Source organism: Sorangium sp. So ce1504 (genome assembly GCF_051521635.1).
GTDB lineage: Bacteria > Myxococcota_A > Polyangia > Polyangiales > Polyangiaceae > Sorangium > Sorangium cellulosum_B.
The window spans coordinates 10,618,030-10,672,500 of the sequence record NZ_CP150365.1 but is presented as its reverse complement, the minus strand read 5'-3'; the positions used below and the strand labels follow the sequence as shown (position 1 = coordinate 10,672,500).

The following is a 54,471-nucleotide window of genomic DNA, read 5'->3' as shown; positions in this document are numbered from 1 at the left end:
GGACAGGGCGGCGATCTGGAGAGCGAACGGGATCTTTTGCACCCATTCCTCCTCGTCGATCCCGATCGTGGCGAGGAAGAGGCCGAGCAGGCCGCCCATGGCTTCGCCGGCGCGGCTCAGAGACGTCGCTGGGCCGCTTGCGACCGCCTCGTGCGAGAGCGCGTGCAAGAGGAGGCCCGCGACCGCGGAGAGCAACCAGGGCTCGATCACCTCGAGGTGCTCCAGGTCGACAAGCCGCGTCGCGAAGGCGCCAACCACCGTGGCGAGCGCAATGCCCGCGAGCGCAGCGCTCATGGCGCGCGTGCCGCCGGCATCGGCTTTCACCTCGAGGACCTGAATGGCCACCACCATGGCCAGCGGCACCGTGTGCGCAGCGATCACGAGCACGACAGGGAGCGAGAGCTGTCCAACCCGTGAGAGCGACGCCACCGCCGCGCCCTCGCCGAACTGATGCGCGAGCACCGCGGCGTACCCCATCGCGAGCGCCGTCGTCGGCGTCCGGTGAGCCCCAGCATCGCCGAGCACGAGGCGCTCCAGCACCGCCGGCGCCAGGAAGCCAGACGCAGCCGCGAACAGCGCTAGCCAGCCGATCTCGCCGATCGCCTCCGGGAGCAGGTGAAGCAGCGCGATCGACGCCGCACCGACGAGGGCGAACGTCCGCAACGCAGACATCGCGCCCTCGCTCCTGTGACGGAACATCGCCGCAATGCCGCCCAGCATGACGGCCAACGCGAGGAGCGAGACGCCGAACGCCAGCGACACAGGCGCCCTCCTAGCACGGATCCGGTACGAACCGGTGATGAGCCGAACGCTATGTGGGGTGCGCTACGAACGCGGGTGGTCGTGCCGTTCCGTGCGGAGGATCAGGTCGCCCACGAGGGCAGTCCAGCCGGTCTGGTGCGAGGCGCCGAGCCCTGCGCCGGTGTCGCCGTGGAAGTACTCGAAGAAGAACAGGCGATCTCGGAATCGAGGATCACGCTGGAAGAGGGGGTGCTCGCCGTAGACAGGGCGGCGCCCCTCGCGGTCGCGCTCGAAGATCGCGATCAGCCGGCGCGCGATCTCGTGCGCTCCGTCGCGGAGCGTGCGAGGGCCGTGGCCGCCGAGCGACGGGATCGTGAGCACGTCGCCGAAGCCGTGGTCGAGCCGGAGGAGCGAGCGGTAGAGCAGGTAGCCGAGCGGGAACCAGATCGGGCCGCGCCAGTTGGAGTTGCCGCCCTTCATGCGCGTGATCGACTCGCCCGGCTCGTAGCCGACCGTGTACTGCGCGTCGCAGGGCTCGAGCCCGAGCGAGACGGGCGCGGCCGCGTGCTCCTTGGAGAGCGAGCGCGGGCCGAACGGCGAGAGGAACTTGTCCTCGTCGAACAGGTGCGCGAGCACCCGCTCGAGGCGCCCCGGCGGCACCGCGGAGAGCACCTGGCGGCCGTCTGGACGTACGGTGATCGCCTCGGCCAGCGCGGGGTTCCTGCGGAGGAACCACTCGGTCCGGCGCCGGAAGTTCGCGAGCTTGCCGTAGGTCTCCGGGGTGATCACGTGCACCGCGCAGAGCGGGATCAGGCCGACGGCCGATCGGATCTTCACGTGCCGCGGCTTGCCTCCGGCGGTGAGGATGTCGAAGTAGAAGCCGTCCTCCTCGGACCAGAGCGGCAGCCGGCCGTCCGCCGTGTGGTGGAGCGCGTGCGCGATCCGCAAGAAGTGCTCGAAGAACTTGCTGGCGAGATCCTCGTACGCGGAGTTGTCGAGCGCGAGCTCCAGCGCGATGCGCATGAGGTCGAGGCAGTACATCGCCATCCACGCCGTGGCGTCCGCCTGCTCCAGGCGCATCCCGGGCGCGAGCCGCTCGCTGCGATCGAAGAGCGAGATGTTGTCGAGGCCGAGGAACCCGCCTTCGAAGACGTTGTGCCCCTCGGCGTCGCGCTTGTTGACCCACCAGGCGAAGTTGATGAGGAGCTTGTGGAACACCCGCTCCAGGAACACCCGATCGCCCTCGCCCCGCTGCTTCCGCTCGATCTTGTAGATCTGGTAGGTCGCCCAGGCATGCACCGGGGGGTTCAGATCCGAGAACTCCCACTCGTAGGCAGGCAGCTGCCCGTTCGGGTGCTGGTACCACTCCTTGACCATCATCTTCAGCTGGGCCTTCGCGAGATCGATGTCGAGCGAGGCCAGCGCGACCGCGTGGAAGGCGAGATCCCACGCCGCGAACCAGGGGTACTCCCACGCGTCGGGCATGGAGAGGACATCGGCGACGGAGACGTGCCGCCAGTGAGCGTTTCGGCCGCTCAGCCGCTCGGGCGGCGGCGCGTGCGCGTCGCCGCGGAGCCAGGTGTCGACGTCGTAGTGGTAGAACTGCATCGTCCAGAACAGCCCCGCCGCCGCCTGACGCTGGATGGCGCGGCGATCGTCGGACAGGGCTGGGCCCTGGACGGCGAGATAGTACTCGTCCGCTTCCCCGCGCCGCGCCTCCAGGAGCTCGTCCGCGCCGTCGAAGGGGCAGTCCACCGGCTCGGGCGCGAGCCGGAGCAGGATCCGCCGGCTCCCGCCGGCCGGCACCTCGAAGCGATGCCAGCTCGCGGCCTTCGTGCCGCGGCGCTCGGCGTTCACCCGCGCCTCGTCGCCGTGGACGACCCGGTGATGGAACGCGTCCTTGACGTACGGTGTCCGCGAAGGGGCGCCATAGAGCCGCTCGCGGTTCGTCTCGTTGTTGGTGAAGAGCAGCTCCGGGCTGCCCTCGATGTACAGGTGATGCGCGCCCTGCTCGGGGTGCGCCGCGCGCAGCATCACATGACCGGCGTCGGTCTCCATGGCCCGGATCTCCGGGATCGGACCCGGAGGCTCGGTCCAGGACCATGTGTTGCGGAACCAGAGATGCGGGAGCACGTGGATCGGCGCGGCCTCCGGGCCGCGGTTCACCACGGTGATGACCATCAGGATGTCGCTCGGGCTCCGCTTCGCGTACTCGACGAAGATGTCGAAGTAACGATCCCCGTCGAAGGCGCCGAGATCGGGGAGATCTGCCTCGCCCTCCGAGAGTCCGCGGCCGCGCGCGGCGGCGACGAGCGCCTCGTAGGGGAACGGCCGCTGCGGGTACCGGTAGAGATAGCGCAGGTAGCTGGAGGTCGGCGTCGCGTCTTCGTAGTAGTAGATCTCCTTGACGTCCTCGCCGTGGTTGCCTTCCGGCCCGGTCAGGCCGAAGGCCCGCTCCTTCAGGATCGGATCCCGCTCGTTCCAGACGGCGACGGCGAGACACAAGATCTGGTGTCGGTCACAGATGCCGCCGAGCCCGTCCTCGTTCCAGCGATAGGCGCGGCTCCGGGCATGGTCGTGAGGGAAGTGCGCCCACGCGTCCCCGTTCGCGCTGTAGTCCTCGCGCACCGTCCCCCAGGCCCGCTCCGACAGGTAGGGGCCCCAGTGCTTCCAGCGCTGGAGGCGCTCGCGCTCTTCCTCGATGCGGCGGTGCTCGGCGGTCGGCGCAGCGCGGACGGTCCTCGTCATGCGCGCCACGCTAGGCGACGAAGGCCGAGGCGTCGAGCCCGCGGCCGGCGCGCGACGACCTGGAGCGGGCGCTACTCGGTGCGCTTGATGATGTGGAAGCCGAACGGCGTCTCGATGATCTCGCTCACCTCGCCGATCTTCAAGGCGAAGGCGGCGTCGGAGAAGCCCTTCACCATCATGCCGCGCTCGAACACCCCGAGATCCCCGCCGCGCTCGGCGGCGCCCGGCTCGTCGCTGTACTCCGCGACCGCCTCCTCGAAGCTCGCCCCGCCGCGGATCTCGAGGAGCGCTTCCTGCGCTCGCGCGCGGGCCTCGGCGCGCGTACGGCGGAGGCCCTCGGGCTTGCTCTTCGAGCCCTCGTGCATGACGAGGAGATGCCGCGCGCCGATCTGCTTGGGCTGACTCGCGAGCACCGCGCGCTCCCGCTCGATCGCGGCGTCCTCCTCGGCCGCCCGGATCGGCGCGGAGACCGCGAGGCCGCCGCCGACCCACGACGGCGAGGTGGCGAGCGCCCCGCAGGCGGTCGCGCAGAGGAGCGCGAGGGGCGAGCACGCCGAGAGCGCGTGAACCAGCACGGCGCGGAGATGAGGGCTACGCATCGGCGCGGAGACTGCCGCGGGAGGAGTGCGCCCGCAACCCTCCCGTCCGCGCGCGCCGCTCAGCGGAGGACCATCACCGGGACGAAGGCCCACCCGCCAGCGGCCACGCTCACCCGGGCGCGCCTCGACTCGCCGCGGACGCCGACGACCACGTCGTGCGTGCCCGCGCGGACGCGGGTCCGCGCGATCGCGATGCGCGCGGGGAGCGTCGACCATCCGCGCGTGTCCGGCGTGTCGAGCGCGGTCAGCGTCGCGCTCGTCAGCAGGCCGACGAGCAGGCCCAGCGGTCCGGAGTCCTCCGCGGCCGCCTCGGTGGCGCCCTGCGCGGCTTCGCCGGCCGCGATGCGGGCGACGGTCCTCGTGATGGCCGACAGGACGACGGTCCCCTCGCTCTTCTTCCAGGCCGCGCGCACCTGCGCCTCGACGTCGAGCGCCTGCTCCATCGGCTGGGAGCGCCCGTCGAGCTTCAGCGTGGGAATCGAATAGCCGCCCTTGCCCCGGGCGAGCGTCGGGTAGTTGACCCAGGTCACGAGCCCCTTCGCCGCGAGCTCGCTCGCCCGCGCGCGATCCGCCGGGCTGATGTCGTCGGCTACGAGCGTGAGCGCGAGGCCGATCGGGAGGCGCTGCGGCACCTTCTGCGGGACGCGCCCGAACCCGACGACGACGATGAGCTCGGCCTCGCCGGTCTCGTCGAGGGGCGGCGGCGGGGCCTCACCTTCGATCAACGCGGCGATGCGGGGCGACCTGGGCTCGCCGCGCGTGAGCGCGCGGAGCGGGCCGCGGAGCGACGGATACGACCCGTGGCGGAGGGCGTCGTCGTAGTGGAGGAGCGCCTCGTCAGCCTGGCCGCTCTTCTCGAAGGCGAGGCCCGCAAGGTAGCTGCCGAGGCCGAGGAGCGCCGTCTCGCCCTCGTGATCGCGCAGGTATCTCTGCATGATCGCGAGGCGGCGAGCCTCGACCCTGGCCCCGCTGAGATCGCGCTGGGCCAGGTAGTTCATCATGTTGATGGTGTTGATGAGCAGCTTCTCGTAGGCAGGCGCCTTGTACGGGCCCACGTCGTCCGAGAAGAGGTATTTGCCGAGATCGTGGGCGGCCCCGCGGGACATGTCGAGCAGGTCGATCGACTTGTCCGCGGCCCCGAGATCGCGCGCGGACAGCCGGTAGCTGTCCATGCTGAGGAGGATGTTGCCGCGGTCGAGCAGGAGGAGCGCGTTGTCGCCCCGGAGCGCCGGGAGCTGAGCCGCGGTCTCGACCTCGAGCTGCTCGTTCAGCGCGGCCACCGCCTCGGCGGGAGCGCCGCGATCGAGCGCCTGGAGCGCGGTGCGCACGCGATCTTCATGTCCGCCGCAGGCGGCCTGACAGAGGCCGAGGAGCAGCGCGAGAGGAGCCAGGGCCGCACGCTTGCGCCCCGCGAGGGTCGCGTGCCGCCGGCGCATCACTCCTGGATGAGCGCCTTGGTGAAGGCCGCCCTGTTCTGCCAGGCCACCGCGCTCGTGGCGACCTCGATGAGCTGCATGAACATGAAGTACTGGACGCGGCGCTCGTCCTCGGTGCGCTCATCGGCGGTGAAGACCTTGCCGGTGAGGTAGTACTTCGCGCCGAGCTGGCGGTTGTACTCGGCGATGTGGTTCGGATCGAACCCGCCGCCGTGCTGCTTCTCGACCTCCGCGACCATCTGCTGCTGGCGCTCGACGCTCACCAAGGTGACGAGGCTCGCCCGGGACAGGTACGTCTCGATATCGGACAGGAGCGCCTGAAGCTGGCTGTCGATGTGCTCGCTCGTCTGGTTCGACAGCGGATAGATGGCGAGCGTGGGCCGCGAGCCGTCGTGCGCCCACGCCTTGGCCACCGGAGAGGCCATCAGCGACGTCAGGTTCTCGTGGAGGAGCTGCTCGATGTCGCGCCTGTCGATTCCCGTGCTCATCGCCGCGTCGTCGAGCCCCTCGACCTGATTGCCGCGCACGTAGGTGGGGCCGCAGCCGATGGGAAGCGAGGCGAGCGCGAGCGCCGCGAGCAGCGCGGCCGGACGGATGCTGGGCGACATGGGCATGGACACTCCGCAGGGCAGGACGCCCGCATCCTAGCAGGCGAGGTGTGCGCTGGAGCTTTGATCAGGCGGAAATCGTGCTCTGCGACGCAGCGCGCGCGTGGCGTGCACGGCATGCGCGGCAGGTCAGCAGGGCGGACGTCCTGGCTCGCTTCAGCGCGAGCAGCGCGAGCATCGCGAGCAGCGCGCGCGCCGCCGCCCCGCCGCTGTCGTCGCCGACGAGCGGGCCGTGCGCGCACGAGAGCCAGCGCTCGTCGAGCGGCTGGCGCGAAGGCAAGCGCTCCGCGGGGTCCGACGCCGTCGCCCACCAGGGCGGGTCGTAGTCGCCGACGTCGGCGGCGCGCCTCGCCTCGGTGACGAGCCAGTCGCGATGGGCGATGAGCCCACCATAGATGGGGTCGGCGCAGCCGGCCGGCCCGCGCGACGTCACGCCGATGATCCGCCCCGCGACGTCGAGCGCCGGTCCGCCCGAGTCGCCGCTGCAGATGCCGTTCTCTCCGCGCCACTCGCCTCCTGTGACGCGCTCCTGCGTTCCGCACCCGTACCCGACGCACTCGACGTGGAGCCCATCGCGGCGCCTGCGGACGCCGCCGCCGCGCGATCTGCCCTCCGTGTCGCCGAAGCCCACCGCCGAGTAGACCTCGCTCTCCTCGGGCGGCCGATCGAGGCGCGGCGCGAGCGGCGTGACCTCGCTGCCGCCGAGCGGGGAGGACAGCACGACGAGCGCGATGTCGCGCCCGCAGACGGCGTTGCCGTCGGGCGGGCTGAGCAGCGCGCGCGCGCCGATCCACGGCGTGTCCGCAGCCCACAGGGCCCCGCCGAGCGTGGCGTAGACCTGCGAGGCATCGACCGGCTCACCGAACGTCGCCGTCTTGCAGGCGATGAGCTTGGGAGCTTCCGCGACGCAGTGCTGCGCGGTGAGCACCAGGTTGGGCGCGATCACGGTGCTCGAGCAGGTCCGCGCGACGCGCCCTCTGCGATCGGTGATGAGGAGCCCGGCGACCGCGCGGTCTCCAGCGTCTAGATACCCTCCCTTGATCTCCAGCGCGGCCTCGGCCGCGTCCTGCTCGTGCAGGTCCGCTTCGTCCGCGTCTCCAGCGCAGCCGGCCAGCGCGGCGGCGAGGAGGCAGCCACCTCGGGTACACCATGCGGTGCTGTTCCGGCACACGGCCAGCCGCCTTTGCACGGCACCTGCCAGCCTGGGCTGTGCACCACCGCGCGCCCCGAGGGAGGAGAGGATTGCTTCCGGGGAAGCTCACGCGTCGGCGGAGCCACCCCGCTGCGCTGTGGTGCGGGATGCGGTCAGCGCGCCGATCGGGCTCATGTACACCCGAGCTCCGACCCTGTCGTCAACCGAGCGCAAGGCGCTGGTGCCCGAGGCTCCAGCGAGCAGGCGGCGCGGGCGCGGGGCCTCGCGCGCCGGGAGCGCCTCCCTCGCGCTGCTATCCCGCGCGTCCGTTCGCGACGTCGCCGCGCTGCGAGCGCTCGTTTTCTCCCGGCGGCGCCGGAGCTCTCCGGGCGGCGCCGGAGCGTCAGCCGACCACGATGTTCACGATCTTCCCCGCCACGTAGATGAACTTCTTCAGCTGCTTGCCCGCGGCGAGGGCGGCCACGGTCTCCAGGCCGAGCGCGGCGGCTCGTGCCTCCTCTTCCGATGCCGCCTTCGCCAGCATCACGCGACCGCGGACCTTGCCGTTCACCTGCACCGGGATCTCCAGGACGTCGTCGACGCAGAAGGCCTCGTCGTAGGAGGGCCATGGCTCGTAGCTGAGCGAACGCTCGTGGCCGGCGAGCCGCCACAGCTCCTCCGCGAGGTGCGGCGCGAAGGGGGAGACGAGGAGGATCAGCCGCAGGACCGCCTCGCGCGGCGGCGAAGGCAGCGAGCTCAGGTGATTCACGAAGACCATCATCGCGGAGATGGCGGTGTTGAACGCCATCCCCTCGATGTCGCCGGTCACCTTCTTGATCGTCCTGTGGAGCTGCCGGCTCGTCGCGTCGTCCATCGCGTCCGAGAGCGGTCGCGTGCACGTCGCGAACACGCGGTCCCGGAACCGGACCACCCCCTGGATCTGCCCTGATTGCCAGGGCTTCACCGCCTCGAGCGGGCCCATGAACATCTCGTACATCCGCAGCACGTCGGCGCCGTGGGCCCGCACGATGTCGTCGGGGTTGATCACGTTGCCCCGCGACTTCGACATCTTCTCGTTGTCCTCGCCCAGGATCATCCCCTGATGGACGAGCTTCGCGAAGGGCTCGGGGTGCTTCACTTGGCCGAGGTCGTAGAGCACCTTGTGCCAGAAGCGCGCGTAGAGGAGGTGCAGCACGCCGTGCTCCGCGCCGCCGACGTAGAGGTCGACGGGCATCCACGCGTCGTACGCGGCCTCCGAGAACGGCTCCGCGTCGTTCTGCGGATCGAGGAAGCGGAGGTAGTACCAGCACGAGCCCGCCCACTGCGGCATCGTGTTCGTCTCGCGCGCGTACCACTTGCCGTCCCGCTGGAAGAAGCGCCAGTCGACGGCGCGCGCCAGCGGGCCCGCAGGGTCGTCGCCAGGGCGGAAGTCGGCGAGCGGCGGCAGCTCGATCGGGAGGCTGGCTTCGTCGACCGCGATCGGCTGATCGTAGCGGATCGTGTGCGCGGCGCCCTTCCTGGGATCGCCCTGCGGATCGGCGAGCTCGACGGGGAAGTAGATCGGGATCGGCTCGCCCCAGTAGCGCTGGCGGGAGAAGACCCAGTCGCGCAGCTTGTAGTTCACCTCGCGCTTGCCTCGCCCGAGCGCCTCGAGGCGCGCGATGACCGCGCGCTTGCACTCCTCCGTCGCGAGCCCGTCGAACTCGCCGCTCCGGACCGCGACGCCCGGGTCGACGTAGGCGGCCTCGAGCTGGTCGTGCAGGGTGCCGTCGGGGCTCACGACCTCGACGATGGGCAGCCCGTAGGTGCGGGCAAAGGAGAAGTCGCGCTCGTCGTGCCCTGGCACCGCCATCACGGCGCCGGTGCCGTAGCCGCCGAGCACGTAGTCGGCGACCCAGATCGGCACCTCCACGCCCGTGATGGGGTGGACGGCGACGAGGCCGGTGTCGACGCCGGTCTTCTCCCTCGCCGCCGCGGCGAGCCGCTCGCGATCGCTCTTGCCCGCAGCGGCCGCGACGTACGCGCGCACCGCCTCGCGGCGCGGCTCGGACGCGCCGCTCTCCGCGCTCGTGAGCCATGCCGTGAGCGGGTGCTCGGGCGCGAGCACGACGTAGGTGACGCCCATCAGCGTGTCGGGGCGGGTCGTGAACACGCTCAGCGCGCCCTTGCCCCATCCCTTGACCTCGAACGTGATGAGCGCCCCCTCCGAGCGGCCGATCCAGGAGCGCTGCATCGCCACCGTCCCTTCAGGCCAGTCGAGGAGGCGCAGATCCTCCGCCAGGCGGTCGGCGTAGGCGGTGATGCGGAGCATCCATTGCCTGAGCGGCGTCCGGTAGACCGGGTGCGAGCCGCGCTCGCTCTTGCCGTCGATCACCTCCTCGTTCGCAAGGACGGTCCCGAGCGCCGGGCACCAGTTGACGCTCACCTCGTCCTGGTACGCGAGCCCCTTCTTGAAGAGCTGGAGGAAGATCCACTGCGTCCAGCGCACGTAGCGCGGATCGGTCGTGGAGAGCTCTCGCGACCAGTCGTAGCTGAAGCCCAGCATCTTGAGCTGGCGCTTGAAGGTCGCGATGTTCCGCGCCGTCGTGTCGGCCGGGTGCGTGCCGGTCTCGAGGGCGTGCTGCTCCGCCGGCAGCCCGAAGGCGTCCCAGCCCATGACGTGCAGCACGTCGATCCCGCGCATGCGGAAGTAGCGGGACATGATGTCGGTCGCCGTGTACCCCTCGGGGTGGCCGACGTGCAGCCCCGACCCCGACGGGTAGGGGAACATGTCGAGCACGTAGCGCTTCGCGCGGGCGGGGTCCGCGCTTCGGACGGCGCGGAAGGTCTCGCCTTCCTCCCACGCGCGCTGCCAGCGCGGCTCGACGGCGGCATGATCGTAGCGCGCGGGCTCACGCGGCTCGTTGGGAGAAGGTTCGGTGGAGGCGCGGGGGTCCATCGTCTCGGCGGCCATATCGCGACGTGCCATAGCACTGTGCTGCCGCGGTCGACAGCCGCCCCGCGGCGGCAGACGCCCGCGCCCCGGCGGGAGCGCCACGCCCGTCCACGGCGCGCCGCGGCCATGTCGAGAGTTCCCGACAAGCGTGGACAGCGCCTCGGTCCGAGCTCTGCCGTCGGAGACGCCCGCGCCCAAGAGGGCTGACCTCGCGCGCCGCCTCGCGCTCTCGAACCACCCGCGCGCCGGAGCGTCGTGCGCGCCCCCTGCTCGCCGGTGGCGCTGGCGAAAGCGCGCGCCTCGTGAGCGCCTCGGCGGCGGGACGAGCTCGCTCTTCATCGCGCCGACCCGAGGAGCGCACCCCTGGCGTCGCTATCCTGCGTCCGCGACGGGCGGTGTCGTCACGGCGCGGCGCTGCGTGGCGCCAGCGCCGACGAGCGGCAGCGCCTCGCGGGGCGGGGCGACGCGTCAGAAGGATGGCCGCACGCCGAGACTTGGGGGTAGATTGAGAGCGCTGTTCCGCTTCAGTGTGAGGCGGAGGGGTCGCGTGGGCGGTCCCTCCGAGGCGCGCGGATGACCGACAAACACGTTCCATGGGGAGCCCCCGAGAGTGAGAGGGCGGCGCAACCAGGCCGGCCGCTCCCGTCGGCGCACGGCTCGGGGATCCCTTTCCGGCCGCTGCCCGTGCCGCCGCTGATGGCGCCGGGCGCCCTGCGACCGCTCTCCGCGCAGTACGCGCTGAGCCCTCATCTCCAGCAGCAGAGCCCGCCCGCGTTCTCGGGGCCGATGCCGTCGGCGCCCGCGTTCTCGGGGCCGGCGGCATCGGCGCCCGCGTTCTCGGGCGCCATGCCGGCGCCGGCGTTCTCAGGGCCAGCTCCCGCCGGGTACACCCAGCCGCCGACGGCGAGCGTCTCGGCGCGCGGAGGGACCCTTCCGCCCGGGCTCGTCTCGCAGCAGGACGTGCTCTCGGCCAGCGGCGTCTTTTCTCCGAGCGCGCTCCCGTTCATCTCGGCGCCGCCGCAGTCGGATCCGGTGCCTCCGAGCCAGCCGGCCTTCCAGCCGGCGCCGATCACGGACCGGATGGGCGCGAGCGCGGCGCAGCCGCCTGCGCCGGCAGCGCCGCCCGGGTTCGCGAGCCCTGGCTTCGGTGCGGCCGCGCCCGCTGCGCCAGAGGCCGCGCGCGCGCCGATGCCCTCGCTGCACGCCGGCCAGCCGCCTGCTCCGGCGGCGCCGCCTGGGTTCGCGAGCCCTGGCTTCGGTGCCGCCGCGCCCGCTGCGCCAGAGGCCGCGCGCGCGCCGATGCCATCGCCTCACGCCGGCCAGCCGCCCGCACCGGCGGCGCCGCCCGGGTTCGCGAGCCCTGGCTTCGGTGCCGCCTCGCCCGCCGTATCAGCAGAGGCCGCGCGCACGCCGATGCCCTCGCTGCATGCGGGGATGTCGGCACAGGCCGGGCCGCCACCGGCCGCGGCGCCCGCGCCGGCGATGAGCGCAGCTCCCGGCGCGTCGGCGCACGGCGCGCCCCAGGCGGCCGGCGGGTGGGACGGAGCGGCCATGCCCCCGGCCGAGAGCCCGTGGGCCACCACGTCGGCGCGCCTCGAGATGCCGGCGCTCCCGTCGACCTTCGTCCAGGAGCGCCCGGAACCGCAGAAGCCACCCGCCGCCGTCGCGCCGCGCCGGCGGGAGGGCGGCAGGACGCTCATCATCGTGCTCAGCGTGATCCTGGCGGTGGCCTTGCTGGCGCTCATCGGGATCACGCTGTGGCAGAGCATGGGCGGCGGAGGACCGATCGCGATCGACTACAAGGAGCCGCCGCCCACGGCCGCCGAGGCGTCGCCAGAGCCCACCGTGAGCGTGACGGCGGCCCCCAGCGCGCCCGCCGCGCCCCGCCCAGCCGCGCGCCCACGGCCGAAGAGCGACGACATCTACGACGAGGTCGAGAAGGAAAAGACCCGGCGCTGAGGCGGCGCGACGCCGCACAGACGGGGCGCGCCGCAGGCGATTCGTTGGCCCCGCGCCCCGTTCCGTGCTGGTGATCGCCCGCGATGGCGACGCCGATCCCGCACAACCTTGCCCCCTTCTCCCTCGACGAGCTGGCGCGCGCGACCGGCGGGCGCGTGCTGAGGAGCGGGCCGGACGCGCGGGGCGTCTCGACCGACAGCCGGACGATCGCGCCAGGAGCGGCGTTCGTCGCGCTCGCCGGCGAGAGCTTCGATGGCCACAGGTTCCTCGACGCCGCCGCGCAGCGCGGGGCGGCCGCGTTCATCGTCTCGCGGGAGGTTGCCCTGCCGCCCGGAGGGGGCGCGGTGCTCGTGAACGACGGCCTCGCGGCGCTCGGGGCGCTGGCCAGAGCGCACCGCGAGCGATGGCGGACGGGCGCCCACCCCGACGGGCCGCGGGCGATCGTCGCGATCGGCGGCTCGGCCGGCAAGACGACGACGACGCGGACCATCGCGGCGCTGCTCGCGGGGGTGGGCCGCGGCGAGGTGCACGCGACGGCGGGCAACCTGAACAACGCCATCGGGCTGCCGATGACGCTGCTCGGGCTCGAGGACCGCCATCGCTTCGCGGTCGTCGAGATCGGCACGAACCAGCGCGGCGAGGTCGCGGCCCTCGCGCGGATCGCGGGGCCGGATCTCGCCGTGCTGACGTCCATCGGCGTCGAGCACACCGAGGGGCTCGGCACGCTGGAAGACGTCGCCGCCGAGGAAGGTGATCTGCTCGCCGCCTTGCCGGCCGAGGGGGTAGCCCTCGGTAACGGCGACGACGCGAAGGTGGTCGAGCAGATCGAGCGCGCCGGCGCCGCGCGGCGGATCACCTACGGCTTCGGGGAGCGCGCGCAGATCCGGATCACGGGGAGGCGGCCGGTCGGGGTGCGCGGCACCTCGGTGCGGATCGAGCGCGGAGGCGAGGCGCTGGAGCTCGTCGTCCCGCTGCTCGGCGAGGCGGGTGCGCTGGCGGCGGCGGCGGCCGTCGCGGTCGTGGATGAGGCGGTCGGCGAGCCGCTCTCGACCGAGCGAGCGGCTCGCGCCGCCGCAGGGCTCGCGCCGCCGGGGGACGGACGCCTGTCCGTCCGCGAGCTGCCGGACGGCACCGTGGTCATCGACGACAGCTACAACGCCAACCCGCTGTCGATGCGATCGTCCCTCAGGACGGCCGTCGAGGTCGCCGAGGCGCTCGGGAAGCGGCTGGTCCTGCTGCTCGGCGAGATGCGCGAGCTCGGCGCGCTCGCGGCGGCGGAGCACGACGCGCTCGGCGAGCAGGTCGGCGCCGCGCGCCCCGCCGCGCTCATCGCCGTCGGCGGCGAGGCGGCGCGGATCGCGCGCGCCGCCGAGGCTGCCGGCGTGCGGGCGTGGTTCGCCGTAGACGCGGACGCCGCGGCGGCCCGAGCGCAGGAGATCGTCGAGCGCGGCGATCTGGTGCTCGTGAAGGGCTCCCGCGGGATCAGGATGGAGCGGATCGTGAATGCCCTCGTCATCAGCGCCGGGCGCGGCGCCAGCCCGTTGCCCTCGCCGTGAGCGCGCGTCCGCCGGTCGAGCGCGCTCGCTTCCCGGCGCGACGGGCCGCGGTCACGCGCCGAGCGCAGCTCGCGCCTCGGCGACGGACAGGCTGAGCAAGAGCTTCGCCTCCTCGTTGCTGCAGAAGGAGCGCGTGACCATGCGATCGACGTACAGCGTGCCGCGGAGGTGATCGATCTCGTGCTGGAGGATCCGCGCGGGCCAGCCCGTCGCTTCCCACCGGACCTCCTTGCCCTCCTCGTCCACGCCGCTCACCTCGACCGACAGATCTCGCTCGACCAGCGCCATGTAACCCGGGACGCTCAGGCAGCCCTCGAAGAACGTCGTTCGCCCCGCGCCTGCCGCGTCCGGGAGCGACGGGGCGAGGACCCTCAGCGTCGGGTTGATGATCACCCTGAGCGGGAAGGGCACGCGGCCGCGCTCGGCGCGCTGGCCCGCCGTGAGGCGGGACATGAGCTCCTCGCTGTCTTCGAGCACGATCACCTGCTGGTCGACGCCGATCTGCGGCGCCGCGAGCCCCACGCCGGGCGCCTTGCGCATGACGGAGACCATCGTCGAGACGAGGTGCTTGAGCCGCTTCGTCCCGATCTCCTCGGGCGGGACGGGCGCGGCGGGCTTCCGCAGGACGGCTCTGCCTGCGAGGACGATCGGGGGGAGCTCCATGCTGCCGGGATGAATCGGCGCCCTCGTGAGCGCAAGCGTCGTGAGCTCGGGAGCATCGTCCGTGTGGGGGGCCTCGCGGCGAGGCGGGCGTGAGGGTGGATGTCCTCGCGGCGAGGCGGGCGTGAGGGTAGAGGAGCGGCGCCGGGCACGGCCCGGCGTTTCCATGGCAGCACCTCCTCCGCCTCCGTCGGCTCGCGCGGACGCCCCCCGCCGGCCGCTCCGCCTCGTCGTCGTCGTCGCCCTCGCGGCGCTGACGCTCGCCGCCTTCGCCGCCGTGACGCTGCGGCTACAGCTCGAGCCGAACGTCGCCTCGCTCCTGCCGGAGCGCGGAGACGCCGCGGCGCTGCGCCGGTACGTGCGCGGGTTCGGGGGCGGCGACCTCGGCGTCGTGATGGTCAAGGGCGACGACCCCGACGAGAACGCGGCCGTGGCCGCGGAGATCGCGCGGGCCCTCGCGGCGCGCCCGACCGTGCAGCGCGCCGCCGATCGGATCGACGTCTCGCGCTCGCTCGATCCGTGGGTCGCGTTCCGGCACGCGGACGCGCGCGTGCGAGAGCGCCTCGCCGCCGCGCTCTCGCCCGAGGGGATGCGGGAGCGCCTCGCCGAGACGCGCGCCATGCTGCTCGCGCCGGGCGGCGGCGCCGCGGCGGAGACGATCGCGGCCGACCCGCTGCGCCTCTCGCAGCTCGTCTTCGAGTCCGCGGACATCGGATCCGGGGTGCGCACGCAGGCGGACGGCGCCTTCGCCACGGACGACGGCAAGGTGCACCTCGTCCTGGTGCAGCCAGCGGGGCAGGCGCTCCGCGGCGCCGACGCGCGGGCGTTCGTCGCGGACGCGAACGCCGTCCTCGGCCCGATCCGCGCGGCGCACCCCGGGCTCACGCTCGGGCTCACCGGCGGGCACGCCATCGCCGCGGCGACCGAGGCGATGCTCACGCGCGATCTCGCGATCTCGGGGTCGCTCTCGATGCTGCTCGCCTCCGTCGTCTTCGCGCTGCTCTTCCGCCGCCTGCGCGCCCTCGCCGCGGTGATGCCGCCGCTCGTGCTCGGGACCCTCTGGACCGCGGGGCTCGCCACGGCGCTCCCGGGCGGGCTCAGCGCGATCGCCGTCGCCTTCATGTCGGTGGTCGTCGGCGTCGGCGTCGACACCGGCGTCCACGTCTACGCCGCGCTGCTCGAGGCGCGGCGCGAGGGCCTCGATCCGGAGGCGGCCGCGCGCGCGGCGAGGGCGCGGACCTCCCGCGCGGTGCTCATCGCTGCCGTCACGGCGGCGGCGGCGTTCGGGGCGCTCGCGCTGTCGGACATCAACGCGCTCCGGCAGCTCGGGCTCCTGTGCGCCGCGGGCGAGGTCCTGACGGCGATCGCCATCGTCCTCGTGACGCCGGCCGTGGGCGCGTGGCTCGAGCGGGGGACCCCGCCGACCGAGGCGCCGGCGCGCTGGCCCGACGGCATCTACCGGCTGACCCGCACCCGGGGCCGCGCGCTCGCGCTCACGGGGCTCGCGGCGCTCCCCATCGCGGCGGTGTCGCTTGGCGCCTCCCCGCCGCTCGCGGAGGCCATCGTCGCGATCAGGCCGGCCGAGCTCGAGCCGCTCAAGGTACAGCAGGAGATCTTCGACGCGTTCGGCGGGCGGCGAGGGCAATGGGTGGTGCTCCTCGCGGACGGCGACCAGGAGCGCGCCCGCGCGCGCGGCGACCGGATCGCGGAGCGCCTCGCCTCGATGAAGGCCGACGTGGAGGCGGTCGACGCGCTCACCGCGCTCGCCCCCGCCGCCCCGACGCAGGCCGAGCGCTTCGCCGCGCGCGACGCGCTCGACCTGCCCGCCAAGGCCGACGAGCTCGCGCGCGCGCTCCGCGACACGGGCTTCGCGCCCGAGCGCTTCTCGGCGGTGCTCGACGGGATGCGCGCGCCGCCCCGGCAGGAGGTGGCGCTCTCCGATCTCGAGCGCGGCCCCGCGTCCATCCTGCTCTCGCGCTACCTCGGGGCGGACGGGGGCGAGGCGCTCGTCGCGCTGTACGTGCGGCCCCGCGAGACCGGCTCGGTCGCGCAGATCGAGCGCGCGATCCGCGAGGAGGATCCGGGCGCCATGCTCACCGGCTACAGCCGGCTCGAGGCGTCGCTGCGCGAGACGCTCGCGCACGACATGCCGAGGATCGCGCTCGTCGCGGGCGCGCTCGTGCTGCTGGCGCTCTCCGCTTCCCTCCGCAGCGCGCGCGACGTCGCGCTGGCCGCGCTCGTCGTCGCCTCGGAGATCTCCCTCGTCCTCCTGCTGATCCGGGTGCTCGGCATCCCCCTGCACGCGTACGACGCGCTCGTCATCCCGGTGCTGCTCGGGATTACGGTGGACGAGGGCATGTTCCTGCTCCACCGCGCCCGCGACATCGAGGCGGCGGGCGGCGGCGACGCCGTGATCCGCGAGACGCTGCGCCGCGAGGGGCCGGCGATCGCCGCCACGGCGCTGACCACGGCCGCGGGCTTCTCCGCGCTCGCGTTCTGCGGCTTCGACGGCCTCCGCGACCTGGGCCGGGTCGGAGCGCTGGGCAGCGCGGTCGGCCTCGTCGTCGCGCTCCTCGTGGTGCCTGCGGGGCTGCGGCTCTGGCCCCGGGCCCACGGACGCGCATAACATGTCGCCGTTGTCGCCCCGGGGCCTCCTCCTTGTCGCTCTCCTCGCGCTCGCGCGTCCCGCCGAGGCGCAGCCGTCTCCTCCGCCCGCTGCGGCGCAGCCTCCTGCATCGCCGGCGCCGAGGCCGCCGCGCTCGGCCGTGGCTCGCGCCGTCGACGCGCTCGTGCGCTCGCTCGACGCCGTGGACGGCCGCGCGCTCGTGGCCGCCGCGCCGCTGGTCTCCGACGCGCCCGCGCCGCGCGGCGCCCAGCTCGTGGCCACGCTCGCCGCCCAGGTCGCCGGCAAGCTCGGCGCCGGCGTGCGCGCGCAGAAGGACCCGATCCCGCTGCCGCTCGCGCGCGAGGCGGCGCGCGACGACGCGGCGCTCGTCCACCTCGTCGTCGAGATCGCGGCGGGGAAGCTGCGCGTCACCGCGGACGTGTACCCGGTGCCGCGCACCGTCTGGGCGCGCATCCGCGACCCGGAGCCGGGGCCCATCGCCCACGCCTACGCCGAGGCGCCCCTCGACGCGGAGATCCGCAGCTTCCTCGCGCCGATCCCGCTCGTCGCCGCCAGGGTCGACCGCGCCAAGAACTTCGAGGGCGACGTGGTCGCGCTCGCGTGCGGCGATCTCGACGCCGACGGGGCGCTCGAGCTCCTGAGCGTGAGCCGCCGGCGCGTGACGACGCTCCGCCTCCGCGGCGGCCGGGTCGTGCCGCTCGCGTCGCGCCCGTGGCCGGACGTGGTCGCGGTGCACCCGGCGCCGCTCCGCGAGCCGCTCGCGTTCGCCACGCTCGTCGAGCGCGCGAGGGACGGCGAGCGCCTGCCGCCGTTCGCCGACGTCGGGCTCACCGACCGCGCGCGCAGCGTCCGCTTCGACGGCGAGCTGAAGGCGCTCGCCGAGCTGCCGGGGCTGGCGATCCCGGACGCGGGCGGCTCGGCCTGCACGACGGCGTGGGGGCCGCTCCTCACGGGCCCGCTCGGGCCGTGCGCCCCGGCCGATCCCCCGCCGGCGACCGCGTCGCTCTCCGGCCGGTACGACGCGCTCGCGTCGGCGCAGCTCCTGTCCGCGCAGGGCGAGCCCTTCGCGGTCTGGGCGACGCGCGAGCGCGGCGCGGTCGAGCTCCGGGACAGCGCGGGCCGCCGCAAGGTCGTGGGCAGCGCCGGGGCGCAGCTCGCGATCGGCGATCTCGATCAGGATGGAGAGCCCGAGCTGCTCGCCAGCCTCGACGTCCTCGATCCGCTCGAGGATGCCGTCGTGGTCTGGTCGTGGCGGCGCCGGGAAGGCGGCCCGGCCCGCGCGGCGCCAGAGGAGATCCTGCGCTTGCCGGCGCCGGCGGGGGTGCGCGCCCTCGCGGTCTGTCCGCCCGACGGGGCCGGGCGCGCCCCGTTCGCCGTCGCGACGGCGGACGAGATCTGGGTGGTGCGGTGAGCCTCCCGCGCCGCGCCTTCCTCGGCGGCGCCGGCGCGCTGCTCGGCGCGGCCGCCCTCCCGGAGGGCGCGCGTGCGATGGGGCGCACCCCGCTCGGCGGCCGCCTCTCGATGCACCTCCCGTGGCCGACGAGCTCGCTCGATCCGCACGAGCTGAGCGATCCCGCCGCGGCGCTGTTCGCGCCGGCGATCGCCGACAGCCTCTACGGGCTCGACGCGTCCGGGAACCCGTACCCGACGCTCTCGTCCGCGCTGCCGTCGCGCGAGGCGGATGGCGCGGTCGTGCGCCTCCGCGAGGGGTTGCGCACCGCGCGCCTGCTCAAGCTCGACGGCCGCGACATCGTGAGCTCCGTCGAGCGCGCCCGCGCTCGCGGCGCCGCCGCGGCGCTCGCCGACATCCCGAGGCCCGAGCGGCACCCGAGGGATCCGCTCGCCGCGGTGTTCCCGCGCGCGGATCCCGCCCGCGTCGCCCGCGCGCTCGCGTCGCCGATGGTCGCGCTCCTGCCGCGTAGCTTCGACGCTGCGGCGCCGGATGGCACCGGCGCGTTCCGGGCCGACGTCGGCCCGGGGCAGATCACGCTGACGCGCAACGACGTCGCCGCGCGCGGCGCTGCCTTCCTCGACGCGATCGAGGTGATCCGCTCCGAGGACCTGACGACGTCGCTGCGCGCGTTCGAGACCGAGCGTGACGACCTCGGCTGGCTCGGCGCCGGCCTCCACACGAACCGCCGCGGCGCCGTCCGCTTCGATCTGGGCGTCGCCGGGTGGATCGTGCTCACGACGGGCCCCGACGCCGGGCTCTTCGGTCAGCCTGGCGTCGCGCAGCGGCTGGTCGACGCGCTGCCGCCCGAGCGCCTCGCGCACCTCGGCCTCGTCGGCCTCCCGAGGGCGCACGGCGATCCCGCGTGGGGAGGGCCCCCGGCGTCGCTGCTCGTGGACGAGTCAGCTGCCCACCTCGTCGAGGTCGCCGAGGCGGTCGCGCCGATCCTCTCGCGGCCTGGGCACGAGGTCACCGCGGAGCCGGTGGCGCGGGCGGAGCTCGGGCGCCGCCGCGCCCGCGGGAAGGCGACGCTCGCGATCGAGCTGGTGCGCCCGCTCGGCCCCGGGCCCCTCGGCGCGCTGCTCGCCCTCGCGACCGCCGACGATCGCAGCCGCGCCCTCGACCTCGCCCGTCACCCGCCCCGCCTCGTGCCCGGCGCCGCCCCCCGCTCGCTCACCGCGACGCTCCGCCTCGGCGTGGTCGCCGAGGTCCGCATCGCGGGCGGCGTGCTGCCGGACGTCGCGCTCGCGCGCGCCGCCAGCGGCGAGGGCTGGGATCTCGGCGCCACCTTCCGCCGCCCAGCAAGGCGCTGATGTGTGCCTACCCCCGCGCGGAAGCGAGCGCGACCGCGCGGGGGCTGTTCGGGACGTCCGGGTGAGCGTCACGGCGATGGGGACCGCTTCGAGTGCTTGCGCGGTGGGGACATTTGGTTACTATCGGCTGGTCACGAACGTCACTGGCACTCGACACGACGCTTCTCTTCTCGGGGATCGCGGATTGATCGCGGACTGGACGACGCAACGTGTGGCGCACCGGGGGCTCCTCCCCAGCGCCGCCCCCCCTCGATCCCCCACGGCTCCATCGGGGCGGCAGGGCACTGTTCGGCACCGAAGCTGACGCATCTCGCAGAGCCGTGAAGTGAATCAGTGTCATGGGTACTCGCCTCTACGTTGGTAATCTCCCCTTCTCCGCCACCAAGGCCTCCGTGCAGGCCGCGTTCGCTCAGAGCGGCGAGGTGACGGATGTACACATCGTGACCGACCGCGAGAGTGGTCAGTCGCGTGGCTTCGGGTTCGTCACGATGGGCACGCCTGAGCAGGCCCAGCAGGCGATCGAGAACATGAATGGCGCCATGATGGACGGCCGTCCGCTTCGCGTGAACGAGGCGGAGGAGCGGGTCCAGCGCGGCGGCGGCGGCGGCGGTGGCGGTTACGGCGGCGGCGGCGGCGGCGGCGGTTACGGCGGCGGCAGCGGCGGTGGTGGCCGCGGCGGCCGTGGCGGTGGCGGCGGCGGTTACGGCGGCGGCGGTGGTGGCGGCCGCGGCGGCCGTGGCGGTCGCGGCGGCGATCGGTACTGAGCCGGGCTAGGCCGATGTTTTAGCGGCGGTGCCTCTCCCCAGAGGCGCCGCCGTTCTCGTTCGTGCGTTGCCTTGTGCGGCGACCGCCGTCACGCGCTCCGAGGCCCCGGTCGATCAGTACTCCGTCGATGCCTCCGCCTCATCGGCCGTCGCGGCGATCTGGCCTGCCTCCGCGGGGCGGAGCACGAGCTTGCCGACGGCCATCCCGACAAGGGCCGAGAACAGCGACCCGAGCAGGACGGCGAGCTTCGCGACCCCGAGCCGTTGCCCCGTTCCGAACGCGAGCCCCGCGACGAAGATCGCCATCGTGAAGCCGATGCCCGCGACGCATCCCACGACGAGCACGCCTCGCCAGAGGACGCCGCGCGGGAGGGCGGCGAGGCCGAGCTTCACCGACAGGAAGCACGCGACCATGATCCCGAGCGGCTTGCCCATCGTCAGGCCGAGGACGACCCCGAGCAGCAGCCGCGTCGAGCCCGCCGCGCCGAGGTGCACGTCGCCGAGGCTCACGCCCGCGTTGGCGAGCGCGAAGAGCGGCATGATCCCGTAGGCGACCCACGGATGCAGCGTGGCCTCCAGGCTCACGACGGGCGGCAGCGCCTCGCGCCGCGCCTGCGCGAGCTGCGCGAGCGGCCCGGTGAGCTCGCGCGCGTCATGCCCGCCGGTCGCGCGCTCCTGGAAGTCCTGCAGCGCCCTCCGGGCCTCGGCGAGGAAGCCCTCCTCGCCGAACCAGGGATGCACCGGCGTGAGCAGGCCGAGCAGGACACCCGCGATCGTGGGGTGCACGCCGGCGCTCAGCAGGCCGGCCCAGATGACGACGCCGGGCGCGGCGTAGACCGCAGGCGAGCGGACGCCGAAGCGCTGAAGCGCGAGCACGCCCGCGATGCCCAGGGCCACGAGCCCGAACCCCGCGACCGAGATGCTCGACGAATAGAAGATGGCGATGACGAGGATCGCGCCGATGTCATCGATGATCGCGAGCGCGAGGAGCAGCACGCGCAGCGCCGCCGGGACGCGGTTGCCGAGCAGCGCCAGCGCGCCGACCGCGAACGCGATGTCCGTCGCCATCGGCACGCCCCATCCGCTGCGCTCCGGCGGGCTCGGGTTCAGCGCGAGGTAGATGAGCGCCGGGAAGAGCATGCCCCCGAGCGCGGCCGCGACGGGCAGCACCGCCCGCTTCAGGACGGAGAGCTCGCCCTGATGGATCTCGCGCCGGATCTCGAGCCCGACGACGAAGAAGAAGATCGTCATCAGCCCGTCGTTGATCCAGAAATGGAGATCGCGCTCGACGACGTAGGAGCCGACGCCGAGCCTCACCGGCGTGTGCCAGAGGCGCTCGTACGAAGCTGCCCAGGGAGAGTTCGCCCACGCGAGGGCCACCGCGGTGGCGATGAGCAGGACGATGCCGCTCGCCGCCTGGACGTGGAGGAACCGCTCGAGGGGCTGGAAGATCCAGAGCGCCAGGCGGCGCGCGGGCAACCAGGTTCCGGGCGGAGCGTTGCGGAGGTCCGAGGTGCCCATCCCGCGCGTACGGTAGGGCGCCCCACGGCGATCGAGAAGCGGCAATGACCCGAGCTCCGCGCTTCCGGGGCGCGGAGCTTGCTCCTTTGCCTGGCGGGCGTCAGAGACCGGCACGCTGAACGCCCCTCGCGCTCGGGGCGGGCCGCTCACAGCCGATGCCTCCTCCCAACCCTTCAGAGCACAGGCCGTCGCCGCGGGCGATATCGCTTTACTACTTCGGTATCTTCGCCGTCCTCGGCGTGTACCTGCCGCTGTTCCCGAGCTGGCTGGAGGCGCGGGGGATCCAGGGTCTCGCGATGGGGGCGATCGCGGCGACGCTCCCGGCGATGGGCCTCATCGCGCCGCCGGTGTTCGGCTTGATCGCCGACTCGCTCGGCGTGCGGGTGTGGCTGATCCGGGCGGCCTGCGCCGGCGCCTTCGTCGTGTTCGCGCTGCTCGCGCTGTCGTCAGCGCTCGGCGTGTCGCTCGGCTTCGCCGGCCTCTTCGTCGCGGCGCTCGCGTTCGCTTTCTTTCGATCGCCGATGTTCATGATGGCCGACGTCGTCGCGGTGGAGGCGTCGGCGAGCTCCGGCATCGCGTACGGCAGGCTCAGGCTCTGGGGCTCGATCAGCTTCGCGCTGATGGCGATCGCCAGCGGAGCCCTCGTCGATCCCGCGCGGCCGGCCGCGTTTCCCGCCACGATCGCTGCCTGCCTGCTGATCGCGTTCGCCATCTCGTGGGCCCTTCCGGCGCGCGGCGAGGCGCCCTTCCGTCGGTCCGGCCTGCGCGACGGAGCGGCCGACGCCGCCGGCGCTGCGCGCTCTCCGGCCGCCGGAGGCTCCGTGCGGCAGCGCGCCCGTGCCCTCCTCCAGAGCCACGATTTCCGCCTGTTCCTCGCGGCATCGTTCCTGGCCCAGAGCGCCACCTCTTCGTACGATCTCTGTTACACGCTGCACCTGCGCGACATCGGTTTCCCCGAGTCGCTGGTGGGGGTCGCGTGGGCCGTCGGCGTCGCCGGCGAGATCGCGCTCATGGCGTTCTCCGGTCCCCTGCTCAAGCGGTTCGCTCCGCCCACGGTGCTCGCGTTCGCCTTCGCGGGCGCCTCGCTCCGCTGGGCGTTGCTCTCGTATGTGCGCTTCTGGCCCGCCCTGCTGGCCATCCAGCCGCTCCACGCGGTCTCGTTCGGCATGATGTGGGTCGCCTCGCTCGCTTACACGCGGGATCGCTCCCCGCCTGAGATCCTCGCCACGGCGCAAGGGCTCTTTTCGGCGAGCGCTGGCGCCGGATCCGTCGTCGGGATGCTCGTGTGGGGTGAGCTCTACAAGCGCGGGGGCGGCACCCTCACTTTTGGGGTCGCCTCGATCACGGCGTTGATAGCATTCGTCCTGGCTGTGACCTTCGCGCGATCAACGCGGCCAACGGGACCGACGCGGCGTTCACCGTCAGGGGGCTCAATTTTCTCTGTCAGCTCCCGGTGCCAGGAGTAACGTTCCATTTTCCGCCGCACGCGTAGGCGCGCGCGGGCACTACCTGAACGAGGCGAGCATGTGCGGGATCGTCGGATACGTTGGGTCAAAAAAGGCGGCGCCGATCATCGTCGAAGGGCTACGGAAGCTCGAGTATCGAGGCTACGACTCGGCCGGCATCGCCATTCATGACGGCAAGGGCATCGAGATCGTCCGGACGCTCGGCAAGCTGATCAAGCTCAGCGAGGCGCTCGAGAAGCGGACCCTCGACGGCACGACCGGCATCGGCCACACGCGGTGGGCGACGCACGGCCGCCCGAGCGAGGTGAACGCCCACCCGCACTCCGCGGGCCCGGTGGCCGTCGTGCACAACGGCATCATCGAGAACCACGTGGCCGTCCGGCAGCAGCTGGAGAGCCAGGGGGTCAAGTTCCTCTCCGACACGGACACCGAGATCGTCGCTCACCTCGTCCACCGCGAGCTCCAGAAGGGCGCGAAGTCGCTCTTCGAGGCCGTGCGCGGCGCGCTCCGGCAGGTCCACGGCGCCTACGCGATCGCGGTCCTCTCGCGCGATGAGCCCGACGTCATCGTCGCCGCCCGGTACGGCTCGCCGCTCGTCGTCGGCGCCGGCGAGAACGAGATGCTGTGCGGCAGCGACATCCCCGCGCTGCTCGCGCACACCCGCGACATGATCTTCCTCGAGGACGGCGACATCGTCGAGCTGCGCGCGAGCGGCGTCCGCATCGAGACCGTGGCCGGTGGCGAGAAGGTCGAGCGGCGCGTGAAGCGCATCGACTGGAGCCCCGTCCAGGCGGAGCGCGGCGGCTACAAGCACTTCATGCTGAAGGAGATCCACGAGCAGCCTGACGTCGTCGAGGCCACGCTGCGCGGCAGGATCGATCTCGCCGCCGGCGACGTGCACGCGACCGAGATGGGGGTCACGCCCGAGTTCGCGAAGGAGCTGCGCCGGGTCTACATCGTCGCGTGCGGCACGAGCCACCACGCCGGCATCGCCGGGCGTTACTGGATCGAGCAGCTCGCCAGGGTCCCCACGGTTGTCGAGCTCGCGAGCGAGGTCCGCTACCGCGAGCCGATCTTCTTCCCCGACGATCTCGTGATCGCCATCAGCCAGTCGGGCGAGACCGCCGACACGATCGCGGCGCTCAAGGCGGCGAAGGCGCAGGGCGCCAAGGTGCTGGCGCTCTGCAACGTGCTCGACAGCGCGATCCCGCGCCTCTCCGACGGCGCGCTCTACACGCACGCGGGCCCCGAGATCGGCGTCGCCTCGACCAAGGCCTTCACCACGCAGCTCGCCGCGCTGCTCCTGCTCGCCGTCTACCTCGGCCGCCGCCGCGACTCGCTGCCGGCGGAGCGCGGGCGCGAGATCCTCCAGGCCCTCTGGGAGATCCCGAGCCACATGCGCGAGGTGCTCGGCGACGCCGACTACGTGCACGCGATCGCGAAGCGCCTCGTCCACGCGAAGGACGTCCTGTTCCTCGGGCGCGGCCTCGGCTTCCCCATCGCGCTCGAGGGCGCGCTCAAGCTGAAGGAGATCTCGTACGCGCACGCCGAGGGCTACGCGGCCGGCGAGATGAAGCACGGGCCGATCGCCCTCATCGACGAGGCGCTCCCCGTCATCGTCGTCTGCCCGCGCGACGCGCACTACGACAAGACGTTCTCCAACCTGCAGGAGGTCCGGGCGCGCGAGGGGCAGGTCGTCGCGATCGCCACGAAGGGCGACGAGTCGATCCTCGAGATCGCTCAGCACCACGTCTGGATCCCCAAGGTGCCGGACGAGGTCGGGCCGCTCCTTACCGTGCTCCCGCTCCAGCTCATCGCCTATTACGTCGCCAACCTGAAGGGCAACGACGTCGATCAGCCGCGCAACCTCGCGAAGACGGTCACCGTCGAGTAACGAGCAACGTCGCTCTCGCGGCGCGGCATCCCCGCCGCGGCGAGCGGCCTCCTCTGCCGCGCGCAGCGCTCCTCTGCGGTGCGCGCCCCTCCTTCTTCAGCGCGGGCGCCCCCGCGCCGCGCCTGCGCGCCCGCGCTGGGCCGCGGCTATGCTGCGCGCATGCGCATCCCCGGCAGGACGGAGCGGCGGGTCGTCGCGGCCATCCTCGTGACCGCCCTGATCCCGCTCGTCGCCAGCATCGTGGTCGCCAGGACGGTGATCGCGCGGGTGTCGGCGACGGCGTTCCAGCCCGAGTTCGGCGTCCACCTGGACAGGGCGCTCGGCGTGTACGCCGAGCTGGCCGCCGCCATCAAGCAGGGCATGCGCTCCGAGGCCGACGCGATCGTCGCGGCGGACCCGCTGCGCGAGACCGCCTTCACCGGCGACGCGCAGCGCCTCGACGCCGAGCTTGCGCGCATCATCGCGGCCCACCCCGCGCTGGTCTCCCTCCGCGTCGAGCGCTGCGGCGGCGATCTCGTCGGAGCGCGCGAGCGCGGCCGCCCGGTGGATCCGGCGCACGAGAAGACGCTCACGGTCCGGAAGGCGATCGCGCGCGCGCCCGGCCACGCCGCCGAGCCCGGCGATCTCGCGCCCGACGACGGCGGCTGCGACGGCGACGCGCGGACCCTCGTCGCGACGTTCGCCGCGCCGAGCGCGCGCTTCGACGAGCTCGACGCGGCGCAGGCGTTCGCGCAGGCGTACCACGCCCTCGAGCGGGAGCACCGGAAGGAGTACCTCGACGAGAGCTACGGCGACGCCTTCGCCGCCCTGCTCGGCGCGACGATCGTCCTCGCGATCCTCGCCGGCGTGCTCGTGGCGCGCCCCGTGGTCGACCGCATCGCGCGGCTCGCCGCCGCGACCCGGCCCGTCGCGGAGGGCGACCTCTCGGTGCGCGTGGGGCTGCAGGGCGACGATGAGGTCGCCGATCTCGGCCGCGCCTTCGACCGCATGCTCGAGGAGCTCGAGGGCAGCCGCGCGCGGATCGAGTTCCTCAAGCGCATGGGCGAGTGGCAGAAGATGGCGCGGCACCTCGCGCACGAGATCAAGAACCCGCTGACCCCGATCCAGCTCGCCGTCGAGGAGTGCCACCGGCGCTATGCGGGCAGCGACCCGGCGTACCAGCGCTTGCTCCAGACGACGCTGGAGGTCGTCGAGGAGGAGGTCGGCACCTTGCGCCGCCTCGTCGGCGAGTTCTCCAATTTCGCGCGGCTCCCGCGGGCAGAGCTCGAGCCCTCGGATCTCGCGGAGTTCCTGCGCGAGCAGGGCGAGCGCTTCGCCGCGGTCGAGGAGGCGGGGCGCGAGCACGCCTCGGACGAGGCGCTGCTCGGGCGCGTCGATCTCGAGTTCGATGTGCCGGATGTCCCGATGCCGGCCGCGCTCGATCGCGAGATGCTCCGGCGCGCGCTCGGCAACATCGTGCGCAACGCGGCGCAGGCGCTGCGCGACGCGCAGCGAGCGGCGCCCGGCGGAGGAGCCCGAGAGCGCCCGGGCGCCGCTGTGTGGGGCAGCGTTCGCGTCTCGGCGCGGAGCGAGGGGCAGAGCCACCTCATCGCGATCGACGACGACGGCCCGGGCATCGATCCCGCCGTGCGGGACTCGGTGTTCGATCCGTACGTCACGACGCGGTACGACGGCACGGGGCTCGGCCTGAGCATCGTGAAGAAGATCGTGGTCGATCACGGCGGCACCATCGACGTGCTCGAGTCCCCGCTCGGAGGCGCGCGCTTCGTCATCCGGCTCCCGCGCGCAGGCACGCCTGCGGCGCGCGCCGCGCTCGGGGCCGAGGCCTTCTCCGACGGCGATCGCGAGCCTGCGTCCGACGGGGCCGCTCCGACGCGGCCAGCCGCTCGCGGAGGGCAGGCGCCGCGCGGGGCGGGGTAGGGCCGCGCCCGCCGGTGCGGCGAGCGCCAGAGAGCCGCATGCTGGACGACGAGCGCTGCCCGGGAGCGCGCTTCGGGCTGCTCGCGGGGGGCCTCGGCGCCGAAAGCGCACCTCCAGACCGGTCGGTGGTCAGGAGATGCTTGACCAGCCGGCCCCGCTTTGCCATGTTCGCCGGCGGAGAGGTGACCGAGAGGCCGAAGGTGCCTGATTCGAAATCAGGTGTACCCGCAAGGGTACCGCGGGTTCGAATCCCGCTCTCTCCGCTACGCTTGGCTGCTTGCCCCCGTTGAAGCAGGTGGGCTCTGACCGCCCGCTCTCTCTCGAGCGGCGCCGGTCCGGCAGAAGCGGGGCGCGTTGAAGTTGTATCGGGAGAGGTGACCGAGTGGTCGAAGGTGCACGACTGGAAATCGTGTGTACGGCAACGTACCGCGGGTTCGAATCCCGCCCTCTCCGCTGAGCTGAACCGTCGATCGACTCCTTGCCGTGATGAGCTCCTTCAAGCGAGCCAGCAGGACGTCGGCGACCGATGTGACGTGAACGATGAGCGATGAGACGGATCGGCCGGTCGCTCGACCGCCGCGTCTGCTCGTCGCAGTGTTGCCTGGCGCGGCGTTCGGGGGGAGCTTTGGGCTCGTTCGCCGTCGATGCGACCGAGGGGCTGCCTGGTTCAACGCCTTGGCGAGCTGGATGATCGGGAAAATAAGAGAAATCTGGGAGCCCGAGACAAGCCAGGGGTGCAAGGCGGGACCGACGGAACGGACGGAACGCCGACGGCTTGTCGACAAACCCCGCTTGACCAACCCTCGCCGGACGATGACGATGCACCCGCAGAAGCCTGAGATGCTTGACAGGCGAAGGGCCGCCTTGTAGAAGTGGCGCCCCTTTTTGGCAGGCGCACTTCCGGAGTTTTTCGCCCAATGAATCCTCAGCCCAAGTCCTTTTCCGCCAAGCCTGCGGAGGCCCGCAACGAGCGTACGTGGTGGGTGATCGACGCGGAAGGCAAGCCCCTCGGCCGCCTTGCCAGCCGCATCGCCACGGTGCTCCGCGGCAAGAACAAGCCCACGTTCACGCCGCACGTCGACACCGGCGACTTCGTGATCGTCGTGAACGCCAAGAAGGTCCTTCTGACGGGCCGCAAGCTCCAGCAGAAGAACTACGTGCGGCACAGCGGCGAGCCGGGTGGCTTCCGTTCCGAGTCGTACGGTCACCTGCTCGAGCGCAAGCCGGAGCTCCCGATCCAGAAGGCCGTGAAGGGCATGCTCCCGAAGAACGTGCTCGGGCGCGAGCTCCTCACCAAGCTCAAGGTCTACGCCGGTCCCGATCACCCCCACGCGGCGCAGCAGCCGCAGCCCCTTAGCTACAGCTGAGCAAAGCCATGACGGAAACGAGAACGTACGCCACTGGTAAGCGTAAGACCGCCGTTGCGCGCGTCTTCCTCTCGCCGGGCACCGGCAACATCAAGGTGAACCAGAGGCCCGCTGACGATTACTTCGTCCGCGAGACCTCGCGCATGGTGATGCGTCAATCGCTGGAGCTGCTCGAGCTGCTCGAGCAGTTCGACGTGAACGCGACCGTGGTCGGTGGCGGCCACAGCGCGCAGGCCGAGGCGATGCGGCACGGCATCGCGCGCGCCCTCTGCGAGCTCGATCCGGAGCGCAGGCCGTCGCTCAAGCGCGCGGGCTTCCTCACGCGCGACGCGCGCAAGAAGGAGCGCAAGAAGTACGGCCAGCCCGGCGCCCGCAAGCGCTTCCAGTACTCGAAGCGGTAGCAGGCCTGGGCCGCCGCCCATCGGGATGGACGGCATGGCAAGGACATCGAGGGCGCGAGGGTTTCCCCCTCCGCGTCCTCGGTGCGTTTTGTCTGCCCGATGCCGCGAAGGCGCCGAGGACGGGACAGCTTGTCCCTCGGCATCTCTTCTCATCGAGCGGACCTCTCGGCCCGCTCGGCCTCCTCTGGTTTCATCGAGCGGACCTCTCGGCCCGCTCGGCGTCACATCGCTTCCGGCGGGCTCTTGAGATCGGCGCCTTCGATGAGCTCGCCCTCGTCGTCCCCGGCGCCTTCCGGCGGCTGCGCTTCTTGCTCGTTCGGTCCGCTCGGTCCGACGTCCGGTGCCGCGGCGGCCGCGGCGGCCGAGGCCTCGCTGCCGGTGGCCGCGGGCGGCGGCGGCGAGGGAGGCTCTGCCGCCTCCGGCTTCGTCGGTTCGGGCGGCGGCTCGGGCAGCGGGATGGCGTCGAGCCGCTTGTCGAGCGCTTCCTTCGCCGCGGCGAACGCCGCGCGATCGATGCCGGGCATCACGCGCTCTCCATCGAGCTGGAGCGTCTCGGCATCGAAGTACTTGCCGTCCCTCTTGGCGCTGAAGTGAAGGTGAGGGCCCGTCGAGCGGCCCGTCGACCCGACGTAGCCGACGAGCTGGTGGGTACCCACCTTCATGCCGGCCTTGATGCCGGGGGCATACCTCGACAGGTGCGCATAGCCGGTGGTGACCCCGTTCGCGTGCGTCACCGTGACCAGGTTGCCGCTCGGACCCGCCGGACCGACCCAGTCGACCACGCCGCGATACGCCGAGTACACCGGCGTTCCCATCGGCGCGCCGAAGTCCGTCCCGTTGTGGGGCATCTTCTTCTTCAGCACCGGGTGCATCCGCTGCGGGTTGAACCTCGACGTCACGGGCGCGCCCGGGACCGGCGCGCGCCAGCCGCCGGCGTGCGGCTGCCGGCCGCGCTCATCGAACGTGCCGCGGGCCTCTTGCCCCTTGAAATCGTAGATGCGCACCGGCTTCTCCGCGGGATCCGCGGGCCGGTACTCGAGCGCGATGACCTTCTTGTACCGGGAGAACATCCCGAGCGCCGTCTCTTCGATGGCGATCAGCCGGACCGTGCTCCCTTCCTCGAAGCTCTCCGTCGAGAGGCGCCCGTTCAGCGCGTCGTCGATCACGTCGAGCACGCCGGGCTCCAGGCCCCCCGCCCGGATCGCGTTGGCGAGATCCTTCCCCACGTAGAAGGAGGCGACGACCTCCTCCTCGGCGATCTTCATGTCGAGCGTGGCGCCCGTGAGCAGCCCGGCCGCGTCGTCCCTCGCCTGGTAGATCTCGCTCGCCGAGACCTCGTACTCGAAGGCGCGGACGCGGCGCGTGGAGCGATCCATCGCGACCGTGAACCGGTCCTTGCGGCCGCACTTGTCGAACTTCCGCAGCCCGTCGAAGGCCTTCATGATCCGGTAGATCTGCGCCTTCGGTACGCCCTTGTCGTCGAGGGCCGCGATGAACGACCGGCGGTCCATCACGTCGCTCACCAGGAGCATGGAAGGATCCTTCCCGAGCTCGGAGATCCGCCATGGGCCGGGCAGCGGGGTGCGCTGCTTGGTCTTCACCTCGGGCACGGAGGACGGCCTGGCGGTCCCGTCCGTACCTGCTGCCGAGGTCGCCGGGCTCGCCGCGACCAGCGCGCGCTCGTCGCGCACCGGGACGCCCTGGATCAGCAGCGCGATGAGCGAGGTGAGCGTCGCGAGGCCGAAGATGCCGCCGAAGACCGCGGTCATGCGCGGCGACAGGTGCGGTCCTGGAGGGGGCCGGCTGAGGCCGGGTGGAAGCCGCGGGCCGTCCGTCGAACCGGGGCCCGCGTGGGGACCGCCGTCCATGAGCGACGGCGTCCGCAGGGGCTGCACGCGCGGATCGCTGCCGCGCGACCAGGGCGCCGATGCGCGCCCGCGAGAAGAAGGAGGAGGGAGCTGCGGCGGCCACGTCGACGCCGCGCGCGCGCGAAGCTCGCTGCTGCGCGACCAGGGAGCGGCCGGAGCGCCCTCGCCCCGGCGATTGCCCTGAAGCGGCGCCGTCAGCGGCGGCGTGGCCGGTCTGCTGGGGGCGTCGAGCGCGTCGTCCGCGACGTCCGCGACGTCCTCGGCCGCGCCGATGCGCACGATCTCCGCGCGCGGCGCGTCCTGCGGGACAGCAGCTCCGGGCTCCACGCGCGGCGCGTCTTGCGGGACAGCGGCGCCAGGCTCCGCCGCGCTGCCGGCCTCTCCGCTCCGCCCCCTGGCGCGGTCCTCGGCGTCCGGCGCTCCGGAGGCCTCGAGCGGGTTCTGGGGTACTGCACTCGGCACGCCGACGTGCGTACCAAGGCATCGACGGGGTTGCAACCGCGCGACTCCCCGGCCGACGCAAGGGTTGCGCGGAAGGCGGATCCCATCGTACGCCGGTCGCGTAAGCTGACGGGCCTGATGGACGACCGGCTGAAGCAACTTCTGGTTCTCGGCAGGGAGCACTACGAGCGGCGCGAGTACGATCTCGCGGAGCACGCCCTGCGGCAGATCATCGAGAAAACCGACCGCTTCGCGGACGTCTACAACATGCTCGGCGTCATTCTCCACGAACGCGGTGATTTCCTCGCGGCCGAGGCCCACTTCGAGCGCGCGGTGCAGCTCAACGCGCACTACACGGAAGCGCTGCTGAACCTCGCCGTCACCTACAACGACCTCGGCAAATACGAGGCCGCGCGGCAGGTCTACTCTCGCATCCGCCGCGGCGAGGGGGGAGGCGGCATCCTCGACCCGTTCGCGCGCGGCAAGATCGCCAACATGCACGCCGATCTCGCGCAGGCCTATGCCGACGCCGGTTGCGCGCAGGAAGCGATCGCCGAGCTCACGCGGGCTGTGGCGCTGTGTCCGACGTTCGTGGATCTTCAGCTGCGCCTCGGGACGATGTACCGCGACGCCGGGAATCTGGCGCTCGCTCGCGAGCATTACGCCGCCGCGCGCGACGCGAACCCGAAGTACGCACCAGCGCGCGTGCTGCTCGGGGTCGCGCTGCTCTCCCTTGGCGCGCCCGATCAAGCGAGCGCCGAGTGGCGCGAGGCGCTCGCCATCGATCCCGACAACAGGACGGCGAAGATGTACCTTCGCACGCTGGAGGCGCAGCGGAGCAGGCGCGCTGCGGGCGCTGTGTCAGGCGAGCCGGCGCCGGCCCCCGCGGCGGGCGGTACGTGGGACGCGCTCGACGAGGCGACACCCACGACCGTGAGCGACATCCTCTCCAAGACGACGGCCGATGCAGCAGGTGAGGCGGATCGTGCTGCACGGGAAAGCAAACCCTGAACGTTGGCGAAATACTCTCTCCTCCGAGAGGAGGCGCGCCGCGCGTGGCGTGAGCTCCGTGGCAGCGAGCTGTCCGCCGGCCGGACCGCTGTGGCGGTCGCGATCGGCCTGTTCATCGGGTCGCAGCCGATCTTCGGCTGCCACACGCCGCTCGTGCTCCTCCTCTGCCTGTGGTTCCGTCTGGATGCAGCGATTGCTTGGGTCGCTGCGAATATCTCCAACCCCTTGTTCGCGCCAGCGCTGCTCACGGCGGAGGTCCAGGTCGGAGCGTACCTCCGTACGGGTCGCTGGCTGCGCCTTTACGAAAAGATGAGCTGGGCGCAAGCGCTTTCGGACTTCCCCGAGTACATGTTCCTCGGCGCCCCGGTGGTCGGGCTCGTGCTCGCGGCGCTCGGCGGCGGCCTGATCTTCGTCCTCGTCACGCTGAAGCGGCGCCGCGCTCCCTCGCAGCAGAGCAGCAGGATGGAGCCGTATCGGCTCCCCGGGGATGCGCCGCCGTGGGTCCACGCGGTCGAGCGCGTCGCCGGGAGGTACAGCCCGCCTGAGGGCGCCACGCCGGCGCAGCGTACCCGCTTTCACTATGTCCGCTTCAAGCTGCTCGGCGACCCCATCGCCCGGTTGATTGCCGACATCGCAGGCGACCGCCCCGGCGCGCTCGGGGAGGTCCTCGATATCGGGACCGGGGCTGGCCAGCTGCCGATTCTCCTGCTCGAGCTGGGGAGGGCCGAGCGCGCGCGTGGGTTCGACTGGGACCGAGCCAAGATAGAGGACGCCCGGCGCGCGGCCGGCGAGGGCTCCGGCGCATCTCTCCCGCGCTCGTCCGGGTCGTCCGGCCCGCCCGGCCCGCAGCGCGCGGCCCACGCCCGCCCTCCGCTGGACGCCGAGTTCTGGTGCGCAGATGCGCGCGAGGCCGAGCTCGGAACTGCAGACACCGTGCTGCTCATCGACCTGCTCCACTACTTCCGCGTGGAAGAGCAGGACGCGATCCTGCGGCGCGCGGCGGCCGCGGTTCGTCCGGGCGGGCGCCTGCTCGTCCGCGAGGCGGACACGGACCGCGGCTTGAGGAGCTCGATCACGCTCCTTGAGGAGCGTGTCTTCACCGCGCTTCGATTCAACCGGGGCGAGCGTGTGCGCTTCCGTCCCGCCCGAGAGATCGCGGCGCTCCTCGAGCAGCTCGGCTTCTCCTGCGAGACGGTGCCCGCCTGGGGGAAAACGCCCTTCTCGAATGTCCTCATCGTCGGGAGCCGAGCCCAGCGCTGAGCCCGAGTCGCCCTTCCCCGGAGCTCTCATCCTCCCACCGCCGTCACCGCGCCCCGAGCGTCAGCGGTCGTTGCCGGGGTGTCCGATCCGGCGTGCGGCCTCTTGTGCATCGCCCAGTTTCTCGATCACCGCGGATGGTTAGAACCTGTCCAGTCGGTTGACGCGTTGGTCTCGCGGCTCCTTTCGGACCATGAGCCGCGCTATCGGGTGGAACGACCGCCCTGATGGCACAGACCATGCTTGTCCCACGGGCTTGGCGGCGGAGCGCGCTGTCCATGTCCCTTCCTGATCGCTAGAGACCGATAGGCCTCCGGTGGCTCCTCCTTGCCAGGCGTCCGGCTCGCCCACATTGCAAGCCCGCACTATCCGCCTGGGGCGTCCTGTCCAGGTGTCCGTGAAGGTGCGTTGAGCTCCGGGCCGGCCAGGTCCAGTGGGGCTCCGAGGGCGCCGCGTGATCGTCGAGAAGGGCGCCGGATGGGCGGAGCGGGTCAGGCGTTCACAGCAACGACGCTTGCGCGGCGCCGATCGTGCTCTGCCATGTCGACAGTCCCGGCCACGCTCACGGCCCCACGGAGCGAGCACCGCCCGGCGGGAGTCCGGCCCTGGATGACCGGACTCCTGCACCGCGTCGCGCCGGTGACGCTCCCTTTCGTTTCCTTGGAGCTCCGCCCCGCTTCACGCCCCAGCGTCCGTTTCGAGGCCGCTTCAGCGACACGTGACAGGACATCCGACGCGATCGCTGATGCACGAAACTAGATGTGGTGGTCCTTCGATGATGCCCCACGATATGTTGGGGGCTCAGGGGGGCATGACGTGGTGGTCTCTCCCGATCCGAGGTCGACAAGAGCACGGGCATGGCGGCTCGGTAACCCAGCGTCCTGGGCACCAGAGCGGACATGTGTGCACAGACCCGATCGCGGAGCGCCGCCGCCGCCGCCTGTGTCGTGTCACCAGGCGGATCCGCTCAGCAGCGGTCGGGCGGCAGTTGACGCGCCTTACGCCCGGATTTCTCCGTCGTCCTACGAGGAGACGACATGGCTTGGCGGGACTTCCTGAGGGGCATCCAGCGGCGTGTACGGCTGCGGAGCTTGCTCCGCTCCGAGGTGCGACGTCTCCGCGCCTGCCGGGACAGCTCCCGGCTCGCCGCGATTTCCCCTGCTGGGCTTGCGGGAAGGCGGGACGTCGACCTCGGTCGGTTTGGCCGGACCCTTTTGGAGAGCGTCGATGCCGGCTTCAGCGGGAAAAGTACTTGGTAGCCCGCTTCTCTCCTTTCGACGTGATCTTCTTCTCGACGAGCAGCTTCCGAATCGGGAGGGTCAGCTCCTTCGTGGTGGTGCCCAGATCCTTGGCGATCTGCTCGACGCCCTGGCCGCTGTTGCTCCGGATGTGCTCCAGGACCTTCTGCGTCATGGCGGCGAGCTCTTCCTTCGAGCGCTTCTCGCCCTTCTTGCGGGTGGGCTTCGCAGCGCGAGCGGGGCGACCGACCGCCTTCTTGACCTCCGCAGGCTGCTGGGGAGCGGCCTTGGCCCGACCCACCTTGCGCGGCGCGGCGGCCGCAGCGACCGGCTGGCCCTCGCCTCGCAGGGCGTTGGCGACGGCCTCGAGAGCCGCTTTGCGGACAAGTCCGCTCAGCTGAGAGACGAATGCATCAACGTGGCTTTTGATCTCGGTTTCGACGTTGTTCATTGGATCTCGCGTCCCATGAATAGCTAGAGTTGTCAACTGCTGAACAGCACCTTGCTTGAAAATAATTCGAGAGGTGTCCCCTCAACGTGCGTCAAGAACCCGCGCTCGCCACCTCCCCGCCGGGTCATCGGATGCTGGGGGCGACCGGTCGAGCCGGACTCCAGCCACCTCGTCTCCCTGGCGACGTCGCGCCGCGAAGCCAGGCTTCGCCCCAACCCAAGAGGGTGCGATGGACAGCGCCGTGCTCCTCTCTGCACCGCGCTCCCGCTTTGGATGCCGCGGCGCGCGTGCCGTGGGCAGCCCCGTAACCGAGGGGAGCCAGCGACATTCCCATGAAGATCTGCTTTCCTGTGCTCCGGACACACGCGCCCCACCGCGCAGCGGCCGAAGCGGGCGCCTGACCGAGGGACCGTGGAGGAGCCCGACCCCCCGGGTGGAGCGCCCGCGATAAGGAAAGGTGTCATGGCCGAGGTCGCCGTTCCAGGCGACCCCGGTGAGCTGGAGCGGCAGCCTTTCACTTCTGCACCCCACCCTGCTCCGGCGGCGTAACCGTATGCCCGAGCTCTCGTCTCCCGACCGAGCCGCTCTCCGGGATCGACCGCAACGTGTCGGCCACCGAGCCGCCCTCCGGCGGTGTCGACGTCATGAGGGCTACCCCACCCACCTGCCAGGACATCCCCTGGCTGATCGGCGCGGCGGCCCGACGCGGTTGCTCCCACCCACGTTGCAGCCCCCAGGCCATGTCGCCTCCGGTCTGGCTGCGTCTTTTTGCGGCTGTGCTGGAGCTGCCCAGCCTCCGGCCGAGTCTCCCAAACCGCTCGCCGTGCCCGAGCTCCGACGGCCGCCCCGGCAAGCCGGAAGTCGTCCTGCGGGAGGCCACGAGGCCGCCGCTCCTGCTCAGCCGCTCATCCTGATTCAGGGGGTGACACTCGTGCTGGGCACCAGGGTGACGCTCGCCCGCGGCTCGCCCCCGTGCGAGAGGGCAGAGCTCACCGTCGCCGCCGAGGGCGACATCGATCCCCCGAGCGGGGCGGTGGTGATGGACGCTGGTGGACAGTTCGTCACTCCTCGGCTGTTCGACGCGCACTCCCACCTCGGGGGCCGCCCGACACCAGGCGCAGCGGCGCACCTGGACGGCAGCGAACGAAAACCAGACACGGGGCCGGTGGCGCCGCAGGCTCAGTCCGCCGATGCCTTCTGGCCCCAGGACCCGGGTATCGAACGGGCAGTCGCTGGTGGTGTTACGACCATACAAGTCCTTTCGGGTTCAGGCAACCTGATTAGAGGGTGCGCGGTAACGATGGAGCTCCGACCGGGCATCAGCCGTCCCATCGCCCCTCCCAGGTTCCTCCCTGATTCCTGCCAGATGCTTCCCAGACGCTCGCCACCGTGGCGCCCGGCGGGCTGAAAGTGGCTTGCGGGGAGAGCCCGAAGCGCAGCTACGGCGGGGACAAGCGGGCACCGATGGCCGGTACGGGCAACCTCGCTCTCCAGCGGGCGACCTCTCTCAAGGCCAGGAAGCTCCAGACGGACTGGGCGCGATGGAGCGACCGGGAGTCGCGCCGGATTGCGACCGAGGCGAAGACGCCGTCGTCCGCCAGGCCACGAGGCAGGAGCGCTCGACACCCGAGACCTCCTCCCGCGAAGATCCTGCCGTCGAGCCTACTGCCTGCTCGAGGGCGTGTCTCGCGTCGACGTGGGCGCGGCGCGCCATCACCGCAGTCGCCAGCGCCGCCTCCTACACGGGCGATCGCGCGACGTGTGACGGCGGCGCACCGTGATCGGGTGGCCTCACGAGAGCGACGCGTCAACACGGGGCGCGCGCGGCTCACGTGATCAGGGCGCTCGCGCGCGCTGCGCGGCTCACGTGATCAGGGCGCTCGCGCGCGCTGCGCGGCTCACGTGATCACGGCGCTGCGTGGCTCACGTGATCAGCCCGCCCGCATGCGCCTCGCGCGGCTCACGTGATCACGACGCCCGCGTGCGCGCGCCGACGGCAACGCGGTGCGCGACGGACTCCGCCCCGCCGCGCGGCGGTGATCGCCCGCAGTCCGGCCGGCGCGTTCGTGTCGCCTTCGCTTCGGCTCGAACCTGTCCTCGCGAACGTCGCGGTCGGGTCGGGCGACTCGCCCGACATCTCGACCTGGGCGTTCTGCCCCGTCGCACCGAGGCGAGCGGCGCCGCGTCACATGACGGCGTTTTTCTAGATGTAAAGGAGAACCGGCGCGGGCCGCGTCGGCCGCTCTCCACGGGAGCAGCCGTGATCGCGGCGCTTGCTGCCGGCGCGCGCGACTTCTAGATCGTTCCGGCCGTGGTCAACCCGAGCGCCAAGCAGGATCCCGAAGCCCTCCTCGCCGCCAAGCTCGCGTCGCTCCCGACGACGCCGGGCTGCTATCTGTTCATCGACAAGGCCGGCGCCGTCGTCTACGTCGGCAAGGCGAAGAGCCTGCGCTCGCGCGTCCGCAGCTACTTTCAGGAGAGCGGGAGCGACGCCAGGTACTTCATCCCGATACTCCGGAAGATCGTGGCCGATCTGGAGACGGTGGTGACCGCCACCGAGAAGGAAGCGGCCGTACTGGAGAACGAGCTCGTCAAGCAGCACAAGCCGCGGTTCAACGTCAAGCTGCGTGACGACAAGGACTTCCTTTGCCTCAAGCTCGACACGCAGAAGGCGTGGCCGATGCTCGAGACGGTCCGCCGTCCCGCCCCGGACAAGGCGCGCTATTTCGGGCCCTACCACTCGGCGACGAGCGCGCGGCGGACGCTCCACCTGGTCAACAAGCACTTCCAGCTCCGCACCTGCTCCGATACCGAGATGGCGTCGCGCCGGCGTCCCTGCCTGCAGTACCAGATCAAGCGTTGCCTCGCGCCCTGCGTGATGGATGTGGACCGGGAGCTCTATTCGGAGATGGTCCGCTCGGTCGCGCTCTTCCTCGAAGGGCGCCACGACGAGCTCACGGGCGAGCTCACCACGCGAATGCGGGACGCGTCGCGGGAGCTCGAGTTCGAGCGCGCTGCCATCTACCGCGATCAGCTCCGGGCGGTCGAGGCCGTCCGCGAGGCCCAGCGCGTCGTCTACGTGAAGGACGTCGATCAAGACGTGGTGGGCATCTACCGCGAGGGGACGCTCGTGGAGGTCGAAGTGATCTTGGTGCGGAGGGGGCGCGTGACAGACACGCTGTCCTTCTCGCTCCGCAACATGGAGCTGCCGGACGACGAGGTGCTCGGCGGCTTCTTGAACGAGTACTATGGCGTCGCGTCCACCACGATCCCCGATGAGGTCCTCGTGCCGGTGTTGCCCGACGGCGCGGAGGGTGTTGCGGAGTGGCTCGGCGATCGGCGGGGCCGCAAGGTGGCGCTCTTCGTGCCTCAGCGCGGGCCCCGCGTCGATCTGCTCAAGATGGCGAGCGAGAACGCGGCTCACGCGTTCCGGGAGAAGCAGCGGAGCTCCGACGATCTCGAGGCCCGGCTCGAGGAGATCAGGGAGCGCCTTCGTCTCCCGACGCTCCCGCGTCGCATCGAGTGCTGCGACATCTCGCATCTCGGCGGCGGGGACACGGTGGGATCGATCGTGGCGCTCCTCGATGGTCAGCCGGACAAGAAGCGCTACCGCAGCTTCAACGTGAAGAGCGTGGCCGACGGCGACGACTACGCCGCGATGTACGAGGTGCTCTCACGGCGCTTCCGCCGCGGAAAGGCCGCCCGGCAGGCGAGCCCCGCGTCCACCGCAGACAGCGAGGCCGCCCTCGGCGCCGAAGGCGCGCCCGAGAGCGACGTGATGGAGGGCGTCACCGAGAGCGACGTGATGGAGGGCGTCACCGAGGGCGACGTGATGGAGAGCGATCCGGCGGAGAGCGACGCGCTCGAGAGCGATGCGACGGAGGGCGACCTGGCTGACGAGGACATCGGCTCGGCAACAGCGAGCGACGCTCCGCCGGAGACGGAAGGGACGCCGGTGTCCGCTGCCGCGGAGCGAGAGAGCGCCGCCTCGGGGGGTGATGTGTCGAGGCGCGCCGAGGCCGGCGGAGGCGAGTGGGATCTTCCAGATCTGTTCGTCGTCGATGGTGGGCGCGGCCAGCTTCAGGTGGCGCTGTCGGCGGCGCGCGATCTCGGCCTGCACGGTCTCCCGATCGTCGGTCTGGCGAAGGAGCGGGAGACGCAGACCGGAGAGAAGCTCGTCGACCGCGTCTACCTGCCTGGCCAGAAGAACGGTATCCCGCTCCGATCCACGAGCTCCGCCCTCTTCTTCCTGGCGCGCGCGCGCGACGAGGCGCACCGCTTCGCAAACCACGCACGCAAGCGGCTCGGCAAGGCGCGGCGCCTCCGGTCCGAGATCGAGGACATCCCGGGGCTTGGCAGCGCGGTGAGGACGGCGCTCCTCCGGGAGCTCGGTTCCATGGAAGGAGTTCGTCGCGCGACCGACGCTCAGATCCTGGCGGTGACAGGGGTCACCAAGCGACACCTGTCAGCGCTGCGCAAGGTCATCCCGTCTTCCGAGTCCTCGCAGCCCGACGCGCCGGCCGAGGACACCGGTGATCTATCCAAGGCACGGGGGCTCACGCGCTGAGCGCGACCGGCCCGTTCCGCGATGGATCGGTGAAAGATCACGCTGCGACCTGAACGGCGTTCCGGGTTGAGCGCCAAGGCGTTCTCTGCGACGATCCGAACACCAGGCGCCCGGTCGCATTCCGGGCGCACGCGGTCATTTTTCGATCAAGAGCACCACCTGGCACACCGAGCGCTTTTGCGGACCCGACGTAGTGGGCGGGCCGCGGCGGGCCGCGCTCGGGGGGCTCGATTCCCGGCGGGCGCTGCCTCGCTCCGGGGTTACGCGGCACGTGAGCACCATGGGAGAAGTACGCGCTGGCCACACGCTCGGTCGCTATGAGCTCCTCGTCCCCATCGCGCTCGGGGGCATGGCCTCGGTGTGGGCCGCTCGAACGGGCGGCCAGCTCCCCAGGATCGTCGCCGTCAAGCTGCTGCGCGCCGAGCTGAGCGACGATCCCGACTTCGAGGCGATGTTCCTCGACGAGGCCACCCTGGTCTCGCAGATCCATCACCCGAACGTCGCGGAGACCATCGATGTGGGCGAGGAGGACGGCGTCCTCTACCAGGTGATGGAGCTCATCGACGGCGAGCCGCTCAACCTGGTTCTCCGCGAGAGCAAGGCGCGCGGCGGTCTGCCGCTCCCCTTCGCGCTCCGCATCGTGGCCGAGGCGGCCCTCGGCCTGCACGCCGCGCACGAGCTGCGCGGCCGCGACGGCAAGCCCGTCGGCCTCGTCCACCGCGACGTCTCGCCGCAAAACATCCTGGTCGGATACGACGGGTCGGTGAAGATCCTCGACTTCGGCGTCGCCAAGGCCGCCTCGAACCTGCAGCGAACCCAGGTCGGCCAGCTGAAGGGCAAGTACGCGTACATGTCGCCGGAGCAGGCGGGCAGCGAGCCCATCGATCGGCGCACCGACGTGTTCACGCTCGGGATCGTCTTCTATCAGCTCGTGACGGGCAAGCACCCCTTCCACGCCGAGAACGATCCTGCGACGGTGCGCCGCATCTGCGACAAGGCGGCAGCCGAGCCGCCGCGGAACCTCGTCCCGTCGCTCCCGGAGGACGTCGGGCGCATCATCATGAGGATGCTCGCGAAGCCGAGGGACGAGCGCTTCGCCACGATGGCCGAGCTGCGCCAGTCCATCGAGCAGCTGTCGCCAGCGACGCCCATCGCCACCTCGGATGAGCTCGCTGTGCTGATGCAGCAGATGCTCGGCCCGCGTGGTGAGCGGCGGCGCGCCGCGATCCAGGAGGCCATGCAGATCGCGCGCGAGCGCGCGATCGACTTCGACTATCCGCAGTCACAGCAGAGCTCGCCGCAAGCCGCCGCTCAGCCCGGGCGCGCGAGCGCAGAGCGCGGCGCCGGCCCACCGCAGGGCGCCTGGCCGGCGCCGCCGACGTCCGACGAGGGCCGCGCGCGGCGCTGGCTCGTCCCCGCGACCATCGGCCTCGTGGTCCTCGTGGTGCTCGCGGGCGCGCTCCTCCTGCGCTCCTCGCCGCACGGCGGCCCGCCGCGCCAGCGGGGCTCTCTGCTCGTGCCCGGGGCGGGCTCGATCAAGGAGCCGCTCCTCAGGGCCGCGCGCGCCGCATCGAGGGCGCCGCGCGGCGGCTCCGATGTGACGCGGGCCGCACCGTAGCCGCGCCGCGCGCCCGCGTTCGCTTGACGGTTCGGGCAACGCTTCTCAAGATGGCCGCCCTCGCATGGATCTTCGCCGCTCGCCGGAGCTCTGGCGGTTCGCCGCGCTGGTGGCGATCTTCGTCACGAGCGGCCTGGCCATCACCTACCTCGTGCTGCCGCCCCCGCCGGACGACGGCCCCAAGCCCCCGCCGGTCCTCCGCGTGGCGCAGGTGCCGGTGCCGACGGGCGGCGACGTGGTGGCGAACGCGCTCGACCTCGTGCGCCGCTACGCCACCGGGGAGATCCGGATCGTGCTCCCCGACGGCTCCGCGCGCGCGCTCCGCCGCAACGATCTCGGCGTCGAGATCAACCGGGTCCGCCTCGCCGAGTTCGTGCGCGAGGCGCTCCGCCCCGAGAGCGCGCTCCGCCGCGCGCACGAGCGGGCCGGCGATGGCGACAAGAGCGACGAGGACGCGCCGCTCGACATCCCGATCCCGCTCCTCCTCGACTCCGAGCGGGCGATCAGCAAGCTGCTCGACCTGAAGGTCGAGCTCGACGCGCCCGCGGTCGACGCGTATGTCGACCTCGAGGGGAAGCAGCTCAAGCCCGAGAAGATCGGGTATCGGCTGGACGTCTACGGCACGCTCGCGCGCATCGACGCCGCCCTCCGGGCGGGCGAGGACACCGCGCAGGCGAGCGTCGAGACGATCGCACCGAAGCTCGTCGCCGAGCAGCTCGGCAACGTCAAGTTCGATCAGGTGCTCGGCTACTTCGAGACGCGCTACGCGACCGGCGCGAGATCCAAGGAGAGGACGTACAACCTCAGGCTCGCGGCGTCCAAGCTCGACGGCGTGGTCGTCATGCCGGGCGAGATCTTCGACTTCAACGAGACGGTCGGCCCGCGCGACGAGGCGCACGGGTACCGCGTCGCTCCGGTCATCGCCCAGGGAGAGCTCGTCGACGGGCTCGGCGGCGGGACCTGCCAGATCTCGGGCACGCTCCACGGCGCCGCGTTCTTCGCGGGGCTCGAGATCGTCGAGCGCTACCCGCACTCCCGCCCGAGCTACTACATCAAGCTCGGCCTCGACGCGACCGTCGTCTACCCGACGATCAACTACCGCTTCAGGAACCCGTTCGACTTCCCGATCGTGCTCCACGAGACCGTGGCCGGCGGCGTCGTGCGCGCCGAGATCCTCGGGCCCTCGCGCAAGCTCACGGTCACGTACTTCCGTCGCATCGACGAGGTCATCCCGTTCGAGGAGCTGGAGCGCCCGACGCCGAAGCTGCCCGAAGGGACGCGGGCGCTCGCTCAGCGCGGCATCCCCGGCTTCAAGACGACGAGCTCGCGGGTCGTCCGCGACGGCGCCTACGCGGTGCGGGAGAAGTGGAGCGACAGCTACCCGCCGACCGCGCAGATCGTCCATGTCGGGAGCGGCCCGCGCGACCCCGAGGCCAAGACGGCCGACGACAATCACCCCGAGTACGTGGCGGACGAGTACCTCGTCGTGACGCAGGGGCCGGACGTCCGCACGCCAGGCGTGACCGGCCCGGAGCCGGGCGGCGGCACCGTCGAGAGCCGCGAGCCCGGGCTCACGGGCGAGCGCGGCTGGACCGAGCGCGCGGGGTTCGGCACGTTCCGCGCGAAGGGGGAGGAGCGCGCCGAAGGGGAAGGCGGCCGCGCGCGCGGCGAGGACGCGCCGCCCGCCGAGGGGATCGCCGTCGCGCAGGCCCCGGGCGCGGCGGCGGCGGAAGCCCGTGGCCAGCGGGACCCCGCGGGGGACGAGGCGAAGGGCGGCAAGGGCAAGAAGCGACGCCAGAACCAGAAGAAGACGACGACGAGCGACGGCGGCTGAGCGGGCGGCCTCGAACGGAGCCGGCGGCGGCTGCTCGGCGGCGCTCGCCGCGCGCTGGCCGCGGCGAGCTCCGCTCGTCCTCCGCCGCCGCGGCCTTCAGCGCGCGCCGATCGCCCGGCGCACCTCGTGGAGCGTCGGGCCCGCGAGCGCCCGCGCGCGCTGGGCGCCTTCCGAGAGCAGGGCGTCGACGCGGGCCGGGTTGGCCATGAGATCGGCGAAGCGGCGCCGCGGCTCCTCGAGCGCGCGGTTCAGCACCTCGAACACGGCCTCTTTCGCCTCGCCCCAGCCGATGCCGCCCTGGTAGCGGCCGCGGAGCGCCTCCGCCTCTTCGGGCGTGGCGAACTCCCTGTAGAGGTGGAAGAGCGGCGAGGTGTTCGGATCCTTCGGCTCGCTCGGGGGCGACGAGTCCGTCTTGTACTTGAAGATCGTCTTGCGCAGCTTCTCCGGCGGCAGGAAGAGCGCGATGGTGTTGTCGTAGCTCTTGCTCATCTTGCGGCCGTCGAGGCCCGGGATCACCGCCGTCTCGGCGCTGATGCGCGCCTCGGGCAGGACGAGGGTCGGGCCGTAGATCGCGTTGAAGCGCTGCGCGATATCGCGGGCGATCTCGATGTGCTGGACCTGGTCCTTGCCCACCGGCACGACATTCGTCTTGAACAGGAGGATGTCGGCCGCCATCAGCACCGGATAGCCATAGAGGCCCATGTTGATCCCGGCGTCGAGGTCGTCGCTGTCCTCGGCGCCCGCGGCGCTCGACGCCCCGGCCCGGGACTCCATGTTCTTGGCGACAGCGGCCTTGTAGGCGTGGGCGCGGTTCATGAGCCCCTTCGCCGTGAAGCAGGAGAGGATCCAGCTGAGCTCGAAGATCTCCGGAACGTCGGATTGCCTGTAGAAGATGACCTTCTCTGGATCGAGGCCGAGCGCGAGCCACGTCGCGGCGACCTCGTGGACCAGGCTCCGGAGCTTCTGCGCGTCGTGGATGACGTTGAGCGCGTGATAGTCCGCGACAAAGTAGAGCGCGTTCGACGCGGTTCCTGCGAGCGCGAGCGCCGGCTTGATCGCCCCTACGAAGTTGCCGAGGTGCGGCGTTCCGGTGGGCTTGATGCCGGTGAGGACGGTGCTTGCCATCGTTGTCGTGTTCCTCTGAGGGAGCTCATCCCATTACGCGCTCCCGGCGGGTGATGCCACTGCCACGCCCCAAAAACCAGCGGGGTTTCTTGCTGCGCGGGCGCGTTGGCGCGTGTCGGCGCGCGCGCGGTGGTGCGCGCGTGCGCGCCAGCACGAGCTCGCTGCCTGCAGCGCGGCCCCGGATCATCCGCCTGCGGCGCAGCGTGTACCGTGTCGTGGCCGTGTACGATCGGCGATTTTCGTGCCACGGTGGACGCCGGACCGACCCCCCGACCCACGCTGGCACCTGCGCCATGTCTGGCCGAACGCCGTCATCTCCCGCACCTCGCCCCGAGGCCTCTGCCCCGTCGCCCGCTGGCCAAGCCCCCGAGGGCGCGCGGCCGACCGTCGCGCTCGCCGTCTCGGGCAGCATCGCCGCGTACAAGGCCGCCGAGGTGGCCCGGCTGTTGATCCAGGGCGGCGCGCGCGTGCTCCCGATCATGACGCGCGCGGCGCAACAGTTCCTCGGGCCCATGACGCTGAGCGGGCTCTGCGGCGAGCCGGTGCGCGACACCATGTGGGATCCCGGCTTCGCGGGCGAGCTGCACATCGCGCTCGCCGCCGAGGCCGATCTCGTGCTGCTCGCGCCCGCGACCGCCGACGTGATCGCCCGCCTCGCCGCGGGGCGCGCCGACGACCTCGTGACGGCGCTCGCCCTGTGCGCGCGGGGGCCGGTGCTCGCCGCGCCGGCGATGCACCCCCGCATGTGGGCTCACCCCGCGACGGCGCGGAACGTCGCCACGCTCGAGGCCGACGGGCGCGTGCAGCTCGTCGGCCCGGTCTTCGGCGAGGTCGCCTCGGGCGAGCGCGGCCTCGGGCGCATGGCCGAGCCCGCGGCGATCGCGGCCGCGGCGCTCTCGCGGCTCGCCCCGCGCGACCTCGCGGGTCTCCGCGTCGTCGTCACCGCGGGCCCAACGCTCGAGGACCTCGATCCCGTGCGCTTCCTCGGCAACCGGTCGACCGGCAAGATGGGCTTCGCCGTGGCGGAGCGGGCCGCGGCGCGGGGCGCGCAGGTCACGCTCATCGCCGGCCCCGTGTCGCTCTCCACGCCGCCGGGCGCGCGCCGGGTCGACGTGCGCGGCGCGCTCTCGATGCGCGGCGCGCTCTGGCAGGCGCTCGGCGAGGACCTGCGCGGCGCCGACGCGCTCATCATGACGGCCGCCGTGTCCGACTACCGCCCGGCCGAGCAGCACGCGACCAAGCTGAAGCGGACGCCCGACCTCGCGTCGCTCCCGCTCGTGCCGAACCCTGATTTGCTCGCGGAGATCGGCGCGGCGCGAGGCGGCCTGGCGGACGCTGCCGGCGCCGACGGAGCGTGCTCGCCGGTGCTCGTCGGGTTCGCGGTCGAGACCGCCACGGACGAGGGGGTCATCGCCTATGCGCGGCACAAGCTCGCGAGCAAGCGCGTCGACATGATCGTCGCCAACCACGCGGCGGACTCGTTCGGCCGGGACGACAACCGCGCCACGATCGTGACCCGCGACGCCGCCGACGCGCTCGGCGTGTTGCTCAAGCCGGCGCTCGCGGACCGCATCCTCGACCGGGTCTTGCAATTGTCTCAGACGAGTCAGGCGAGCGCGCGATGATCCCGGGCGAAGACCGCGCCGCGGCTCCTTCCGCCGCGGCTCCTCCGGCTGCCTCTGGCTCGGCCGCCCAGGCCTCGTCGCGCGGTCCGCGGGCGATCGATCCGCGCGAGCCGCCGCGCTCTTCGCGCCGGGAGGCCGCGCTCGTCGCCGCGTCCGTCACCGCCTGCGTCGCGCTCGCCGTCTCGTTCGCGTTCGATCCCGGTCGCGCGGGCGCGCCTGCCATGCTCGCGGCGCTCGGCGCGCTCTACGCCGTCCTCACGGCGATCACCGTGATGTGGCTCCGCCGGCGCGGCGAGCTCCGCGCGGCGCTCCGCCCCCTGTCCGGCGATCTCGCGCGCGGCGCCCTGGTCGCGGCGGGGCTCTACGGGCTTGCCATGGCGGTGCAGCTGCTGCTCGCCCCGCGGGGCACGCCTCGCGAGGCGTGGGTCCTTCGCCTGTACCTCCAGCTCGGCGACCCCTCGGCCGACGCGCGCGTGTTCGTCGGCGCGCTCGTCTTCGTCATCGCCGCGCTGGAGGAGATCGTCTGGCGCGGGCTCGTCCTGCGCGCCCTGGAGGGGCCGCTCGACCGGGGCGCCGCGTGGCTGCTGTCGAGCGCGCTGTTCGCCGCCGCGCACGCCCCCACGCTGTTCCTGCTCGGCGATCCGGTGGCCGGGCCGAACCCGCTGCTCGTCGCGGCGGGCTTCGGCTGCTCGATTGTGTGGGGTCGCGTGGTGCACCGGACCGGGCGCCTGGCGCCGGCGGTCTTCGCCCACGCGTTCTTCTCGTGGGCGATCGTGAGCTTCCCGATCTGGCGGCCGTGACGGGCTCGCGCCTGCCGCGGGATCAGCCCTCGAGCTTCGCGAGCTCCTCGTCGGGGACGTCGAAATCGGCGTAGACGTTCTGCACGTCGTCGTGGTCGTCGAGCGAGTCGACGAGGTTCAGGCAGACCTCGGCGTCGCGGCCCGCGACCTCTTTCTTGTTCTTGGGGACGTAGCCCGCGGAGTTCGACTTCACCGCGATCTTCGCGTCCTCGAGGGCCTTCACGACGGTGTCCATCACGTCGACGCTGGAGAGCACCTGCCACTCCTCTCCCTGGTCGCTGTAGTCGTCGGCGCCCGCGCCCACGGCGGTGTCCATCAGCTGATCCTCCGTCGCCGCGTCCTTCGCGAGGAGGATGATCCCCTTCCTCTCGAAGGCCCACTGCGCGGAGCCGCCGGCGCCGAGCTGCCCGTTGTTCTTCTCGAAGATCTTCCGGATCTCGGCGACGGTGCGGTTCCGGTTGTCGGTCATCGCCTCGCAGAGGAACAGCGTCCCGCCGGGCCCTGTCCCTTCGTAGAGGATCTCCTCGTAGTTCGCGCCCTCGATCTCGCCGGTGCCGCGCTGGATGGCGCGCTTGATCGTGTCGGCGGGCATCGCCTGGCCCTTGGCGTCGTTGATCGCCTTACGGAGCCGCGGGTTGCCGTTCGGGTCTCCGCCGCCCATGCGCGAGGCGACGGTGATCTCCTTGATGAGCTTCGTGAAGAGCTTGCCGCGCTTCGCGTCGAGCGCGCCCTTCTTGCGCTTGATGGTGGCCCACTTGGAATGGCCGCTCATGCCTGTCTGCTCCGTGATGACGGGGCGCCCGCTCGCGGCGCGCGCCCAGGGGGAAGGTTCGGCGCAAGATGGAGCACCGTTCGGTTCGAGCGTAGAAACCGTCAGGGCGCCGGGAGCGCCAAGAGATTGTCGAGCTCTCCTGGCGCTCTCGGCGCCTTTCGGTTCGAACCGTCCGTCGCTCTAGCGGTGCGCCCCGGGGGAGGCAACAGCGACGGCACCCCCGGCCGCGCGGTTCCCTCCTCACCGGGAGGACGAGCGCGGCCGGGAGCCCTTGTCGACCTGGGTCTGTGGCTGCCCCCCTCTGTGTCGCTACAGCGCGTAACCGGTCTCGCCGTGCTCGGTTGCGTCGAGGCCCTCGCGCTCGTCGCTCTCGGGCACGCGCAGGCCGATCAGCTTGTCGACCAGCTTGAGGAGCACGAAGGTCACGATCGCGGCGTACAGGCCGACGGCCGCGATGCCGACCAGCTGCGGGACCATCTGCCCCGGGTTGCCGGCGATCACGCCGTCACGGCCGGCCTCGTTCAGGGCCTTCTCGGCGAAGACGCCGGTGAGGACCGCGCCGAGGAGGCCGCCCACGCCGTGGACGCCGAACGCGTCGAGCGAGTCGTCGTAGCGCAGGCGCTCCTTCGAGACGACCGCCGCATAACACACAACGCCCGCGAGCAGGCCGATCACGACGGCGGCCCACGGCGCCACGAACCCGGCCGCGGGCGTGATCCCGACGAGCCCGGCCACGATGCCGGACGCCACGCCGAGCGCGGTCGGCTTGCCTCGCTGCGCCCACTCGACGAGGAGCCACGCCGCGCCGCCCGCCGCCGCCGCGAGGTGCGTGTCGAGCAGCGCCAGCGCCGCGAGCCCGCCCGACGTCAGCGCGCTGCCGGCGTTGAAGCCGAACCACCCGAACCACAGGATGCCCGTGCCCGTCAGGGTCATCGTCAGGTTGTGCGGCACGTGCCGCTCGTGCGGATATCCCGTGCGCTTGCCCAGCACGAGCGCGCAGATCAGCGCCGAGATGCCCGCCGCGAGGTGAACCACGGTGCCGCCCGCGAAGTCGAGCGCGCCCATCTCGAAGAGCCAGCCCTTCTCCGCCCACACCCAGTGCGCCACCGGGTCATAGACGAGCGTGGACCAGAGTAGGATGAAGACCAGGTACGCCGAGAACCGCATCCGCTCGGCGAACGCCCCCGCGATGAGCGCGGGCGTGATCACCGCGAACATCATCTGGAACGCCGCGAACGCGATGTGCGGCACCGTGCCGCGCTCCACCGTCGCGATCCCGTGCAGACCGACAAAGTCGAACCCGCCGATGAGCCCACCGTGCGAGGTCCCGAACGCGAGCGAGTACCCGACGGCCACCCACTGCACCGAGATCACCGCGAGCGCGGCGAACGAGTGCATGAGCGTCGCGAGCACGTTCTTGCGGCGCACCATGCCGCCGTAGAACAGGGCGAGGCCCGGCGTCATGAAAAGGACGAGGGCTGTCGATGCGAGGAGCCAGGCCGTATCCCCAGTGTCGATCTTCATGGCACGGGCGTAACGTGCCCAATGTTTCAACGAGGTTTCGTCGTCGCGGCAGGACGCATTTGACAGGAAGTCGGGAAATTTCTAACGCCCGGTTCGGCGGCGCCGGACACCGGATCCGATCGTTTCGTGATGTCACATACATCAGGCCGGTTGTGGTCCCCGTATCGACAGGACCGGGACCTTTGCCGATCTCACCACCCGCTGCGCCACGCTGCCGAGCAGCGCCCGCGCGACCGCCCCGCGCGCGTGCGTCCCGATCACGATCATGTCGGCGCCGATCTCGTCCGCGAGGCGGCAGATCTCCTCGTCGGGGACGCCGGCGCGCAGCACGCCCGAGATCTCGACGCCCGGCGCGGCGCGCCGGCGCTCGAGCACCTGATCGAGGCTCCGCTGCGCCGCATCGGCGATGCGGGCGGCGTCCTCGGCCGAGGGGATCAGGGACGAGCCTTCCGGGAAGCTGTAGACGGGCACGCTGTACACGTGCGCGACGACGATCTTCGCGGACAGCTTGCGGGCGAGCTCGATCGCCGTGTCGAGGGCGATCTCGGAGGTCGCGTTGAAGTCATGGGCCAGGAGGAGGGTCTTCATCTTGCTCCGCGGTGGTGGAGGGCGCAGGCGGCGCGCCGCCGCCCTTTCGGTCCGGCTTTCGTAGCTCCGGGGGCGGGTCTCCGGTAGGGGGCTCGTCGGAGGCCGCCGGGGCCGGCGGCTGCGCCTTCGACGGCGGCTTGACCCGCTTGAACAGCGCCATCTTCTTCAGCCGGCTGAGCTCCTCGAGCTCGCCGCGCTTCACCGCCGCGTTGTGGCGCTCCAGGTCCTTGCCCTTGAGCTCCCCCTCGTCGAGCAGCACGTACTGGACGGTCGCGGCGCGGTCGCCCGGATAGAAATAGGCCTCCTTCCGGTTCGACACGTGCGGTCCCATCTTGCTCGTCGCGCCGACGATGGCGCTTTTCGGGATCGCTTCCACCTGCTTCCGGACCCAGGCGTAGGTCGCTTCCTGGTCGGGCGTCAGCTTGCGCGCCACGCGGGAGAAGCCGCCCCTGAACGACGCGTTCTCGACGAGGCCGCCGAACTTCCACGACATCAGCGCGGCCGCCACGATCATGGCGGCGAGCAGCGCGCGCGACAGCCGCCGCCCGTCGAGCCCGTAGTACGCGGCCGGCCCGGAGCCCTCGATCCGCTTGAGCGCGATCGGCGTCAGCACGAACGCGATGGGGAAGAGGATCGACGAGTACTGGAAGTGGATCGAGAACACCGCGTCGCGCGAGGCGAGCAGGCAGAACAGGAGCCCGTAGGCGAGCATCCAGCGCCCGGGCTTGGCGAGGAAGGGCAGGAAGCAGAGGGGGACGAAGAGCTGGAGCAGGAAGATGATCTTCGGCTCCTCCAGCAGGACCTTGAGCGCGAAGACAGGGTTCGTGAGGAGGGAGACGAGCATGCCGCCGAGCCCGCTCCGGTTCGGCATGAGCTCCTCGTAGTAATAGGCGAACGAATAAGCGTCCTTGCCGGACATGATGATGCCCGCCGACGTCATGAAGAACAGCTTCACGATGACGAAGTAGACGAGGCTCGTCGCGATGGTCACCCAGCCGAGGCGGGTCCTGCCCGGGCGCCGGTCGAAGATGGCGTAGAGCCCGATGAAGCACATCAGCAGGGAGACGTCCTCCCGGCAGAGCAGCAGCACGGCGAGGGTGACCCAGTACAGCCTGTCCCGGGCGGTCTCGTAGAAGTAGAGGAGCCAGACGACGAGCGGCGAGATCAGCGCGAGCGAGTGGAACTCGTACATGTTCGCGCCGTGCAGGGCCGGATAGATGGCCCACACGGCGGCGAGCAGGAGCGCCTTGCCGCGGTGAGCGAGCTTGTCGCGCGCGAGCAGGTACACGGGGACGACGCCGGCGCCGAGCCACGCGGACTGGAGGATGAGGAGGAACTCCGCCCTCGAGTAGATCAGGTAGAGCGGCGAGAACAGGATGAGGATCGGGTCGAAGTGCGCGGAGCCGTGGTAACCGGCCTTGAGCCAGGAGCAGCCGAGCGGCCGTCCGTGGATCGTCTGGTAGAAGATGTTGTCGTAGTACCCGAGGTCGGGCGTCCTGGTGTGCAGCGCGTGGTGGTTGGTGATCGCGAGCCGGGAGAAGAAGAGCGTGTAGCCCGTCCACATCGCGAGCAGGGCCAGCGGCGGGAGCCACCGTGCGACCGTCGCGAGCGCGCGGCCTCCGCGAGCGGGCGCGCCATCGAGCTCGGACGCATCGTCGAGCTCGGGCGAGAGCCGCGCGCGGCGGCCCCAGGCGTAGGCGCCGGCGCCCGTGGCCACGGCGGCGAGGGCGGCGAAGAAGATCGTGCTCTTCGGGCTGTCCTTCTCGATGTTCGGGAGCTTGAGCGCGGCGACGAACGGGAGCGCGAGCAGGGGGATCAGGGCGCGGTTGAGGCGGCCCACGGTGCCCACGAAGTCCCACGAGCGGGTGCGGGCCCGCCGCGCCAGCATCACGAGGAAGTAGGCGAGCCCGAGCCCCACGATGGCGGCGGCGGCGCCGCCGGCCATCCAGCGGCGCTCCACCTCGGTCAGCTTGTTCGTGTCGAGCTGCGCGTGCCGGCTCGGGTGGGTGAAGACCCAGGCCGTCACGGCGATGCTCATGCCGTAGAGGATCGGCCACGGCGCCAGGGTCAAGGCGGCGCGTGCGAGCCGCTCGAGGGCGCCGTCGAGCTTGGCGAGCGCGCTGTTCAGCCTGGTGCGGTGGTTCTCTAGCATAGGTGAGGCGGGTCCTCGGCTACTTGACCCCACCCCCCGCTGTCAAGGAGCGGGGGGAACATCGCAAAAGGACGCGGAAGGGCGTGTAACGACGCGAGGGCGCGGGAAGGGCAGGGCGCCACGCGCGGCCCGCGGTAGAATGGCGCCATGTCGCACTACCGGGATCATCTCGATGCGGCTCGCGCGCGCATCGAAACCCTCGAAGCCAAGCTGAAGGAGCGGGATGCGGCGCTCGCCGCCCGGGACGCGGAGATCGCGGAGATCCGTGCGGAGGTCGAGCGGTTGCGTGACGGATCGAACGATGATGGGCCGCCCGACGGGCCGCTCGGCCGGGGCGGTGGGCAGCGGGCCCTGCTGGTGGCGCTCGCGGTGTGCAGCTTCGCCACCGCGACGGGCTATGCGATGGTGCGCCCCTCGCACTGCCTGCAGCGCGGCGGGGCGTACCCCCCCTCTGCCGAGGTGTCGCTGCGCTCTCACGAGGGGTACGACACCTGGTCGAGCCGGGTCGACGGGGCGCGCGTCCGGGTGGGCAAGGCCGCGGGCGCGGCGCTCGAGCACGGCCGTGTCCGGGCGAAGCGCTGCTGGCAGCCGGACGGGCCGAGCGGGGAGGGGAGCGTGACCGTGACCTTCGCGCCGAGCGGCGAGGCCCACGTGGCGCTGGACGGGGCGCCCTTCGCCGGGACCGAGGTCGGCGCGTGCGTGGTCGACGCGTTCCGAGCCGCCGCGGCGCGGGTGCCGGCCTTCGAGGGGGAGCCTCTTCGGCTAACGACCCCGATCTCGCTCTGAGTCGATCGAAGGAGATCGTCGCTCGCGCTCGCCCCTGCGGGCGACGCAGGAGCTCGGGGCGCTAGCCGGATCGGGAGGTGGATGGGGCCGGGGAGGTGGGCGGGGGGGCCAGCTGCCAGCTCACGAAACCGACGGCGACGACGACGAGGTAGATGACGGCGAAGACCAGCAGGCCGAAGCTGACGCCGTGCTCGGCGGTGAAGCCGAGCGAAGGGAATACGAGGGAGAAGAAGAGCTCTCGGACACCTACGCCGGCGATCGAGATCGGCAAGAGACCGAGCAGGTTCGCGATGGCGAGCAAGCAGGTGACGTCGAAGAGCGAGAGCGGTACGCCAAGGGCGCGCGCGATGAGGTAGCCCTGCGCGAAGTTGACGACGAACGTCGCCACCGTGACCGGGAGCGTGAAGAGGAGCCCGCGCCCGACATGAGCGCGCAGCGCGACCAGGAAGCGGCTCGCCGCGCCGGGCTCCGCGCTCTCCGACGGATCCTTCGCGAGCTTGCGCGAGAAGGCGAGCAGCAGCCGCTCGGCCAGCCCGGGGATGAGCAACACGAGGGGCGCCAGGACCGTGAGGGCGATTCCACCCCACGTCAGCCAGGCCAGGCGGCCGGCGATCACCGCGCTGTAACGGGCGACGCCGACCGCGACGAACGCGGCGAGCACGTAGAGATCACACAGCCTGTCCATCACGACGGTGGCCAGCCCCTCCGCGTAAGGCACGCCGAGGTCGTGGCGCAGGTAGCGGATCCGGAGCAGGTCGCCGACCCGCCCGGGGGTCAGCATGCCAACATAGAGCGACGTCGCGTAGGCGCTCCACGCACGCCGAAGCGGATAGACGATGCCTCGGGCGCGCAGCAGCGCGTCCCAGCGGACCACCTTGAGGTGGATGTTGAGGACGTTCAGCGCCGCCGCGAGCGCGAGCGGGCCAGCCGAGGCCGATACGACCGCGCCGAGCACCGCGTCCCGGTCGTCCATGCGCACGACCACGAGGACGAGCAAGAGCGGGCCAATCAGGCGGACGAGGGCGCGCAGGGCGGTGCGGCTCACGACGGCAAACCCCGGCCGCGCGCTCAGCGCGGCGCCGCGGAGCAGAGGGCCTGAAGAGAGGGGAGGCGCCCGGACGCGGGGACCCAGGACCGATCGAGGCGAGGCTCGGAGATCACTCGAACTCCTCGCGGATGGGCGGCTCGTCTGCCAGGTGGCGCTGCTGCATCTGGAAGGTGAGGAACTCGCCGATGAAACCCATCGAGAAGAACTGGATGCCGAGGAGGATCATCAGCACGCCGAGGAGGAGCAGCGGCCGGTCTCCGATCTTGTGACCGAGCAGCCAGAGGAACGTCAAATACGCGTTGATGGTCACGCCGGTCGCCGCGAAGACCAGGCCGATGAGGCCGAAGAGGTGCATCGGCTTCTTCGAGTAGCGCGTCAGGAACATGACGCTGAGCAGGTCGAAGAAGCCGCGCAGGATGCGCTCCAGTCCGTAGCGCGAGGCGCCGTACTTGCGAGCGTGATGGCGCACCGGGATCTCCGTGACGCGGAAGCCTTGCCAGGCGGCGAGCGCCGGGATGTACCGGAAGAGATCTCCGTAGATCGGGATGGTGCGCAGCACCTCGCGACGGTAGGCCTTGAAGCCACAGTTCATGTCATGGAGCTTCACGCCCGTGACCGCGCGGACGGTCCCGTTGAAGATCCGGGACAGGACGAGGCGATTGGCGGGGTC

The 54,471-nt window shown here is 71.9% G+C and carries 38 protein-coding genes and 2 tRNA genes (2 of these 40 cut by a window edge); 21 read left to right on the top strand and 19 right to left on the bottom strand.

The genetic code is table 11. The annotated features are described in order from the left end of the window. From WMF39_RS40190 to leuS, 7 genes are all read right to left on the bottom strand, one after another. Positions 1-762 carry the 5' portion of a hypothetical protein gene (locus WMF39_RS40190; protein WP_437741736.1) on the bottom strand. The gene continues 66 nt to the left of window position 1, outside the view, so 762 of the gene's 828 nt are visible here — the first part of the coding sequence; its start codon is at positions 760-762; its stop codon lies off the left edge, out of view. A 63-nt stretch (positions 763-825) separates the two neighbouring features. Continuing rightward, positions 826-3,489 carry an MGH1-like glycoside hydrolase domain-containing protein gene (locus WMF39_RS40185; protein ID WP_437741735.1) on the bottom strand — a complete coding sequence of 888 codons (2,664 nt, stop codon included), beginning with the start codon at positions 3,487-3,489 and terminating at the stop codon, positions 826-828. Between the two features lie 71 nt (positions 3,490-3,560). Beyond that, positions 3,561-4,088 (bottom strand): peptidylprolyl isomerase, encoded by a 528-nt coding sequence (locus WMF39_RS40180; protein ID WP_437741734.1) that lies wholly within the window; start codon positions 4,086-4,088, stop codon positions 3,561-3,563. A gap of 59 nt (positions 4,089-4,147) precedes the next feature. After that, a complete protein-coding gene (locus tag WMF39_RS40175; protein WP_437741733.1) occupies positions 4,148-5,524 on the bottom strand; it encodes a hypothetical protein in 1,377 nt (458 codons plus the stop codon). Then, a complete protein-coding gene (locus WMF39_RS40170; protein ID WP_437741732.1) occupies positions 5,524-6,138 on the bottom strand; it encodes a penicillin-binding protein activator LpoB in 615 nt (204 codons plus the stop codon). Before WMF39_RS40170 ends, WMF39_RS40175 begins: the two co-directional genes overlap by 1 nt. Before the next feature lie 61 nt (positions 6,139-6,199). Further along, positions 6,200-7,321: a trypsin-like serine protease gene (locus WMF39_RS40165; RefSeq protein ID WP_437741731.1), complete on the bottom strand. Its 1,122-nt coding sequence runs from the start codon at positions 7,319-7,321 to the stop codon at positions 6,200-6,202. Between the two features lie 346 nt (positions 7,322-7,667). After that, a complete protein-coding gene (gene leuS, locus WMF39_RS40160) occupies positions 7,668-10,232 on the bottom strand; it encodes a leucine--tRNA ligase (protein ID WP_437741730.1) in 2,565 nt (854 codons plus the stop codon). A gap of 540 nt (positions 10,233-10,772) precedes the next feature. Here leuS and WMF39_RS40155 point away from each other — a divergent pair. After that, a complete protein-coding gene (locus WMF39_RS40155) occupies positions 10,773-12,158 on the top strand; it encodes a hypothetical protein (protein ID WP_437741729.1) in 1,386 nt (461 codons plus the stop codon). A gap of 83 nt (positions 12,159-12,241) precedes the next feature. Then, the gene (locus WMF39_RS40150; RefSeq protein WP_437741728.1) at positions 12,242-13,714 is read left to right on the top strand and encodes a UDP-N-acetylmuramoyl-tripeptide--D-alanyl-D-alanine ligase; all 1,473 of its coding nucleotides are present in this window, start codon (positions 12,242-12,244) and stop codon (positions 13,712-13,714) included. Positions 13,715-13,765: 51 nt separating this feature from the next. Here WMF39_RS40150 and WMF39_RS40145 read toward each other — a convergent pair whose 3' ends face one another. Continuing rightward, a complete protein-coding gene (locus tag WMF39_RS40145) occupies positions 13,766-14,377 on the bottom strand; it encodes a peptide deformylase (RefSeq protein WP_437741727.1) in 612 nt (203 codons plus the stop codon). A gap of 163 nt (positions 14,378-14,540) precedes the next feature. On the opposite strand from WMF39_RS40145, the gene WMF39_RS40140 reads away from it, so the two are divergent. The 4 genes from WMF39_RS40140 (at position 14,541) to WMF39_RS40125 (ending at position 20,527) form a co-directional block, all read left to right on the top strand. Further along, the gene (locus WMF39_RS40140; protein WP_437741726.1) at positions 14,541-17,000 is read left to right on the top strand and encodes an MMPL family transporter; all 2,460 of its coding nucleotides are present in this window, start codon (positions 14,541-14,543) and stop codon (positions 16,998-17,000) included. A 1-nt stretch (position 17,001) separates the two neighbouring features. Further along, entirely contained in the window at positions 17,002-18,411 is a 1,410-nt protein-coding gene (locus WMF39_RS40135) for a hypothetical protein (protein WP_437741725.1), read from the top strand. Further along, positions 18,408-19,763, top strand: coding sequence for a hypothetical protein (locus WMF39_RS40130; protein WP_437741724.1), 1,356 nt, complete (start codon positions 18,408-18,410; stop codon positions 19,761-19,763). The genes WMF39_RS40135 and WMF39_RS40130 overlap by 4 nt, the downstream gene beginning before the upstream one ends. Before the next feature lie 338 nt (positions 19,764-20,101). Beyond that, positions 20,102-20,527, top strand: coding sequence for an RNA recognition motif domain-containing protein (locus WMF39_RS40125; protein ID WP_437741723.1), 426 nt, complete (start codon positions 20,102-20,104; stop codon positions 20,525-20,527). Positions 20,528-20,641: 114 nt separating this feature from the next. Here the strand turns inward: WMF39_RS40125 and nhaA are convergent, their stop codons facing one another. Beyond that, positions 20,642-22,048, bottom strand: a complete 1,407-nt coding sequence (gene nhaA, locus WMF39_RS40120) for a Na+/H+ antiporter NhaA (RefSeq protein ID WP_437741722.1) — start codon at positions 22,046-22,048, stop codon at positions 20,642-20,644. A 155-nt stretch (positions 22,049-22,203) separates the two neighbouring features. Between nhaA and WMF39_RS40115 the strand changes: the two genes are divergently transcribed. From WMF39_RS40115 to rpsI, 7 genes are all read left to right on the top strand, one after another. After that, positions 22,204-23,514 carry an MFS transporter gene (locus WMF39_RS40115; RefSeq protein ID WP_437741721.1) on the top strand — a complete coding sequence of 437 codons (1,311 nt, stop codon included), beginning with the start codon at positions 22,204-22,206 and terminating at the stop codon, positions 23,512-23,514. A gap of 58 nt (positions 23,515-23,572) precedes the next feature. Further along, positions 23,573-25,408, top strand: a complete 1,836-nt coding sequence (gene glmS, locus WMF39_RS40110) for a glutamine--fructose-6-phosphate transaminase (isomerizing) (RefSeq protein ID WP_437295205.1) — start codon at positions 23,573-23,575, stop codon at positions 25,406-25,408. Between the two features lie 159 nt (positions 25,409-25,567). Continuing rightward, the gene (locus WMF39_RS40105; protein WP_437741720.1) at positions 25,568-27,328 is read left to right on the top strand and encodes an ATP-binding protein; all 1,761 of its coding nucleotides are present in this window, start codon (positions 25,568-25,570) and stop codon (positions 27,326-27,328) included. Between the two features lie 176 nt (positions 27,329-27,504). Continuing rightward, positions 27,505-27,591, top strand: a tRNA-Ser gene (locus WMF39_RS40100). Positions 27,592-27,696: 105 nt separating this feature from the next. Further along, a tRNA-Ser gene (locus tag WMF39_RS40095) sits at positions 27,697-27,781 on the top strand. A gap of 464 nt (positions 27,782-28,245) precedes the next feature. Next, positions 28,246-28,695, top strand: coding sequence for a 50S ribosomal protein L13 (gene rplM, locus WMF39_RS40090; protein WP_437741719.1), 450 nt, complete (start codon positions 28,246-28,248; stop codon positions 28,693-28,695). An 8-nt stretch (positions 28,696-28,703) separates the two neighbouring features. Beyond that, the gene (rpsI, locus tag WMF39_RS40085) at positions 28,704-29,096 is read left to right on the top strand and encodes a 30S ribosomal protein S9 (RefSeq protein WP_437711475.1); all 393 of its coding nucleotides are present in this window, start codon (positions 28,704-28,706) and stop codon (positions 29,094-29,096) included. Positions 29,097-29,317: 221 nt separating this feature from the next. Here rpsI and WMF39_RS40080 read toward each other — a convergent pair whose 3' ends face one another. After that, positions 29,318-31,426: a peptidoglycan DD-metalloendopeptidase family protein gene (locus WMF39_RS40080; RefSeq protein ID WP_437741718.1), complete on the bottom strand. Its 2,109-nt coding sequence runs from the start codon at positions 31,424-31,426 to the stop codon at positions 29,318-29,320. Between the two features lie 117 nt (positions 31,427-31,543). On the opposite strand from WMF39_RS40080, the gene WMF39_RS40075 reads away from it, so the two are divergent. Next, positions 31,544-32,416, top strand: coding sequence for a tetratricopeptide repeat protein (locus WMF39_RS40075; protein WP_437741717.1), 873 nt, complete (start codon positions 31,544-31,546; stop codon positions 32,414-32,416). A gap of 3 nt (positions 32,417-32,419) precedes the next feature. After that, positions 32,420-33,676 (top strand): DUF2062 domain-containing protein, encoded by a 1,257-nt coding sequence (locus WMF39_RS40070; RefSeq protein WP_437741716.1) that lies wholly within the window; start codon positions 32,420-32,422, stop codon positions 33,674-33,676. Positions 33,677-34,909: 1,233 nt separating this feature from the next. Here the strand turns inward: WMF39_RS40070 and WMF39_RS40065 are convergent. Both WMF39_RS40065 and WMF39_RS40060 read right to left on the bottom strand, forming a co-directional pair. Then, the gene (locus WMF39_RS40065) at positions 34,910-35,362 is read right to left on the bottom strand and encodes a DNA-binding protein (RefSeq protein ID WP_272102708.1); all 453 of its coding nucleotides are present in this window, start codon (positions 35,360-35,362) and stop codon (positions 34,910-34,912) included. Between the two features lie 514 nt (positions 35,363-35,876). Further along, on the bottom strand, positions 35,877-36,008 hold the full coding sequence (locus tag WMF39_RS40060) for a hypothetical protein (protein ID WP_437741715.1): 132 nt from the start codon (positions 36,006-36,008) through the stop codon (positions 35,877-35,879). A 1,665-nt stretch (positions 36,009-37,673) separates the two neighbouring features. On the opposite strand from WMF39_RS40060, the gene uvrC reads away from it, so the two are divergent. The 3 genes from uvrC to WMF39_RS40045 all read left to right on the top strand — a co-directional run bounded on the left by uvrC (position 37,674) and on the right by WMF39_RS40045 (position 43,381). Continuing rightward, positions 37,674-39,929, top strand: coding sequence for an excinuclease ABC subunit UvrC (gene uvrC, locus WMF39_RS40055; RefSeq protein WP_437741714.1), 2,256 nt, complete (start codon positions 37,674-37,676; stop codon positions 39,927-39,929). A 280-nt stretch (positions 39,930-40,209) separates the two neighbouring features. Further along, entirely contained in the window at positions 40,210-41,547 is a 1,338-nt protein-coding gene (locus WMF39_RS40050; protein ID WP_437741713.1) for a serine/threonine-protein kinase, read from the top strand. A 64-nt stretch (positions 41,548-41,611) separates the two neighbouring features. Continuing rightward, positions 41,612-43,381, top strand: coding sequence for a VanW family protein (locus WMF39_RS40045; RefSeq protein WP_437741712.1), 1,770 nt, complete (start codon positions 41,612-41,614; stop codon positions 43,379-43,381). 96 nt (positions 43,382-43,477) lie between these two features. Here WMF39_RS40045 and WMF39_RS40040 read toward each other — a convergent pair whose 3' ends face one another. Further along, positions 43,478-44,506 carry a tryptophan--tRNA ligase gene (locus WMF39_RS40040; RefSeq protein ID WP_437741711.1) on the bottom strand — a complete coding sequence of 343 codons (1,029 nt, stop codon included), beginning with the start codon at positions 44,504-44,506 and terminating at the stop codon, positions 43,478-43,480. 293 nt (positions 44,507-44,799) lie between these two features. Here WMF39_RS40040 and coaBC point away from each other — a divergent pair, with 293 nt between their 5' ends. After that, positions 44,800-46,131, top strand: a complete 1,332-nt coding sequence (coaBC, locus tag WMF39_RS40035) for a bifunctional phosphopantothenoylcysteine decarboxylase/phosphopantothenate--cysteine ligase CoaBC (protein ID WP_437741710.1) — start codon at positions 44,800-44,802, stop codon at positions 46,129-46,131. Then, positions 46,128-46,931, top strand: coding sequence for a CPBP family intramembrane glutamic endopeptidase (locus WMF39_RS40030; protein WP_437741709.1), 804 nt, complete (start codon positions 46,128-46,130; stop codon positions 46,929-46,931). The genes coaBC and WMF39_RS40030 overlap by 4 nt, the downstream gene beginning before the upstream one ends. A gap of 22 nt (positions 46,932-46,953) precedes the next feature. Here WMF39_RS40030 and WMF39_RS40025 read toward each other — a convergent pair whose 3' ends face one another. The 4 genes from WMF39_RS40025 to WMF39_RS40010 form a co-directional block, all read right to left on the bottom strand. After that, entirely contained in the window at positions 46,954-47,703 is a 750-nt protein-coding gene (locus WMF39_RS40025; protein ID WP_437295193.1) for a YebC/PmpR family DNA-binding transcriptional regulator, read from the bottom strand. 309 nt (positions 47,704-48,012) lie between these two features. Then, complete coding sequence (locus WMF39_RS40020) at positions 48,013-49,227, bottom strand: ammonium transporter (protein WP_437741708.1); 1,215 nt, start codon at positions 49,225-49,227, stop codon at positions 48,013-48,015. A 141-nt stretch (positions 49,228-49,368) separates the two neighbouring features. Next, positions 49,369-49,815 (bottom strand): universal stress protein, encoded by a 447-nt coding sequence (locus tag WMF39_RS40015; RefSeq protein ID WP_437741707.1) that lies wholly within the window; start codon positions 49,813-49,815, stop codon positions 49,369-49,371. Beyond that, positions 49,790-51,967 (bottom strand): DUF2079 domain-containing protein, encoded by a 2,178-nt coding sequence (locus WMF39_RS40010; RefSeq protein WP_437741706.1) that lies wholly within the window; start codon positions 51,965-51,967, stop codon positions 49,790-49,792. Before WMF39_RS40010 ends, WMF39_RS40015 begins: the two co-directional genes overlap by 26 nt. Positions 51,968-52,114: 147 nt before the next feature. Between WMF39_RS40010 and WMF39_RS40005 the strand changes: the two genes are divergently transcribed. Continuing rightward, complete coding sequence (locus WMF39_RS40005) at positions 52,115-52,753, top strand: hypothetical protein (RefSeq protein ID WP_437741705.1); 639 nt, start codon at positions 52,115-52,117, stop codon at positions 52,751-52,753. A 61-nt stretch (positions 52,754-52,814) separates the two neighbouring features. On the opposite strand, the gene WMF39_RS40000 is transcribed toward WMF39_RS40005, so the two are convergent. Together WMF39_RS40000 and WMF39_RS39995 are read right to left on the bottom strand one after the other, a co-directional pair. Continuing rightward, positions 52,815-53,798 (bottom strand): lysylphosphatidylglycerol synthase transmembrane domain-containing protein, encoded by a 984-nt coding sequence (locus tag WMF39_RS40000; RefSeq protein ID WP_437741704.1) that lies wholly within the window; start codon positions 53,796-53,798, stop codon positions 52,815-52,817. Between the two features lie 112 nt (positions 53,799-53,910). Then, on the bottom strand, positions 53,911-54,471 hold the 3' portion of the coding sequence (locus WMF39_RS39995; RefSeq protein WP_437748094.1) for a glycosyltransferase family 2 protein. It continues 405 nt past the right edge of the window; the window shows 561 of its 966 coding nt (coding positions 406-966); its start codon lies off the right edge, out of view; it ends in the stop codon at positions 53,911-53,913.

Bases quoted from the DNA above. Each gene is read 5' to 3' on its own strand.
- WMF39_RS40185 (WP_437741735.1), bottom strand. From the start codon at position 3,489: ATGACGAGGACCGTCCGCGCTGCGCCGACCGCCGAGCACCGCCGCATC.
- WMF39_RS40180 (WP_437741734.1), bottom strand. From the start codon at position 4,088: ATGCGTAGCCCTCATCTCCGCGCCGTGCTGGTTCACGCGCTCTCGGCG.
- WMF39_RS40175 (WP_437741733.1), bottom strand. From the start codon at position 5,524: ATGCGCCGGCGGCACGCGACCCTCGCGGGGCGCAAGCGTGCGGCCCTG.
- WMF39_RS40170 (WP_437741732.1), bottom strand. From the start codon at position 6,138: ATGCCCATGTCGCCCAGCATCCGTCCGGCCGCGCTGCTCGCGGCGCTC.
- leuS (WP_437741730.1), bottom strand. From the start codon at position 10,232: ATGGCACGTCGCGATATGGCCGCCGAGACGATGGACCCCCGCGCCTCC.
- WMF39_RS40155 (WP_437741729.1), top strand. From the start codon at position 10,773: ATGACCGACAAACACGTTCCATGGGGAGCCCCCGAGAGTGAGAGGGCG.
- WMF39_RS40150 (WP_437741728.1), top strand. From the start codon at position 12,242: ATGGCGACGCCGATCCCGCACAACCTTGCCCCCTTCTCCCTCGACGAG.
- WMF39_RS40145 (WP_437741727.1), bottom strand. From the start codon at position 14,377: ATGGAGCTCCCCCCGATCGTCCTCGCAGGCAGAGCCGTCCTGCGGAAG.
- WMF39_RS40140 (WP_437741726.1), top strand. From the start codon at position 14,541: ATGGCAGCACCTCCTCCGCCTCCGTCGGCTCGCGCGGACGCCCCCCGC.
- WMF39_RS40135 (WP_437741725.1), top strand. From the start codon at position 17,002: ATGTCGCCGTTGTCGCCCCGGGGCCTCCTCCTTGTCGCTCTCCTCGCG.
- WMF39_RS40125 (WP_437741723.1), top strand. From the start codon at position 20,102: ATGGGTACTCGCCTCTACGTTGGTAATCTCCCCTTCTCCGCCACCAAG.
- nhaA (WP_437741722.1), bottom strand. From the start codon at position 22,048: ATGGGCACCTCGGACCTCCGCAACGCTCCGCCCGGAACCTGGTTGCCC.
- WMF39_RS40115 (WP_437741721.1), top strand. From the start codon at position 22,204: ATGCCTCCTCCCAACCCTTCAGAGCACAGGCCGTCGCCGCGGGCGATA.
- glmS (WP_437295205.1), top strand. From the start codon at position 23,573: ATGTGCGGGATCGTCGGATACGTTGGGTCAAAAAAGGCGGCGCCGATC.
- WMF39_RS40105 (WP_437741720.1), top strand. From the start codon at position 25,568: ATGCGCATCCCCGGCAGGACGGAGCGGCGGGTCGTCGCGGCCATCCTC.
- rplM (WP_437741719.1), top strand. From the start codon at position 28,246: ATGAATCCTCAGCCCAAGTCCTTTTCCGCCAAGCCTGCGGAGGCCCGC.
- rpsI (WP_437711475.1), top strand. From the start codon at position 28,704: ATGACGGAAACGAGAACGTACGCCACTGGTAAGCGTAAGACCGCCGTT.
- WMF39_RS40075 (WP_437741717.1), top strand. From the start codon at position 31,544: ATGGACGACCGGCTGAAGCAACTTCTGGTTCTCGGCAGGGAGCACTAC.
- WMF39_RS40065 (WP_272102708.1), bottom strand. From the start codon at position 35,362: ATGAACAACGTCGAAACCGAGATCAAAAGCCACGTTGATGCATTCGTC.
- WMF39_RS40060 (WP_437741715.1), bottom strand. From the start codon at position 36,008: ATGACGTCGACACCGCCGGAGGGCGGCTCGGTGGCCGACACGTTGCGG.
- WMF39_RS40050 (WP_437741713.1), top strand. From the start codon at position 40,210: ATGGGAGAAGTACGCGCTGGCCACACGCTCGGTCGCTATGAGCTCCTC.
- WMF39_RS40045 (WP_437741712.1), top strand. From the start codon at position 41,612: ATGGATCTTCGCCGCTCGCCGGAGCTCTGGCGGTTCGCCGCGCTGGTG.
- WMF39_RS40040 (WP_437741711.1), bottom strand. From the start codon at position 44,506: ATGGCAAGCACCGTCCTCACCGGCATCAAGCCCACCGGAACGCCGCAC.
- coaBC (WP_437741710.1), top strand. From the start codon at position 44,800: ATGTCTGGCCGAACGCCGTCATCTCCCGCACCTCGCCCCGAGGCCTCT.
- WMF39_RS40030 (WP_437741709.1), top strand. From the start codon at position 46,128: ATGATCCCGGGCGAAGACCGCGCCGCGGCTCCTTCCGCCGCGGCTCCT.
- WMF39_RS40025 (WP_437295193.1), bottom strand. From the start codon at position 47,703: ATGAGCGGCCATTCCAAGTGGGCCACCATCAAGCGCAAGAAGGGCGCG.
- WMF39_RS40020 (WP_437741708.1), bottom strand. From the start codon at position 49,227: ATGAAGATCGACACTGGGGATACGGCCTGGCTCCTCGCATCGACAGCC.
- WMF39_RS40015 (WP_437741707.1), bottom strand. From the start codon at position 49,815: ATGAAGACCCTCCTCCTGGCCCATGACTTCAACGCGACCTCCGAGATC.
- WMF39_RS40010 (WP_437741706.1), bottom strand. From the start codon at position 51,967: ATGCTAGAGAACCACCGCACCAGGCTGAACAGCGCGCTCGCCAAGCTC.
- WMF39_RS40005 (WP_437741705.1), top strand. From the start codon at position 52,115: ATGTCGCACTACCGGGATCATCTCGATGCGGCTCGCGCGCGCATCGAA.